The organism is Streptomyces sp. NPDC086080 (assembly GCF_044540255.1).
GTDB lineage: Bacteria > Actinomycetota > Actinomycetes > Streptomycetales > Streptomycetaceae > Streptomyces.
In genome coordinates, this window is the sequence record NZ_JBITRU010000047.1 from 1 (window position 1) to 43,410 (window position 43,410).

Below are 43,410 nucleotides of genomic sequence, written 5' to 3' on the forward strand. Positions count from 1 at the left end.
ACGTCCTGTACCCGATGAAGGACGCCCTGAAGGCCCGCGCGACGGTGGGCGAGGTGTGCAACGCGCTGCGCGAGGTGTGGGGCACCTACGTGCCGACCGACGCGTTCTGAGTGCCCCTTTCCCGGTGACCGAGATCATGCGGAGGAGTGTCGCATCGCCGTGCGACACTCCTTTTCATGTTCGGCGTCATCGACCTTCCCACCTATCTGGCGGGCCTGGCCCTCATCATTCTGCTGCCGGGGCCCAATTCGCTGTACGTGCTGTCCGTCGCCGCCCGCAAAGGTGTCCGCACCGGCTATGCGGCGGTGGCGGGTGTGTTCACGGGTGACGCCGTTCTGATGACACTGGCCGCGCTCGGCGCGGCCTCCGTGCTCACGACCACGCCCCTGCTGTTCCTGGTGGTGAAGTACGCCGGCGCCGGATACCTGGCGTGGATGGCGTACGGCATGCTGCGGTCGGCGTGGCGCATGTGGCGGACGCCGGGCGGCCCGGTGCAGGCCGAGGTGCCCGCGATGGCGCCCGCGGAGGAGCGCCCCTACCGCCGCGCGCTGGTGGTGTCGCTGCTCAACCCGAAGGCGATCCTGTTCCTGATCTCCTTCTTCGTGCAGTTCGTCGACCCCGGTTACGCCTATCCCGTGCTCTCCTTCCTCGTCCTCGGGGTCCTGCTCCAGACGGCCAGCTTCCTGTATCTGTCGCTGCTGATCTTCGGCGGCACCCGCCTGGCCGCCCTGTTCCGCCGCAGGCGCCGGCTGGCCGCCGGTGCCACCTCGGCGGCGGGCGCGCTGTTCCTGGGCTTCGCGGCGAAGCTGTCGCTGGCGGGTCCGTAGCGGACGCCGTCCTGCGGGCGGTTCAGGAAGTCCGCAGGAATGCCGACAGTGCCGCCTTGCCGAGGTAGGTGAACCGGGTGTCGCCGGTGAGGTGCTTGTCCAGCGCCTCCTTGATTCCGGGCCACTTGGGGTCGCCGAAGTCGTCCAGGACGACGATCCCGCCCGGGGCGGCGATCTCCTCCGCCCATTCCAGGTCCTTGGCGACCCCCTCGGCCGAATGGTCGCCGTCGACGACGATCACGCCGTAGCGGCGGTCCGAGACGGCCGCCCGGGTGGCGGGGTCCTCGGAGAAGCCCCGCTGGATCCGGGCGGCGACGCCCGCCGGACCGGCCAGGGCGAGATTGGCCCGTACGGCGTGCTCGTCGACCGGCGTGCCGGAGGGGTCGGAGCGGCGCGGGGTGCCGGGCTGGAGCTGCACGCCGGCGAACGGGTCGACGATCGTCACGCTCGGGCTCCGGCCGTCGCGCTCCATCATCCGGATCAGCCCCGCGGAGAACATGCCGTAGAGCGTGCCGATCTCCAGGATCTCGTCGTTCGGCGGGTCCAGCAGGGGGATCGTGCCGAGCTTGCCGCAGATGTTCATGGTGCCCCCGGCGATCCGGCCGACCCCGAGCGACTCCAGCCCGACCAGCAGCCGGTACGCGGTGGCGATATTGCGTTCGGCCGCGCCCCGGTCCCCGGCCAGCTCCGCCACCTCGGACCGCAGCCGGTTCAGCGGTCCGGGGTTCACGATCCGGGAGAGACCCCGGCCGGAGGAGCCGAGCAGCAGTTCCAGGGTGAGCTGCTGACGCTCCACCGTCTCGGCGGTCTCACGGAGCCGCTCTCTGCCCGCCGCGTCCGCGGCCACCGCCGCACGCAGCCGCCGGTCGATCCGCCGGTCGATGAGATCGGCGACCGGCCGTAACAGCCGCCGGGATGCCGAACTGGTGAGCAGGGGACGCGTGTTCATGGATCCGGAGACCTCAATCCGTCGGAAGCGCGGTGGGGGTGGTGTGGCTCACGGTGGTGGACAGGCTAGGCACGCGCCGCCGGCGGGGGAGGGGCACGGAGCCGAGCGGCACACGAACAGTCGGCGAACTCCGCGTGGCGCCGGAGCGCCGGGGCGCCGGTCAGCCGAGCAGACGCCGCAGGTTCAGCCTGCCCCACAGCAGGCTGGCGGCGAACGACAGCACCATCACCGTGACCACCAGACCGGTCAGGAGCAGCCCCGCGACCGGCCTGCTCAGGTCCGGCGACACCAGGGGAGCGACGATCTCCTCCACGAACAGCACATGCACCATGTACGCGCCGAGCGCCGCGCCGGCCAGCTTCCGCAGCACGGGCCGCAGCCTCTCGGGGACCCTGACCCTGCTGATCAGAAGCAGGACGCAGATGCTCATCGCGGCGACGAACAGGTGGGCGTTGGGCATCACGTAGTGGATCTGCGTGTTGTACCAGAGCGCCCCGGCCATGGTCAGCGGCAGCACCAGGTACAGCGGCCACCGCCACCGCAGGGCGCCGGCCGGCAGGGCGAACAGGAGGGCGCCGCCGACCGCGTACACCAGTGAGTAGGTGCCGAATCCCCAGGCAACCGTGGGCATCTCGGCGCCCGTCACCTCGGCGACCGTGGTCAGTACGCTCGGCAGGACCGCGATACCGAGCAGTGCCGCGCCGAGGGTCCAGGGCCGTTTCCCCGCGGTGATCAGCATCGCGAAGGCGAGCAGCGCGATGATGGGGATGTAGTTGTACATGAACCACAGGTGGTAGGCGGGCTGGACGGAGCCGACGAGGGAGTCCGTCGCCAGCTCCGTCATGGGCTTGTCGTTGCGGTCGCGGAGCCAGGCCCAGACGAGGTAGACCGCCGTCCACGCGAAGAGCGGGACGGTGTTGCGGACGATCCGCTGCCACATGCGTGCGCTGTCGCGCGGGGGCGCTCCGACGAGTACGGCCCAGCCGGCTATGGCGAAGTACATGGGGACGGCAAAGGGGTTGATCGCCTCCGCGACATGACCCGCCCAGTAGGTGCCCGGGCCGTTCGTGGGGTCGTTGTCCGTGGAGTGGATGAACTGGGCGCCCACATGGCCCAACATGATGGTCGCGGAGCAGATCAGGCGCAGCAGGTCGATGTCGAAGCGGTGTTCCCGTGGGGGGCGGGGCTTCTGTTCGGGGGCGGCGGTGCTTCCCTGCTGCTGCTGTGGCAGGCGCACGGCGGTGTTGTTGGGCACCGGGTCACTGTGGGGCGGGGTCGTGTACGAGAGTTGACCGGTGGGTGGCAGTGCCGTGACCGGTGCGTCTCGGTTGGTCCGCGGGGGTGCGCTGCGGCTGGGCGGGGGTTGGTTGCGCGGCCCGGCGCCTGCGGGGTGCCGCCCGCGCCCACCCGTGCCGCCCCAGCGGCACGACTGCCCGCGGCTGGGCGGGTTCGGTTGGTCCGCGGGGGTGCGCTGCGGCTGGGCGGGGGTGGGTTGCGCGGCCCGGCGCCTGCGGGGTGCCGCCCGCGCCCACCCGTGCCGCCCCAGCGGCACGACTGCCCGCGGCTGGGCGGGTTCTCGGGTGGTCCGCGGGGTGTGCATCGGCTGGGCGGGTTCGGGTGGCCGTGGCGGGGCGGCTCGGGGACCGCGGTCAGCGGTTTCGGCGGACCGCTCTGCGGACGACGCGTTTGGCGCGGCCTGCCTGGATCCGTGCGCGGGTGCGTGGCGTGCTGCCCGGCAACGCCAGCTCGGCCAGGCGGAGTTCGGGGAAGTAGTAGCCGGGGGTGGCGGGCAGGTGGGTGTGCAGCCAGTCGGCCGTCGTGTCCCGCAGGCCGGCGTAGGTCTTGGGCTGCATGCAGAAGCCGATCGCCCGGACCAGGGGGGACAGGGTGTCCGGGGCCGGGCCCAGCACCGCCGGGGACTCCCCGAGTTCCAGGTCCGGGACCAGGTGGTCGATCACGGCCAGCGGCACCCGGTTGCTGTTCGGGTAGGGCTTGAGGCGTCCCATCACCAGCCCTGTCCCCACCCGGGCGACGGGCACGTCGTAGTAGGCGGACGCGGTCACCATCGCCGTGGAGAAACAGCCGACGACGAGTTCGGGACGGCAGTGCCGGTACAGCGTCTCGGCCAGCAGCGGCGCGTCCAGCACGGTGAGCCGTACGCCCGCGTCCGCCGCCGCCTTGCCGAGCGCCGCCGAGTAGCCCGCAGGGGCGGTCGGGTGCGGCTTGAAGACGAGGGACCGGTGCCCCGCGCGCACGGCCCCGGTGAGCATGCGGACGTGGAGCTCCTCCTCCTCCCGCGCGCTCAGGATGTTGATCGCCGCGAGGTACTGGCCGAGCAGCACGGCGGTCGGCGCCTCGTCGAGCGCGGGTGCGAGCCGCGGGTCGTCCGCCGCGTCGCGGGAGATCTCGTCCAGCACCCCGCGGAACGCCGCGTCGGGGACGACCACCGGTTCCACTCCGTACTCGGACAGCAGCATCGGCCGCAGACCGCGGACGAGGTCGAGATGCAGCAGCCGCCGGATGCGGCGGGCGATGGTCAGCGGGAGCTTCTCCCGGGTCGGGCCGTAGCTCATCAGACCGTCCGCGTAGACGTCGACGGCGGCCTCCGTGAAGATCGCCGCGAGCGCGCGGGCCGGGTTGGCCTGGATCGACTCGACCGCGAGTTCGACCATGTCCCCTTCGTCGATGCCCCACAGCAGACGGAACGCCCGCTGCCACAGCACCAGGTCGTTGCCGCGCGGACCCCAGGCGCTCGGGTGGTACGGACTGATCGCCTCGTTCCAGCTCACCACCGCGTCGAACCGGCCGGCGATCGGCCCGTAGCCGTGCATCTCGTCCAGGCGCAGGGCGGTCTCCGGTACGGCGGCGTTGTTGCAGACCAGCAGGACGCGACGGGCGCTGCCGCGCGGTCCGAACAGACCCGCGTCCAGCGCCGCGGCCAGGGTGGCGGCTCCGTAGAGGGTGGAGACCTGGAAGATCTGGGTGGTGCGATGCATGGGTCAGGCAGCCTTCCGCCCGTCGCGCAGGCGGCCGAGCAGCCTGCTCCGGGTGCTGTCGATGGTGGCGAGGGTCTCCTCCAGCGCGTGCTGGGGCATGCGGTGCAGCGCCTCCCGCGCCTCCCGCCGCAACCGCTGGGCCGCCGAGGGCTCGTACTCGTCCGCCTTGCCGATGTGGAAGGCGATCATGGCGCAGTAGGTGCGTACGGCCTTGAGGAGGAACCGGTCGCACTCCGGGTCGGCCCGCACATCCCGCAGCAGCGTGTCGTACGCCGGGATGAAGTCCAGCTGGCGGGAGTCCTTGACCTGGGTCAGGGAGGTCGCGACGCCACGCCGGTAGAACACCCCGTGCAGGCCGAGCGAGGCGTACGTCCGGGCCTTCAGATGCAGCCGCCAGATCCACAACCGGTCCTCGGCCGTGCGGAGTTCGGTCACGAACCGCATACCGCCGTCGGCGAAGAGGTGCCGGCGGTAGATGCCCGCCCAGACGAAGGGGTAGTCGACCATCGTCTCGGTGTCGGCCGGCATGATCCCGTCGCGCGGATCCATCACCGCTCCCCGCACCGCGGCCGGGGGCCGTTTGATCACCCGCTCGGTGCCGGTGGCCTGGACATGATCCGTCCGGGCGAAGTCGCAGCCCAGTTCCTCCATGGCGGTCACCATCCCGGCGAGATGCCCCGGCCCGTACCAGTCGTCGCCGTCGAGGAACGTGAGGAACTCGCCCTCGGCCGCGTCGATACCGGTGTTGCGGGCCTGGGCGATGCCCATGTTCCGCTCGTGCCGGAGCACCCGCGCGCCCGGGAGCTTCTCCGCCCAGCGGTCGATCACCCAGGGTGTGGCATCCGTGGAACAGTCGTCGACGAGCAGGAACTCCATGCCGGGGCCGGCGTTGACGGCCAGACTGCGCAGCGTGCTCTCGGCGAACGGTTCCACATTGTGCATGGGGACGACAACGGACAGTTTCGGCACGTGGGCCTCACCTCAGGTGGTTCGAAAACGGCGGCGGATGATCTCGACGGCTCAGTTCGGTCCGAAAACCTCCCGGAGTTCGTCGAGGTTCGACCGGGTGGTCTCCCACAGGAACTTCTGCGCGTCGTGCACCTCCGCCACGGCGGCCGGATGGTCGTCGAGGACCGCCGTCGCCCGCTCCAGGAGCCGGGGACCGAGGTGCCGGTCGTGCACCGAGAGTCCCCACTCCTCGCGGCCGATGTCGGACAGGAAGTAGGCGAGCTTCGGATGGGAGACCAGGCTGAGGATCGGGGTGCCACAGCCGAAGGGGATCATCCCCGCGTGCCCGCGCATCCCGATCACCAGCCGTGACCGGCGGAACAGGTCACGGATCCCGTCGTTGGTCATGTCGTACCACTGGTCGACGGGCAGGGAGATCCCGTGCTCCCGGCGCAGGTCGTGCACGAACTTCTCGTCGGCGGGCATGTGCGCCGCGTACCGTACGCCGGCCCGGTCCCGCAGGCCGCGCAGCGCGGCGGCCATCTGGGCCAGGAAATCTCCGTAGTCGTGGCCGAAGCGAAGACCGGCGCGGTCGTACGCGCAGTTGACCAGGACGGTGTCGTCCCGCACCACCGGGTCGGACAGGCCGGGCTGGAGGTACCGGGCCACCGTGGTGGGGCAGGGCTGGTAGCGCACCCGGTCGCGCAGTCCGGCGGGGAGCAGTTCGCGGACGCGTTCGATGGAGCCGTGGTTGCGCAGCCCGAAGAAGGCCGAGCGCTCGACGAGGACCCGCAGGCTCCCGGCGAACCGGTTCCGGCGGTAGAGCTGCCCGTCGAACACGTTGTAGCCGACCGCGAACACCGCCAGCGGGGCGGTCAGCCGGGACAGCAGGGCGTCCGGGATGTTCCACTGCCAGTGGCTGTTGCCGTTGGGGGAGGTGTCGGGGAGGAACAGTCCGCCGCCGCCGACGACCACCCCGCGCCGCGCGTTGAGTTCCTCCAGCGCCGCCTCGTCGACCAGCCGGTGCACCGGCTGCTGGTACCAGGCACGCGGTCCGGTGTCGGTGCCGAAGCACATCCGCACGGCCTCCGGCAGCACCTTGTCGCCCGCGTTCTCCTGCCCCTCGGCGAACAGCGCCACATGCGCCAGCTGCTCCCCGGCCGCGACCGGTGCCGGCCCCAATGCCGGCCCCAATGCCGGACCCGATGCCGGACCCGATGCCGGCCCCGACTCCGGCTCCGATGCCGACTCCGGCCCCGACTCCGGCTCCGGCCGGTCCTGCGTACGCGTGCGGACGTACCAGCTGTGGCATCCGGCGTCGGTCGGATCGGCCTCCAGCCCCGCACGGGCGTAGGCGTGCGCGTCCGTGTCCCGGCCGCACAGCCAGGCCAGCCGCGCGAGCTGGGCGAAGGCGCGCGGCGCCGTGTCGGGTGACGCCGCGGCCAGCAGCAGCCGTGCCTCCGCCTCCTCGTAGCGCGACAGCGCCATCAGACAGACGCCCAGCGTCTCCTGGCAGCGCGGCGCGTCCAGCCGGTCGCCGACCACCGGGGCGAGCACGTCCACGGCCTCGTCGTAACGGCCCTGTCTGCGGTACACGTCGGCGACCGTACGGGCGAGACCGAGCGAGGGACGCGCCCGCAGCAGCGGCGGCGCCAGGTGTGCCAGCAGGTCGGCGTGCTTCTCGCCGGGCAGGGCGCAGTACGCGGCGCGGAACTCCTCGTCCCCCATCTCGAAGCGGCGCCGCGCCGCGGCGGCCGGAGCGTACCCGGGCTCGTCGGACGGGCCGGGGAAGCGCAGCACGGCGACCTGGGCGGGCACCGGCGTGTCGTCGTACAGCCGGCGGGTGAGGAAGTCGTACCGCGCGTCGAGCGGCGTCAGGACCCCCTCGAGCACCGACCCCCAGTCGCTGTCGCTGTCGCTGTCGCTGTCGCCGTCGCCATCGCCGAGCCGGTCCACCACGGCGTCGTCCACATCGGCGCGCCGCACCACCAGCAGCCCGTCCGGCAGGACCGTACGCCGCTCATCGCCCCCTCGGTCCACGAGCACCTGCGGTACGGCGCCCACCCCGTGCCGCATCCGCAGCAGCTCACCGATGTCCCCCAGCACGACCATGGTGGGGGAGAGGGCGACGACGGTGTCGTAACCCTCCAGCCGGAACACGTCCCGGCGGCTGTCCGCGCGGCGCGTGACCAGACGCGGGTGCAGCCCGCGCAGGGCGTCGAACGACGCGTCCGGCAGCCCCGGGTGCAGCACCACGAAGTCCTCGCACACGCCCGGGTTGGTGAGCGCCAGACTGCGCAGCAGGGTGGCCAGGGAGGGCAGGCACCCGGCGTCGGTGTGGACGGCGAAGGCGATCCGGCGCCGGCCGGTGACGGTGCTCCGGTCATCGGCGCCGGCGGCCCCGGAGGCCCGGGCGGAGGCGGAGGCGGAGGAGCGGGTCATCGCAGGGCAATCCTCATCGTGCCGGCGTCGACGTGCGTCGCGCGGTCCATGACCCATTCGGCCTCCGCGGGCCGCAGCCGGCCGGGCTTGTCGAAGCCGATGAGGTCCAGGCGGGGGCTGACATCCAGGAAGTCCAGCAGCCGCAGCACGGTGAAGGCGGTGCCGGTCCCCGCGCCCCAGTGGTCCTCGCCCAGCAGCGCCGGATCGTTCAGGGGCCGCCGCAGCGAGACGTCACCGACCTGGTCCTGCGCCCCGGCGACGAGCCGCTCCCGTACCGCGCGGCGCCAGGTCCCGGCCGGGTCGCCGAACACCAGCCGGATCCCGGCCCGCCGCGACCACGAGGGCCCTTCCCACGGCGCGTCGCCGCGCAGCGAGACGGCGTGCAGTCCGGTGCGCTCACCGGTGCCCTCCGCGCGGATACGGAACGCGTCGCAGCGCACCACCAGGTCGTAGCCGTCGATCTCCGCGCCCAGCGTGCTGCCGGCGACTTCCGCGGCGTTGGAGACCACGCACACCGTCCGTCCGGCGAGCAGCGCCCGCAGGCCGCCGACACCGATCGGGGTGCTCCCGCCCAGCAGCGGATCGGGCAGCGCGGACCGTTCGAGGAGCCGCCGGTAGGTGCCGTAGAGCTCCAGCAGGCGCCGAACGGCGGGATCGCCCATACCGCGCTCGGCGACCCGTGCCCGGACCTGGGCGGCGAACACCCCGTCCGCGCCGCCCGTGGACCGGCCGGCCGCCTCGCGCAGCACCTCACCTGACCCGGGAAGGAGCGTGGCGGCCTCCTCCAGACACTCCCGCCGACGCCGCAAGGTGCCGATCCGGCGGGCGACCGCCTCCGCCGTGTCACCGTCCTGGTACAGGGCGAGGCAGCGGCCGTAGCACTCCAGTGCCTCCTCGTCGCGCCCCAGCCCGTCCAGCGCCAGGCCGCGCAGCCGCCAGGCCTTCTTGGACCGCTCCCGGAGCTCGGTCGAGGTCTCGGCGACACCGAGCGCCAGGCTCAGCCCGTCCTCCCCGCCGGCTTCCAGCGCGCGCTCGCCGACCTGGAGCAGGGCGTCGAAGGGGTCGGCCGACGGGGTGCCGAGGGAGGCGGCGAGCACACCTACCGCGCGGGTGAGGGGGGCGTCATGGGGAGCGGACCGGTCGCCCCGGGCCGCCAGATACTCACCGCACAGGCGCATGCCCCGGGCGTACAGTGCGGGCCTGGCGGCCTCTTTCTGCCGTGCCTTGAGCAGTCCCGCCAGGGGGTTCGTCATCCGTTCCACCGTCCTGAGTTCGGAGGCCGAATGTGCCCCAGTTCAACGGTCCGCCGGTGGCGACCGGATGGACGAGGGGTGAACAGTCCCCCTCCAGCAGTCGCCGACGTGTCCGGGTGCCGGAATGCAGGGCTCCCCGGGTGCCGGTACCCTGACCTGCCCGCATCGCATCGCATCGCTAGCCCCGCACGGCCTTCCTCAGCGCCCGCGCCCGCCGCACCACCCGGCGCGCGGTGGCGTTGCGGGGCAGGAACGCCAGCCGGTCCGGAATGCCGCCGGGCAGCCCCAGCGACGTGAGCCGCTTGCGCCGGAACCAGTGCTGCCCGCGGTGCCCGTCGTGCCCGCCCGGCCCGAAGTGCCGGGCGAGGTAATGCTCGGCGGCCGGGCGCAGGGACGGGTGGACCTGCGGCTGCATGGTGAATCCGAGCGCGGTCACGAGGCCGTTCAGCTCGTCCGCCGGAAGCGGGGCCTGGCCGCCGTCCCCGCCCTCCGGGCCCGGCAGCAGCGCCTCGGCCAGGACGGCCGGGACCCGGTGGCCGTTCTGGTAGGGCGTCAGCCGCTCCAGGAGGCGCTCGGTGCCGACGCGGGCGACCGGCAGGCCGTACAGCGCGGACGCCGTGAACAGCGCCGTCGAGGAGCAGCCGACGACCAGCGCCGGGCGGGACGTCTCGAACAGCACCTCGGCGGGCACGGGGGAGTCCAGGACGGTGAGGTCCACACCGAGCCGCTCCGCCTCGGTCCGCAGCGCGCCGCCGTGCCGGACCTCGGAGGCGGGGTGCGGCGCGAACACGGCGGCGCGGTGGCCGCGTTCGGCCGCCTCCCGCAGCATCCGCACCTGCAGCGCGTCCTCCTCGCCCGCGCCGTGGACGCCGAGCGCGGCCAGGCTCTGCCCCACCAGCAGCGCCGCGTTGTCCGGCAGCTCCGGCAACGCGCCCGCCGCCGCGGACAGTTCCCGGACCACCTTCAGGAAGGCATCCGTCGGCACCACCCGCGCCGGCACACCGAACTCGGTCAGCAGCAGCGGTGCCACGCCCGGCACCAGGTCCAGGTGCAGCACCTGCCGTACCCGGGTGCCGATCAGCGGGTCGAGCTTGCCCCGGGTGGGCCCGTAGCCCGCAGGACCGCCCGCGTGGACGTGCAGGGGGGCACCGGTGAACACCTGGGCCACCGCGAGCGCCCACCCCGTGTCCGGGGACTCCAGCACCAGTTCCACCCGGTCCTCGCCGAGCCCCCACAGCAGCCGCAGATGACGCTCCAGGAGCGGGACGTCCTCGGTACGCGGCGTCCAGGCCGCCGGGTGGAAGGGCCGGACCGCCTCGTTCCAGGACAGCACCTCGTCGAAGGGGGCGCGCAGCGAGGCGAAGCCCGGTATCCCGTCCGGTGCCGGGGCGGCCTCCGGCACCGCGGCGGCGTTGCAGACCAGCAGCACCCGCCGCTCGGCGGCCGCGAAGCAGTCGGCCCCGATCGCCGCCGCCAGCACGGCGACCGCGTGCGGCGTCGAAGCGCAGAAGATCTGAGTGGTACGGGTCATCACGCGGCATCCCTTCCCGCACCGGCCCGGCGCCGCAGCCGCCGCAGCCGGGCGGAACGGTTCAGGTCCATGGTGTCCAGTACGTCGTCGAGCACGTCCTGCGGCATCCGCCGGAGCGCCGCCGCGCTCATCGTCCGCAGCTTCCGGGCCACGGCCGGTTCGAACTTGTCCCACTCGGCCAGATGGTGGGCGATGATCGCGCAGTACGTCCGCACCGCCTTGGGCAGCAGCAGGGCGGCGTCCCGGTCGGCCGACGTCTCCTCGACGATCCGGTCGAAGGCGCGCAGGAAGTCGAGCTGGCGGGCATCGCCGATCCGGGTGAGGGAGGAGGCGACCCCGCGCCGGTAGAACACGCCCAGCAGATCGGTCACGGCGAACGACTCCGCCTCACGGTGCAGCCTCCAGGTCCACGGCCGGTCCTCGGCCGTGCGCAGGCTCGCGTCGAAGTGCAGCAGTCCCCGTTCCAGCAGCCGCCGGTGGTAGACACCGGCCCAGACGGACACATAGTCCACCGAGGTCGTCCGGTCCGCCGGCAGGATCGCCTCCCGCGGGTTCAGTACCTCGCCCCGGAGACCGACCGGCACCCGGCGCACGGTCCGGGCGCGGTCGGTGACCTGGATCTGGTCGGTGCGGACGAAGTCGCACCCCAGCTCCTCGGCGACCGCCACCAGCCGGGACAGATGGCCCGGGGCCAGCCAGTCGCCGCCGTCCAGGAAGACCAGGTACTCGCCGCGTGCCGCGTCCAGTCCGGTGTTGCGCGCGGCGGACACCCCGCGATTGCCGTCGTGGCGGAGGTGGCGGACCTGGGCGACGGCCGAGAGTTCCCCGGCCGCGCGCTCGAGAATGTGCTGGGTCCCGTCCTGGGAATGGTCGTCGACCAAAAGGAACTCGAAGTCCGGCCGGGCATTCAGGCGAAGACTTCTGAGGGTGTCCGGCGCGTGCGGCCGGACGTTGTGGAAGGGGACGATCACGGAAAGCTTCGGCACCCGGAAAACGTTAGGAGCCCGTCCGGATCGGCAACTTTCCGTTGGCCGTACAGGGCGTGAACTCCATGTGTCGGTACGGTGTATCGCGTCTACGTGCCGTGATTTCGCGGGCCGGTTCGGCTCTCGGTGGGGTGTTGTTAACTTTTCGTTGATTCGCGGTTGGGCCGTACCTAGAATTTGCTTCCTAGCGTCTGGGGTGTGCCAGCAAGTGCAATGAAGCCCCTGAGAGTGGCGGTCCTCGCGGATTCCGACACCCGGTGGAAATGGGGCGCGCTCACCGCGAACCGCATCGCTCCGCGGGACATCCGTCTGGACGGATATCTTCTGCGGGGCCGCGCCACGCCCACCGCCCGTCAGCTCGGCGAGGTCGGCGTCCGCGCGGACTCCCTCCGGGAGGTCACCGCGGTCGAGTTCCTGCGCGCGATGCGTGAGGAGTCCTGCGACATCCTCGTGCTCGCCCTGGTCGGCGGTGGTGTGCAGGCGATGCTGCACGGGCTGAACCGGGCCTGGGAGGACCGGGCCGACCGGCCCGTCGTCGTCACCGGATACGTCGGTGTCGTCTACGAGAAGCTCGCCGACGGCCTGCTGCTCCGCCACGGCGCGGACCTGGTGCTGGCCAACTCCCGCCAGGACGCGGACCGTTTCCGCGCCGTGTACGAAGGAGTGGGCGCCGACGCCGACGCGGTGACCGAGGTCGCGCTGCCCTTCCTGGGCGGTGCCCCCTACACCGGCGAACACGACCCCTACACGGTGGTGTTCGCCGCCCAGCCGTCCGTCCCGGACAGCCGCAGGGACCGTACGTACCTGCTGAACCGGCTGGTGGAGCACGCCCGCAGGCACCCGGAACGCGAGGTGCTGCTGAAGCTGCGCTCCAAGCCCGGCGAACACACCACGCACCTCGAGGAACTGCCCTACCAGAAGCTGGCCCAGCGACTCGACCCGCCCGCCAACTTCCGCCTGGTCTACGGGCACATGGGTGACGTCCTCGACCGTACCGACCTCCTGGTCACCGTCAGTTCCACGGCCGCCCTGGAATCACTGCACCGCCGCATCCCCACCGTGGTCCTCACCGACCTCGGCATCCGGGAGGCGCTCGGCAACCACCACTTCGTCGGCTCCGGCTGCCTCGCCTCCTGGGACCGGCTCGACGCCGGCCACCGCCCGCGGCCGGACGCGCAATGGGTGGCCCGGCAAGGCGTCGCCACCGGCGGCGGCACGTACGAGACGGCCTTCGACGCCGCCCGGGAACGCATCGCCGCCCTGCTCGGCCGCCCCGGCGGACTCCCGCCGCTGACCCCGTACTACACACCCGCCACCGCGCCCGGCTATCTGCCCGGCATCCTCGCCCGCCACCACCTCGGCCCGGACGGCACACCGCTGCCCGGCGCGCCCGCCGCCGACAGGGAGCCAGGACCGGTCCGGCAGATCGTGCGCCGCGCCGCACGCGGCGCCTACCGGCACGGCGTGCAGCGCGTGGCCCCCGTGATCCGCCGGATGGGCGAGCTGTGACCACCCGGGCCGCCACCCCGAACCCCGCTCGAGGAGCTGATCCCATGTCCAACCCGCCGGCGGTACGCCGGGTACTCGCCGTCATCCCCGCGCGCGGCGGCTCCAAGGGCGTGCCCGCGAAGAACCTCGCCCCCGTCGGAGGCGTCCCCCTGGTGGCGCGAGCCGTGCGCGAGTGCCTGGCCGCGCGGACGGTCACGGACGTCGTCGTCTCCACCGACGACCAGGCCATCGCCGCCGCCGCGCGACAGGCCGGCGCCGAGGTCGTGCTGCGGCCCGCCGCCATCGCCGGAGACACCGCCACCTCCGAGGCGGCCGTCCTGCACGCCATGGAGTCCCACGAGGCCCTGCACGGCGCCCCGGTGGACGTGGTCCTGCTCGTGCAGTGCACCAGCCCCTTCCTGCTCCGCGAGGACATCGACGGTGTGGCCGCCGCGGTCGCCGACGGCGGCGCCGACACGGCGGTGACCGTCGCCCCGTTCCACGGCTTCCTCTGGCGCGACGCCGGTGAGGGAAGCACCGAGGGCGGCTACGGCGTCAACCACGACAAGTCCTTCCGCCCCCGCCGCCAGGACCGGCCCCAGGACCTCCTGGAGACCGGCGCCGCCTACGCCATGGACGCGGCCGGGTTCCGCGAGCACCAGCACCGCTTCTTCGGCCGCACCGAACCCGTGCGCACCGACCCGGCCCGCGTCCTGGAGATCGACGACCCGCACGAACTCGCCCGGGCCCGCGCCCTCGCACCGCTCTTCGACGCCGACCTCCCCCACTCTCGGCTTCGCTCGACCGGGGGGACCCCCATCGGCGCCCTCCCGACCGCGGCCGACATCGACGCGGTCGTCCTCGACTTCGACGGCACCCAGACCGACGACCGGGTGCTGATCGACTCCGAGGGACAGGAGTTCGTCGCCGTGCACCGCGGTGACGGACTCGGCATCGCGGCCCTGCGCCGCAGCGGCCTGAAGCTGCTGATCCTGTCCACGGAACAGAACCCGGTCGTCGCCGCCCGCGCACGCAAGCTCAAGCTCCCCGTGCTGCACGGCATCGACCGCAAGGACCTCGCCCTCAAGCAGTGGTGCGAGGAACAGGGCATCGCGCCGGAGCGCGTGCTCTACGTCGGCAACGACGTCAACGACCTCCCGTGCTTCGCCCTCGTCGGCTGGCCCGTGGCGGTCGCGAGCGCCCACGACGTCGTACGCGGCGCCGCACGCGCGGTCACCACCCTCCCCGGCGGTGACGGCGCGATCCGAGAGATCGCCGGCTGGATCCTCGGTCCCTCTCTCGATTCCCTCCCCACCTAAGGAAACCCCGGACATGAGCACCAACTCCCGCATCCGCACGCTCGGTTCCCGCGAGGCAGGCCCCGGCCGCCCCGTCTACGTCACCGGCGAGATCGGCATCAACCACAACGGTGACATCGAGAACGCGTTCAAGCTGATCGACGCCGCCGCCGAGGCCGGCTGCGACGCCGTCAAGTTCCAGAAGCGCACGCCGGAGATCTGCACCCCGCGCGACCAGTGGGACATCGAGCGGGACACCCCCTGGGGCCGGATGACGTACATCGACTACCGCCACCGCGTGGAGTTCGGCGAGGACGAGTACCGCCAGATCGACGACTACTGCACGTCCAAGAACATCGACTGGTTCGCCTCCCCGTGGGACACCGAGGCCGTCGCCTTCCTGGAAAAGTTCGACGTCCCCGCCCACAAGGTCGCCTCGGCCTCCCTCACCGACGACGAGCTGCTGCGCGCCCTGCGGTCCACCGGCCGCACGATCATCCTCTCCACCGGCATGTCCACCCCGAAGCAGATCCGCCACGCGGTCGAGGTCCTGGGCTCGGACAACATCCTGCTCTGCCACGCCACCTCCACCTACCCGGCGAAGGCCGAGGAGCTCAACCTGCGGGTCATCCACACCCTCCAGCAGGAGTACCCGAACGTCCCGATCGGCTACTCCGGCCACGAGACCGGTCTGCAGACCACCCTCGCCGCCGTCGCCCTCGGCGCCGCCTTCGTCGAGCGCCACATCACCCTCGACCGCGCCATGTGGGGCTCCGACCAGGCCGCCTCCGTCGAGCCGCAGGGCCTGACCCGCCTCGTCCGCGACATCCGCACCATCGAGGCGTCCCTCGGCGACGGCGTGAAGAAGGTCTACGAGTCCGAGCTGGGCCCGATGAAGAAGCTGCGCCGCGTCGCGGGCGCGGTCGCCGAGGCGGAGATCGCCACGGCCGCCGGCGAACCGCTGACCGTCTGACCCCCACCCCTCACCCCACCCTCCACCCACCCTCCACCCCACCCTCCATCCCATCCTTACGACGACGGGAACGGTCGTACGTCGATGAGCCCCCGCGCCGGCCTGCCCGGCCCCCACACCCTCGCCTTCGTCGAGAGCCCGGTACAGCTGCTCAACGTGCTGGAGTGGGCGCACGCGCACACGCCCGGCGTGGGGCTCACCTTCGTGGTGCTGTCCCCTGTCGACCCGATGACCCGCGGCCAGCTGCGCCGGATGGCGGAGCTGGCCCGCGAGGAGGGCCACGAGATCCGCTGGGAGGAGGCCCGCGGGGGAGCGGGCGCCCCGCTGCGGACGGTCGGCGGACTGGCCGGGCCGCTGCGCCGGGCCGGCCGCGTCGTCCTGGGCGACCCCTTCTCCCGCTACGTCCAACTGCTGCTGACGATCACCCGTGCCCGGGAGATCGTGGTGGTCGACGACGGCACCGCGACCATGGAGTTCGTCGGCCAGCTGGCCCGCGGCGAACGCCTGGTGCGCTGGCACCGCAAGGGCGGCCGCCCGGGCCCGCGCGACCTCATCCTCGCCCCCGTGTCCGCCGCCGCGCGGCGGCGGCTCACCCCCGGCGGGAACCGCGCGGTGGAGGTCTTCACCTCCATGCCCCTGGAGGACACCCCGCCCGGAGTCACCGTCCGCGCCCACACCTTCGCCTGGACCCGGGACCGCTTCGGCCCGCCCCGCATCACCCAGGGTGCCGATCTGGTGGGCACCTCGCTGGTGGAGACCGGCGTGGTGGACGGCGACGCCTACGTGGACGCCGTCCGCGCCCTGGTGAGGACGCACGGCGCCCGTCGCTACTTCGCCCACCGCCGCGAGAACACCTTGAAACTCCACCGGCTGGCGGTCGAGACGGGCCTGGAGATCGTCCGCCCCGAACTCCCCCTGGAACTGATCGCCCGCCGCGGCCCCATCGGCCGCACCGTCCTCAGCTTCCCGTCCACGGTCGTCCACACCCTCCCGCTCGCCCTGACCGGTACGGACGTCCGCGTGACGGTCTGCGACATCGACCCCGCCTGGCTGACCAGGACCGCCTCCCCCCGCGCACAGGGCTTCCTGTCCGGGGTGACGAACACCGCGCGGAACATCCACCGCCTCCCGACGATGGCTGCCCCCGCCGGCCCGTAACCCCCTCCGCCCCGGCCTCCCCGCCTCGCCCCGCCGCGCCCGGCTGTCCGCCAGATGAACCGGTCCGCGTGGTCTGGGCCGAGCGTGGTATCCGTGAAGAGGTGGATGGGTGCCGGAGCCACGGATGCGACTGTGACGTGTGTCATGTTCCGGCAGGTCATGGGGCCTAGACCCCGCAGAGGAGCGGCGAGTTTACCCATCCCGATTGACAGCTATGCGTAGGGCAGTCGATTTTTCTTCGCCTGACGGGCTGATTTTTCTTGATCGAGGGTCAGTAGTCGGCTTCGGCGCCCTACTCTTCAAAGGGTGAAACCACTGATGTCACTGGAGTCCGAGGTCGACCTCCCCGGCGGAGCAGTGCTCCCCGGAGCGTTGCCCGAGGCCCTGCGTGCCGAGCTCGTCGCGTTCCGTCGCGACCTGCACATGCACCCGGAGCTCGGCAACCAGGAGTTCCGTACCACCGCCGCGATCAAGGAACGCCTGGAGCGGGCCGGGCTCCGGCCGCGCGTCCTTTCCAGCGGAACCGGCGTGATCTGTGACATCGGGACGGACGACGAGGCCGGCACCGACTCGGCGATGCTGGCCCTGCGCGCCGACATCGACGGCCTGCCCATCCCCGACATGAAGACCGAGTGCCCCTACCGGTCCACCGTCCCCGACCGCGCCCACGCCTGCGGCCACGACGTGCACACCACCGTGGTGCTCGGGACCGGCCTCGTCCTCGCCGAGCTGCACCGTCAGGGTCTGCTGCCCCGCCCCGTACGGCTGATCTTCCAGCCCGCCGAGGAGGTGCTGCCCGGCGGCGCCGCGGACGCCATCGCGGACGGCGCCCTCGACGGGATCGGCCGGATCCTCGCCGTGCACTGCGACCCCCGCGTCGACGCGGGGAAGATCGGACTGCGCCAGGGCGCCATCACCTCCGCCTGCGACCGGCTGGAGATCGCCCTCGACGGCCCCGGCGGTCACACCGCCCGCCCGCATCTGACCACCGATCTGGTCACCGCCGCCGCCCGTGTCGTCACCGATGTGCCTGCCCTGGTCGGCCGGCGCATGGACACCCGCAGCGGCCTCGCCGTGACCTGGGGAAGGATCGAGTCGGGCCACGCGCCCAACGTCATCCCCCAGCACGCCGAACTGTCCGGCACCGTGCGCTGCCTGGACCTGGAGGCGTGGCGGCAGGCTCCCGACATCGTGGTCGCCGCCATCGACGAGGTGGCCAACCTGCACCGCGCCAAGTCGGAGATCAACTACGTGCGCGGTGTCCCGCCGGTCGTCAACGAGGCCGGGGCCACCGAACTGCTGCGCGACGCCATGATCGCCCGGCGCGGGGTGGACTCCGTGGAGGGCACCGAGCAGAGCCTCGGCGGTGAGGACTTCTCCTGGTACCTGGAGCGCGTCCCCGGCGCCATGGCCCGCCTCGGCGTCCGCACCCCCGGCGAGCGCACCGTACGCGACCTGCACCAGGGCGACTTCGACGTGGACGAGCACGCGATCACCGTAGGCGTGGAACTCTTCACCGCAGCAGCCTTCCTGGACGCCCTGCGCTGACACCCATCAGCCCCTCCGGCCCCTTCAGCCCCTCCGGCGTTTGAGGAGCGGGGGTCCGGGGGCAGCGCCCCCGGGGGACGGGAACGGGAAGGGGCGGCGGGGGCGAGAACCCCTGGCCGCCCCACCCCTCACCCGCACCCCTCACCCGCACCCCTCACCCGCACCCCCCCGGCTTGCGCACTCCGCAGGAGACAGGCAGCGTGGGCCTCGTGCACACGCGCCCGTCCCACCGGTCGCCCGGTTCCACCCCCCACGGCCCCTTGGTTAACAAGGGTGTAACCGGCCATCGGCACGAATGGATAACGGCCCCGCGGAACCCCGTTCCCAGGAGTGTCTACGCGCGTTAATGTGCGCCGAACCGAGCGCCCGCTGCGGGGCTTTGGAGAATGGGGACTTCAGATGCGTCGGATATCCGGACTGACCCGCGTCGCGGTGGGGGTCGCCTCGCTCGCACTCGCCGCCACGGCCTGCGGCGGCACCAGTAGCGACAACAACGACAGCGGTGGCTCGAAGGAAGATCTCGGCCTCGCCATCGCCTACGACATCGGCGGCAAGGGCGACCAGTCCTTCAACGACGCCGCCTACGCCGGTCTGGCCAAGGCCAAGGACGAGTTCGGCTACAAGACCGCGGACGTCGAGCCCACCGAGGGCGAGACCGACGCGGACAAGGAGCAGCGCCTGTCCTCGCTGGCCAAGCAGGGCTACAACCCGGTCATCGGTGTCGGCTTCGCCTACGGCCCCGCCATGGAGGCCGTGGCCGCCAAGTACCCGGACACCACCTTCGGCATCGTCGACTCCGTCGTCGAGGGCGACAACGTGGCCTCCCTCGTCTTCGCCGAGGAGCAGGCCTCCTACCTCGCCGGTGTCGCCGCCGCCAAGGCCACCAAGACGAAGGTGGTCGGCTTCGTGGGCGGTGTGGACATCCCGCTGATCCACAAGTTCCAGGCGGGCTACGAGCAGGGCGTGAAGGCGACCGACCCCCAGGTCAAGGTGATCCCGCAGTACCTCACCCAGACCGCCGAGGAGGGCGGCTTCTCCAGCCCCGACAAGGGCAAGGCGGCAGCCGAGGGCCAGATCGAGAAGAAGGCCGACGTCATCTACCAGGCGGCCGGTCTGTCCGGCCAGGGTGTGATCGAGGCCGCCGCCAAGGCGAAGGTCTGGGCGATCGGTGTCGACTCCGACCAGTACCAGCAGGAAGCCCTGAGCGCGTACAAGGACTACATCCTCACCTCCGCCCTCAAGGACGTCGGCGGAGCGGTGTACGCCCTGGCCAAGTCGGTCCAGGAGGACAAGCCGCTGACCGGCACCCAGGTGTTCGACCTGAAGGTGAACGGCGTCGGCCTGGCCGACAGCAACCCGAAGATGGCCGAGATCGCCGGCCTGACGGACGCCGTGGCCAAGGCGAAGGAAGGCATCATCGACGGCTCCATCGAGGTCAAGACGGAGTAGTCACCCAACGCACCACCACGCCACGAAGCGGGCGGGCGCCCCGAGCGCCCGCCCGCTTCGCCGTGTCCGTGCCCGCGTCCATGCCCGTGTCTGTATCCCTCCCCGCTCACCCACCGCCACCCCCGCGTTCGCGATCCGTAAGGACGGGACCACGCCCCGGAGCCAGGTTGGGCACGGGCGGATAACAAGGTGGACAGAAGGGGTTTTCAGGCAGGTCTACGCGCGTTAATCTGCGGCGAAGCCAGCGCCGTAGCTGAACATGTCCCGGCGCTTTGTACGACTAGGAGCACCACACATGCGCCGGATTTCCCGGATGACGGTCGCAGGCGCAGCGACCGCCTCCCTGGCCCTCGCCCTCTCCGCCTGCGGCGGCACCTCCACCTCGTCGAGCTCCTCGGACTCGAAGGGTGACAAGGGCCTCGCCATCGCCTACGACGTCGGCGGCAAGGGCGACCAGTCCTTCAACGACGCCGCCTACGCGGGCCTGGAGCAGGCGAAGAAGGAGTTCGGCTACGAGACCGCCGACGTCGAGCCCACCGACGGTGAGACGGACGCCGACAAGGAGCAGCGCCTGGTCTCGCTGGCGAAGCAGGGCTACAACCCGGTCGTCGGTGTCGGCTACGCGTACGCCGCGGCCGTGAAGGGTGCGGCGGAGAAGTACCCGGACACCACCTTCGGCATCGTCGACGACGCCACGGTCGAGGCCGACAACGTCGCCGACCTGGTCTTCTCCGAGGAGCAGGCCTCCTACCTGGCCGGTGTCGCCGCCGCCGAGAGCACCAAGACCAACGTGGTCGGCTTCGTGGGCGGTGTGGACATCCCGCTGATCCACAAGTTCCGCGCCGGCTTCGAGCAGGGCGTCAAGGACACCAACCCCAAGGTCGAGGTCATCTCGCAGTTCCTGACCCAGACCGCGGAGGAGGGCGGCTTCTCCAGCCCCGACAAGGGCAAGTCCGCCGCCGAGGGCCAGATCGAGAAGAAGGCCGACGTCGTCTACGCGGCCGCCGGTCTGTCCGGTCAGGGCGTCATCGAGGCCGCCGCCGCCAACAAGGTGTGGGCGATCGGTGTCGACTCGGACCAGTACAAGCACGAGGCTCTCGCCAAGTACAAGGACTCGATCCTCACTTCGGCGATGAAGGATGTCGCCAAGGCGGTGTACAACCTGGCGAAGTCGGTCGAGGACGGCAAGCCCGCGACCGGTATCGTCAAGGGCGATCTGAAGACGGGTGAGGTGAGCCTGTCGAACTCCAACCCGAAGTTCGCGGACGACGCCGAGCTCCAGGAAGCCATCGAGACGGCCAAGGAGAAGATCATCAGCGGCGAGATCAAGGTCAAGTCCAGCTGAGCAACACCCTGCACCACCGCGGGGTCGCGACCGCTCGACGGGGTACGAGGAGCCGGGCTCCTCGTACCCCGTCGGTCAAGGGAGCCACCCCTTTGTATGCCGTAGGGGCGCTACGCGCGTAGACGGCCCCCGTCCCCAGGAGAGTGCGTCATCAACGCGTCCAGCAGCCCTCCGGCCGGAGCGGCGGTCAACGATTCGGTGACCGCCGTGGAGCTCGCCGGGATCACCAAGCGCTTCCCCGGTGTCGTCGCCAACCACGACATCCATCTCACCGTGCGCAAGGGCACCGTCCACGCCCTCGTCGGTGAGAACGGCGCCGGCAAGTCGACCCTGATGAAGATCCTCTACGGCATGCAGAAGCCGGACGAGGGCACCATCACGATCCATGGCGAGCAGGTGAGTTTCTCCTCGCCCGCCGACGCCATCGTCCGCGGCATCGGCATGGTGCACCAGCACTTCATGCTCGCCGACAACCTCACCGTCCTCGAGAACGTCGTCCTCGGCAGTGAGAAGCTCTACGGCATCGGGGCCAGGGCCCGCCGCAAGATCAAGGAGCTCTCCGAGCGCTACGGCCTCGGCGTCCGCCCCGACGTCCTGGTCGAGGAACTCGGTGTCGCCGCCCGCCAGCGTGTGGAGATCCTCAAGGTCCTCTACCGCGGCGCCACCACCCTGATCCTCGACGAGCCCACCGCCGTCCTCGTCCCGCACGAGGTCGAGGCCCTCTTCGCCAACCTGCGCGAGCTCAGGGCCGAGGGCCTGTCGGTCATCTTCATCTCCCACAAGCTGGGCGAGGTCCTCTCCGTCGCCGACGAGATCACCGTCATCCGCCGCGGCACCACGGTCGGCACCGCCGTCCCCGCCGAGACCACCCCGCGCCAGCTCGCCGAGCTGATGGTCGGCAGCGAGCTGCCGACGCCCCAGACGGCCGAGTCCACGGTCACCGACCGCCCCGTCATCACCGTCGACACGCTGCGCCTGGCCGCCCCCGGCGGCAAGGCCCTCCTCGACGACATCAGCTTCACCATCCACGAGGGCGAGATCCTCGGCATCGCGGGCGTCGAGGGCAACGGCCAGACCGAACTCGTCGACGCCCTCATCGGACTGCGGCCGGCCGACTCCGGCGTCATCCGGCTGGCCGACGAGGAGATCACCGCCTGGCCCACCCGCAAGCGCCGCGAGCAGGGCATCGGCTACATCCCCGAGGACCGCCACCGCCACGGCCTGCTCCTGGAGGCCCCCCTCTGGGAGAACCGCATCCTCGGCCACGTCACCGAGAGGCCCAACGCCAAGGGCGTCTGGCTGGACCCGAAGGCCGCCCAGGAGGACACCCGCCGGATCGTCGAGGAGTACGACGTCCGCACCCCCGGCATCGACGTCACCGCGGCCTCCCTGTCCGGCGGCAATCAGCAGAAGCTGATCGTCGGCCGCGAGATGACCCACAAGCCGCGCTTCCTGATCGCCGCCCACCCCACCCGCGGTGTGGACGTCGGCGCGCAGGCCGCCATCTGGGACCACATCCGCGAGGCCCGCCGCGAGGGACTGGCGGTGCTGCTGATCTCCGCCGACCTGGACGAACTCATCGGCCTGTCCGACACCCTCCGGGTGATCTACGACGGCAAGCTGGTGGCGGACGCCGACCCGGCCACCATCACCCCGGAGGAACTCGGCACCGCCATGACCGGCGCCGCCGAGGGCCACCTCGAACACGACGAGACGCCCGGGGACTCCGGCGGGACCCCCGCCGGACCCGGCACCACCCCCCGGGACTCCGGCGAGACCCCCGAGGAACCCGGCACCACTCCCCGGGACCCCGGCGACACTCCCGCCGACCCCGGCACCACTCCCCGGGACCCCGACGAGACCCCCGAGACCCCCGAGACCCCGGCCGCCCCCTCCAAGGCCGCCGAGTCTCCGGAAGACGAGGCCCGCTGATGAAGAAGTTCGACAAGGAGCGCGTGCTCCTCACGGTGGCCGGGCCGGTCATCGCGCTCGCGGTGGCCTTCGTGCTCAGCGCGATCGTCCTGCTCGCCTCCGGCAAGAACCCGGTCGAACCGTTCGCCCTGATGTTCGAGCAGCTCGGCTTCTCGGACATCCAGGTCCTGATCATCAACCAGGCGTCGATGTACTACATCGCCGCCCTCGCGGTCGCCATCGGCTTCCGGATGAACCTCTTCAACATCGGCGTCGACGGCCAGTACCAGCTCGGCGCCATGATGGCCGCCGTCGTCGGTGCCCACGCCGCCCTGCCGGCGTTCCTCCAGGTCCCGCTGCTGCTCCTGACCGCCGTCCTCACCGGCGCCTTCTGGGCCGGTGTCGCCGGTGTCCTCAAGGTCACCCGCGGCGTCAGCGAGGTCGTCGCCACGATCATGCTCAACGCCATCGCCACCTCGCTCATCGTCTACATGTGGAAGCCGGACGTCTTCGGCGTCAAGATCGGCAATAACAACACCACCGGCGAGATGCACGAGTCCGGCTGGATCCCCGGCATCGGCATGGGCGAGGCCGGCGAGATCTACGGCCTGGTCGTCCTCGCCGCCCTGCTTGGCATCGGCTACTGGGTCACCCTCAACCGCACCCGCTTCGGCTTCGACCTGCGCGCCTCCGGCGCCTCCGAGTCCGCCGCCGCGGCCAGCGGTGTCAACCCCAAGCGGATGGTCCTCACCGCCATGCTGCTCTCCGGCGCCATCGCCGGACTCGCCGGCCTGCCGATCCTGCTCGGCGACACCCACACCTACAGCCTCAACTTCCCCACCGGCATCGGCTTCCTCGGCATCGGCATCGCCCTGCTCGGCCGCAACAGCCCGGTCGGTATCGCCTTCGCCGCCCTGCTGTGGGCCTGGCTCGACAAGGCCTCGCCCGAGCTGGACTTCCACGGCTACGACAAGGAGATCGCGGTCATCATGCAGGGCCTGATCGTCCTCTCGGTCGTCGTCTCCTACGAGGCCGTCCGCGAGTGGGGCCTGCGCCGCCAGCAGCACAAGGTCGGGGCCGAGCTCGCCGCGGGCAACGTCCTCGGCGCCGACAACAACACCACGAAGGAGGTGGCCGGCCGATGACCGCTCCGACCACAGCCACCGACGTCAACCAGCCGTCGCTCGAGCACCCCCCGCCGACCGGCCGCCGTATGTCGTGGCCCGTCCTGCTCCTGGTCATCGCCGGAGCCCTGGCGCTGGTCTCCGTCGTGCGCATCATCACCGGCGCGGACGGCATCACCAACGTCAGCCAGATGTCCACCGCCCTCCAGCTCGCCGTCCCGATCGGCCTCGCCGGCCTCGGCGGTCTGTGGGCCGAACGCGCGGGCGTCGTCAACATCGGCCTCGAAGGCATGATGATCCTGGGCACCTGGTTCGGTGCCTGGGCAGGATTCCAGTGGGGTCCGTGGACCGGCGTCCTCGTCGGCCTCATCGGCGGCGCGCTCGGCGGTCTGCTGCACGCGATCGTCACCGTCACCTTCAACGTCAACCACATCGTCTCCGGTGTGGCCATCAACATCCTCGCCCTCGGCGCCACCCGCTATCTCGCCCCGCTCGCCTTCGAGGGCCACCAGGGCGGCTCCGCCAAGCAGTCCCCGGCGGTCGAATCCCTCGGCCACTTCACCGTGCCGGGGCTCTCCGACGGACTGAGCGACCTCAACGGCAAGGGCTGGTTCTTCGTCTCCGACATCGCCGGCCTGCTCGGCGGACTGGTCACCAATGTCTCCTGGCTGACCCTGATCGCCGTCGCGCTCATCCCCGCGACCTGGTGGATCCTGTGGCGCACCGCGTTCGGTCTGCGGCTGCGCTCCTGCGGGGAGAACCCGATCGCCGCCGAGTCCCTCGGCGTCAACGTCTACAAGTACAAATACCTCGCCGTGATCATCTCCGGCGCGCTGGCCGGCCTCGGCGGAGTCTTCCTCTCCATCGTCGCCAACCCCTTCTACCTGGAGGGCCAGACCAGTGGCCGCGGCTACATCGGCCTCGCCGCGATGATCTTCGGCAACTGGATGCCCGGTGGCCTCGCCATCGGTGCCGGCCTCTTCGGCTACACCGACAGCCTCAACCTGCGCGGCGGCTCCGCCAACGTGCACGCCCTGCTGCTGCTCGGCGCGCTGCTGCTGATCTTCGGCGCCATCTGGCTGGTCATCCGCAAGAAGTACGTCCCCGCGGCGATCACCCTGGTCGTCGGCGCCCTCGTACTCGCCTGGTACGCCGGCACCAACGAGGTCCCCAACCAGGTCGTCTCCGCCACGCCGTACGTCATCACCCTCGTCGTCCTCGCCCTCTCCGCCCAACGGCTGCGCATGCCCAAGGCGGACGGCATGCCGTACCGGAAGGGACAAGGCAAATGACCGCGGCCGACGCCGACTGGGAGGCGCTGCGCGCGGTGGCGCGGGAGGCCATGACCCACGCGTACGTCCCCTACTCGGGCTACCGGGTCGGCGTCGCCGCCCTGGTCGACGACGGGCGCACGGTCTCCGGCTGCAACGTCGAGAACGCCTCGTACGGCCTCGGCCTGTGCGCCGAGTGCGGAATGATCTCCGAGCTGTACCGCACCGGCGGCGGCCGCCTCACGCACTTCACCTGCGTGGACGGCAACGGCGACATCCTCGTCCCGTGCGGACGCTGCCGCCAGCTGCTGTACGAGGCCGGCGGTCCCGGTCTGCTCCTGGAGACCCCCGAGGGGATCGTGCCGCTGTCGGAGATGCTGCCCCAGGCATTCGGCCCGCAGCACCTCACCAAGTAACTCCCGTGCGGCCCCTTTGAACGACCGTCGATCCGGTCGGCCGGAGGGGCCGTCGCACTCCCAGCACCCCGGAAGGAACGCCAGCCATGGCCATGGACGCCATCTCCGTCATCCGCACCAAGCGGGACCGCGGCGAACTCAGCGACGAGCAGATCGACTGGGTGATCGACGCGTACACCCGCGGGGAGGTGGCCGACGAGCAGATGTCGGCGCTCGCCATGGCGATCCTCCTGAACGGGATGAACCGCGGCGAGATCGCCCGCTGGACGGCCGCGATGATCGCCTCCGGTGAGCGCATGGACTTCTCGTCCCTGTCCCGGCCCACGGCCGACAAGCACTCCACCGGCGGCGTCGGCGACAAGATCACCCTCCCGCTGGCCCCCCTGGTCGCCGCCTGCGGCGCGGCCGTCCCGCAGCTGTCCGGCCGCGGCCTCGGCCACACCGGCGGCACCCTCGACAAGCTGGAGTCCATCCCGGGCTGGCGCGCCCTGCTCTCCAACGAGGAGATGCTGTCCGTGCTGGACGGCACGGGCGCGGTCATCTGCGCGGCCGGTGACGGCCTGGCCCCCGCCGACAAGAAGCTCTACGCCCTGCGGGACGTCACCGGCACGGTCGAGGCGATCCCGCTCATCGCCTCCTCCATCATGTCCAAGAAGATCGCCGAGGGCACCGGCTCCCTGGTCCTGGACGTGAAGGTCGGCACCGGCGCCTTCATGAAGACGATCGAGGACGCCCGCGAACTGGCCCGCACCATGGTCGGCCTGGGCACCGACTCCGGCGTGCGGACGGTCGCCCTCCTCACCGACATGTCCACCCCGCTCGGCCTGACCGCCGGCAACGCGCTGGAGGTCCGGGAGTCCGTCGAGGTCCTGGCCGGCGGCGGCCCCGCCGACGTCGTCGAACTCACCCTCGCCCTCGCCCGCGAAATGCTCGACGCGGCCGGCCTGAAGGACGCCGACCCGGCGAAGGCCCTCGCCGACGGCTCCGCGATGGACGTCTGGCGCCGCATGATCGCCGCCCAGGGCGGCGACCCGGACGCGGAGCTGCCGGTGGCCCGCGAACAGCACGTCGTCATGGCACCCTCCTCCGGTGTCCTGACCCGCCTTGACGCCTACGGCATCGGCGTCGCCGCCTGGCGCCTCGGCGCGGGCCGCGCCCGCAAGGAGGACCCGGTGCAGGCGGGCGCGGGCGTGGAGCTGCACGCCAAGCCCGGCGAGGAGGTCGTGGCGGGCCGGCCCCTGCTGACCCTCCACACGGACACCCCGGACCGCTTCGCGTACGCCCTCCAGGCGATCGAGGGCTCCTACGACATCGAGGCTCCCGACACGGACTTCACCACCACGCCCGTGGTGCTGGAACGTATCGCCTGACCAGCACTTTTCCCGATCGGGTGAACGGGACCGGTGGACCCCTGCCGGTCCCGTTCGGCATGCTGTACTCGGTGACGCACCGAATAGGAGACCGCCATGAGCGCACTCACCGTGAGCCAGGACCCCGAACAGAGCTGGGACGACCTCGTCCGGTTCTGGGAGGAGATGGAATGGCCCGAGGGCAGCAAGGTGGAGATCATTGAGGGGATCGTCACCGTGTCACCTGCTCCCGCGTACAGCCACAACGTGATCGCGGCCCGCATCCAGCGTCGCCTCTACTCCGTGATTCCCGAGGACTGGGAGATCTTCCAGACCCTGGCCATCGCCGTGCCTTCGCGCCTGGGCATGCTCATCCCGGACCTCGTGGTGGCCCCGGTACGGGACCACACGGAATCGGACTCCCACATCCCCGCTGCTCTCGCCGAGCTGGTCGTCGAGGTCACCTCGAAGTCCAACGCGCGCCACGACCGCGTCAGCAAGCCCGCCGCCTACGCCACCGCGGGCGTCCCGCTGTACCTCCTCGTCGACCGCTGGGCCCCCGACGGCCCGACCGCCACGCTCTACGGTGAACCGAAGGGCGATGTCTATCGCCCCTTGACCACGGCGAAGTTCGGCGAACCGATCAGGATCCCCGCCCCCTTCGACCTCGTCATCGACACCGGCGAGTTCCCCGCGACCTGAGTGACCTCGGCTGCGCCGTCGGCACCGGACCCTCAGGGGTGATCGTGGTGGTCCTCCCGGTGTCCCGCGCGATGAGTTACGCGCACCCGGCCGGTCTACCGGTTGTGGACGCCATGACACCGCCCGTGCTCGTGCTCAGCGGCCCCCTCACCGACGGCGAGGTGAGTGGGCCGTGCGACGCGCTGCGGGCCCTGCTGGACAGCGGGGGCGGGGGCTCGGGCGGTGGTGTGGTCGTGTGCGACGTCGGCGGACTGGGCCCGCCCGGGCTCGCCGCCGTGAACCTCCTCGCGCGGCTCCAGCTCACCGCCCGCCGTGGCGGGGGCCGGATACGGCTGCGCGACCCGTCACCGGCGCTGTGCGCCCTGCTCGACCTCGTCGGCCTCCGCTTCGAGACGGAGGGGCAGCCCGAACAGGGGGAACCACCGCTCGGTGTCCAGGAAGCAGTGGAACCCGGTGATCCGGCCGTCTGAGATCTCCAGCACCTGGACCGCCCACGGCGTGAAACCACCGGCCTCCGGGTCGGGCTTGTACTGCGCGAACCCCGGCAGCCCGTTGACCTCCACCGGCACCAGCCGGGAGCCCGCGCACGCGGCGCCCAGCGTCGTCATGAATCCCGTGATGTCCCCGGAGCCGGTCAGCCACAGGTCGAACGGCGGCATCGTCATGATGGCGTCCTCGTGCAGCAGCGCGGTCAGCGCCGACATGTCGTACCCCTCGAACGCCGTCACATAGCGCTCGAGCAGCCTCTGCTGCTCCTCGTCCAGCGGGTCCGACACCGACGCCTCGGCACCGGCCTGCTGCCGCTCCGCGAGCGTCGCGCGGGCCCGCTGGAGCGCGCTGTTGACCGACGCGACCGATGTGCCCAGCAGCTCGGCGACCTCGCTCGCCTTCCAGGCCAGCACCTCACGCAGGATCAGTACCGCCCGCTGCTTGGCCGGCAACTGCTGGAGCGCGGCCATGAACGCCAGCCGCACCGACTCCTTGGCGACGGCGGCCTCCGCCGGGTCGGCGGGGGTGGGCAGGACCCGGGAGTCGGGCATCGGCTCCAGCCAGGTGCTGTCCGGGCGGGGGGACAGCGCGGCCCGCGCCAGGGGTGTGGACTCCGTCAGGTCCATCGGGCGGGCCCGCTTGTTGCCTGCCGTCAGCATGTCCAGGCACACGTTGGTCGCGATGCGGTAGAGCCAGGAGCGCAGGCTGGAGCGGCCCTCGAACGTGGCGTAGCTCCGCCAGGCGCGGATCATGGTGTCCTGCACCGCGTCCTCCGCCTCGAAGGACGAGCCGAGCATCCGGTAGCAGTACCCGGTCAGTTCGACCCGGTACTCCTCCAGCCTCGCGTCCAGGTCGGTCGTCGTCGCCGTGCCGTTCGTCATCGTCCGCCCACCCCATGTGGTGTCGTCGTGGTCCACCACTTCGGAAGCTATCGCAGCCCACTGACAACGGCCCGCCGGGCGAAAGAAGGCGCAGGTCGAAGCGGGTTGGCGCGGAAGTGTCATCGCCCCCGCCGCCCCTTCCCGTCCCGTCCCCGGGGGCGCTGCCCCCGGACCCCCGCTCCTCAAACGCCGGAGGGGCTGACTTCAGCCCCTCCGGCGTTTGAGGAGCGGGGTCTGGGGCGGAGCCCCAGTTTCGGGACGGGAAGGGGCGGCGGGGGCGAAGACGCCTCACGCCGGCCGGACGACCGCCCGCGCCGCCGCCCGCGTCCCGGCCAGGGTGATCGCCGCGACCCCGGCCACCGCCACCAGCCCGACCCCCACCGTCCCGCCCCAGCCCCCCGCGTGGAACGCCACCGCGCCCACCGCGCTCCCCGCACTCGACCCGACGTAGTACGCGGACTGGTACAGCGCCGCCGCCTGCGCCCGCCCCACCGTCGCCGTCTTCCCCACCGCCGACGACGCCACCGCGTGCCCCGCGAAGAACCCCGCCGTGATCAGCACCAGCCCCAGCAGCACCACCGCCAGCGAACCCGCAAGCGACAGCACCAGCCCCACCGCCGTCGTCCCGCCCCCCGCGTACAGCGCGCCCCGCCGGCCCAGCCGCCCCACCAGCCGCCCGGCGGCGGAGGCCGAGACCGTGCCCACCAGATACACCAGGAAGACCGACCCCGCGACCCCCTGCGGCAGCGAGAACGGTGCCTCGGTCAGCCGGTACCCGATGACCGTGTACACGCCCCCGAACACCGTCATGAACAGCGCGCCGATCGCGAACAGCCGCCGCAGCAGAGGGTCGGCCAGGTGGCGGCGGACCGTACCGGCCAGCACCCGCGGCCGCAGCGAGCCCGGACGGAAGTGCTCCGGCGCGGGCAGCAGCAGCCGGAACGCCACCGCGCACGCCACCGCGATCAGGCCGATCACTCCGACGGCGACCCGCCAGCCCCACTCCTGCGCCACCCAGCCGGTGATCACCCGGCCGCTCATCCCGCCCACACTGTTGCCTGCCACGAACAGCCCGATCGCCGTCACCAGCGCCCTGGGCGTGACCTCCTCCGCCAGATACGCCGTCGCCGACGCCGGCAGACCGGCCAGGGCCGCGCCCTGGAGCGCCCGCAGCGCCACCAGCGCGCCCAGCGACGGGGCGAACGGCACCAGCAGTCCGACGGTCACCGCGACCGCGAGGGAGACCGTCATGACGGTACGGCGTCCGAAGCGTTCCGACAGCGCGCTCATCGGCAGCACGAACAGCGCCAGACCACCCGTCGCCGCCGACACCGTCCAGCTCGCGTCGCTCGCGCTCACCGCGAAGTCGCCGGAGATCAGCGGCAACAGGGCCTGGGTGGAGTAGAGCAGCGCGAAGGTGGCGACACCCGCGAGGAACAGGGCGAGACTCATCCGGCGGTAACCGGGCCCGCCCGGAGACATCCGGGACTCGGAGACGGGCGGCGGGGCGGAGGAAACGGTCGCGACGGCGCCCACGCTGGTGGACGCCCCGGTACTGGCGGGAGTCATGCACTCGAAGCTACGGACGCTCCGGCTCATCCGTCCAATGCACGGAATCGGCATAATCGTTCCCATGACGCATCAGCAGAGGTCACGAGGTCGGCTGTCACGGGCCGGTGACACACATGACACGGAAGACATGGCCAGGCTGCTCGCCCCCCGCCTCGCCCACTTCGCCGGAGTCGCGCGCACCGAGCACGTCACGCGCGCCGCCCAGGAGATGCAGGTACCGCAGTCGACCCTGTCCAGGGCGATGGTCCGCCTCGAAGAGGATCTGGGCGTCGACCTGTTCGCCCGCCACGGCCGCACGGTCTCCCTGACCCCCGCCGGCCGCACCTTCCTCACCTCCGTCGAACGCGCCCTCGCCGAGATCGAACGCGCCGCCGACGAGGTGCGCGCCGCCGCCGACCCCGCCACCGGCAAGGTCGCCTTCGGCTTTCTGCACACCATGGGCGCCGAGACCGTGCCCGGCCTGCTGCACGCCTTCCGGGCCGACCATCCGCGCGTCCGCTTCAGCCTCGTCCAGAACTACGGCGAGGCCATGCTGGAAGGCCTTCGCGCCGGTGATCTCGACCTCTGCCTGACCTCTCCGGTGCCGGACGCCCCCGACCTCGTCGCCCGCCGCCTCGACGAGCAGAAGCTGCGCCTGGTCGTCCCCGCCGACCACCGTCTCGCCGGCCGTCGCCGCGTCCGCCTGGCCGAGGCGGCCGAGGAGAACTTCGTGACCCTGGAACCCGGTTACGGCATGCGCCGCATCACCGACGACCTCTGTGCCCAGGCCGGTTTCGTCCCCCGTATCGCCTTCGAGGGCGAGGAAGCCGAAACGCTGCGCGGCCTGGTGGCGGCGGGCCTGGGCGTGGCCCTGCTCCCCCCGCCCCCGTTCCCCCGCCCCGGAGTCGTGGAACTGACGGTCACGGCCCCCAGGGCGGCGAGAGAGATCGGGGTCGCATGGCTCGCCGGCCGCCCCGACACACCCCCGGTGGCCGCGTTCAAGAAGTTCCTCCTCTCCAAGAGGGGAACCCTGCTGCCGACGTGAGAAGGCCTGACCGGCCGGCCGAGGCAGGGGCGACATCCTCGGGGGCGAGGGGCCGTATCGATACGCGGCTCCGCCGCGTGAGCGCGACCGGCCACGGACGGCCCGCAGCCGCGGTACGCCGGCGACCCCCACGTCGCTAGCGCCGCAACGACCGTCCGAACCCCACAGCCAACGGCATCCGCAGCCCCAACGGCGGAGGCGCCGCCAGGGCATCCCGCACGGGCCGTGAGAACGCCCGCCCGAACAACACCCCCATCACGAAATCCTCCGCCAGTGCCAGTACTTCGTCCCGGTACTGACTCAGCCCGTGCCCGTCCGCGTGGACCTCGAACCGGCACACCTCCCGGTTCGCCTTCTTCGCCCGCGCCGCCAGCCGGAACGACAACTCGGGATCGGTCCGCGCGTCCTGCGTGCCGTGCACGATCAGCACGTGTCGCCCGACGAGCTGTTTCACCGGCTCCGGCGGTGCCGCCACATCCTCCTCGGGCAGCCAGGGGGCCAGCGCCAGCACGCAGTTGACGGCCTCGTGGCCCCCCGCGCGGAGTGCGGCCCGGCCGCCCATGCCGAGACCGACCAGGCAGACGGGGACGTCCCCGTAGCGCCGTACGGCCTCGTCGGCGGCCCAGGCGGCGTCCTGCGCGAGATGCGCCTCGCTGCCGTTCCAGCCCCGGTGTCGGTAGTGGACGACATGGGTGGCGAGACGCTGCTCCCGCCCCGCGCGGGCGAGACGGCGGCCGAGGCCCCGTACGGACGCGGTCGCCAGCACGGGGGACGGTCTGCGGGTGGAGACCTCCTCACCGCCGGGGAGCAGCAGCACCACACCGCTCACCGCTGTCGGCTCCGGGCCGACCGTCCTCCCCAGCCGGGCCGTCCGCACCGGTGTCGTTTGCTGTGCCATGAAAGAACATTCTCAGAAGTGGCGTGTACTCGACCCGTTCGTGCGGTCACCGTTCCGCATCGACGGATTCGTCCACCCTGCGATCTACGCGCGTAGGTATTACAGTGCGGAAATGACGAGCCAGACCATCGCGAACACCCCGACGTCGGACCAGATCCGCCGGGCACCCAAGGTTCTGCTGCACGACCATCTCGACGGCGGCCTGCGCCCCGGCACCGTCGTCGACCTGGCCCGGGAGAACGGATATCTCCGGCTCCCCGAGACCGACCCCGACAAGCTCGCGCTCTGGTTCAGGGAGGCCGCCGACTCCGGATCCCTGGAGCGCTACCTGGAGACGTTCTCGCACACCGTCGGGGTCATGCAGACCCGGGACTCCCTGGTCCGGGTCGCCGCCGAGTGCGCCGAGGACCTTGCCGAGGACGGCGTCGTCTACGCCGAGGTGCGCTACGCCCCCGAGCAGCATCTCGAGGGCGGGCTGACCCTCGAAGAGGTCGTCGAGGCGGTCAACGAGGGCTTCCGGGAGGGGGAGCGCAGGGCGCGGGAGAACGGCCACCGCATCCGGATCGGCGCGCTGCTCACCGCGATGCGGCACGCCGCCCGCGCCCTGGAGATCGCCGAACTCGCCAACCGCTACCGGGACCTGGGCGTCGTCGGCTTCGACATCGCGGGCGCCGAGGCCGGCTACCCGCCCACCCGGCACCTCGACGCCTTCGAGTACCTGAAGCGGGAGAACAACCACTTCACCATCCACGCCGGGGAGGCGTTCGGACTGCCCTCCATCTGGCAGGCCCTGCAGTGGTGCGGTGCCGACCGGCTCGGCCACGGGGTGCGGATCATCGACGACATCCAGGTCCGCGACGACGGCACCGTCGAACTCGGCCGGCTCGCCTCCTACGTCCGGGACAAGCGCGTCCCGCTGGAACTCTGCCCGAGCTCCAACCTCCAGACCGGCGCGGCGGCCTCGTACGCGGAACATCCGATCGGTCTGCTGCGCCGGCTGCACTTCCGGGCCACCGTCAACACCGACAACCGCCTCATGTCCCACACCAGCCTGAGCCGGGAATTCGAGCACCTGGTCGACGCCTTCGGTTACACGCTCGACGACATGCAGTGGTTCTCCGTCAATGCGATGAAATCAGCGTTCATTCCTTTCGATGAACGACTGGCCATGATCAACGACGTCATCAAGCCCGGATATGCCGAGCTGAAATCCGAATGGCTGTTCCGGCAGACCGCCTCCACCAGCGGTTCTGCGGTAACGGAGAGCTGAGTGGCGTTTTCTCGGGAGACGTGAACACACGCGGTCTTCACCATCCGTCCGCATTTCGTTGTTTGCGGCGGGCGGTGCCATGTGTTTACCGTCACAGCACCGCTCACTTCCCCGTATCCCATTTCGAGGACGCATTTACATGAAGCAGTCTGCTGCCAAGACCCTCGGTGTCGCCGCTCTCGGTGCCGCCTTCGCCGCCGCCGGTGCGGGTGCCGCCAACGCGGCCCCGGCGCTCCCGGACGCCGCCCCGGCGCTGGACACCGTCACCCAGGCCGTCCCGGCGGAGAAGCTGTCCGGCGCGACCGCGCCGGGTTCGTCCGAGGCGCTGGCGACGGGCCAGGAGCTGGCCGGTACCGGTATGGCGGCCGTGCAGCCGGTGGCCGCGAAGGTGGGCCCCGCGGTCCCGGGTGCCGGTCTCCTCGGCGGTCTGCCGGTGAGCCAGCTGCCCGCCCAGGGCCTCAGCGTCAACGGTGTCCCGCTCGGCGGCTGACCACCCCGCGGAAGGCACGCGGATGGCACGCGGAAGGCACGCGCAAGCCACGCGGTAACCGCCGATGGGGCGCACCCGGATGCCGGGTGCGCCCCATCGGCGTACGCGCGGGGAGACGGTGCCCGGCGTCACCAGGCCGAGCGGGCCTTGTCCTCCGAGGGCAGCAGGATCCACAGCACGATGTACAGCAGGAACTGCGGTCCCGGAAGCAGACACGACGCCAGGAAGATCACCCGCATCGTGGTCGTGGAGGTGCCGAAGCGCCTGGCCAGCGCGGCACACACGCCGCCGATCATCCGGTCGTTGGCAGGGCGGGCGGGGAGGCTCATGACGGCTCCTTCACACGTGGTGAGGCTTCCCGGTCGGCTGCCTCCATGTGTTCCACGTTACGGAGACGACGGGGGAAACGCGTCGCTCCACGGAGCGATCCCGACCCTGGGAATCGTCGGGGTCCTCCCCTGAGCAGGCTCGTCCGGGAGGAGGGCCGGGGCGGCCCTCCGCTCCGCCCTGCGGCGCAGCCAGGCACGGCCCGCGGGCACCACGGCCGCGTGCGCGAGCGCCGCGCCGGCCGTGTTCAGCAGCAGCGAGTCGACGTCCACGACCTGACCCGGCACGGCGGTCTGCAGCAGTTCGATGGCCAGGGAGACGAGGGCGACCGCGGTCATGGTGCGGATCAGCGAGCCCAGCCGCGACACCGCCAGCCGGCCCCCGGCCATCGGCAGCAGCACCCCCAGCGGAGCGAGCAGCGCCATCGCCTCACCGATCCGCCGGACCCCCGCCACCCAGCCCAGCGCGAAATCACCCCGGATACCGTCGAACGGCCGCAGGTTCATGGGCATCACCCAGGGGACATCCAGCGGGCGCAGCGTGTACCAGGCGACGAACGCGAGATGCGCGGCCAGGAGGAGCCCTCCGGTCACACGGATACGGGACGCGGCGGTGCCGCCGATGAGGCCTTGACGCTGCACGCCCCCCAAGACGCGGCGTTCGGCACGATCGGTTCCGGGATGTCACCCGTTCACCGGGTGAGGCATCCGCCACAGCGCGACCGACCCGCCCGGCCCACGCCGTTCGACCAGGTTTCCCCGGCCCGAACTGCCGGGCCGGTGTTGGCGGCGGAGCCGATGCGCGGCCGGGACTGCCGAGCTGATGTGCTCGGGCTGCCGAGCCGATGCGGACCTTGCGCCGATTCGACCGGACCGCCGCTGATCCGCTGAATGCGCGGGCATCCGCGCCGCGCGTCGGCCATCCGCGCCGTCCACCGGCGCCCTACGTCGTCCACGGGTCACCCGTGCCGACCCCGGCCCCGTGCCGACCCCGGCCCCGTGCCGACCCTGGCCCCGTGCCGACCCTGGCCCCGTGCCGACCCCGGCAACCTCGCCGTCCACTGGCCACTCGTGCTGACCCCCGGCAATCTCGCCGTTCACGGGTCACGCGTGCTGACCCCGGCGCCCCGTACCGTCCACCGGCCACCCGTGCCGACCCCGGCGCCCCGTGTCTCCGGGCTGGCCTGTCCGGCGGATCAACGCCGGAGGGACCGGAGGGAGCCGACGCTCCCGCAAGCGCTGGTGAGCGGGGTGCGGCACGCCGTGCGATGTGCGTGCTTGGCCTCGCCTCCCCGGCCTGATCCGCCGGACAGGCCCCGGCCCCCGTCAGCCCCCGGTGGCCTCCGTGGAGGGCGGTTCCTTCTCACCCGGACGGGCACGGACCTCGTCCGTGCACTTGTAGCGGCGCGGCCGACTGTCGTCCGGTCCGCCCAGGATCACCGACCCGTCGCCCTCGGTGGCCGCCGAGTCGGAGAAGGTGCACACGACCTGCGCCAGACCGGAGGAGGACAGGCTCCCCGGCGCGGTGCTCAGCCGCAGGGTGTCCTCCGGATCACCGGGGCGCGGACCGCTCACCGTCGTCCCGCGCCGCACGCGCGTGGTGTACCCGGCCTCCCGCTCGGCGTCCGACGGCTCCTGCGACACCTCGTCCAGCAGCCCTTGCGCCACCAGCAGCCGCCGCGCGTCCGCGGCACCGTCCGGCACCTTGACCGTCCGGTCCACGGCCACCAGCGACGATCCGCACAGCAGGAACACCTGGACCGGCAGCCCTTGCCCGGCCTGCGTCGGCGCTTCCGGCTCGGTCGGCGTGCAGCGCACCCGCGAGGGCGCCGGACCGAAGTCGGTCGGCACCTCCGTGGCCCGGATCCCGCAGCCGGCCACCAGCGCCCCGAGTGCCCCGAGCGCCCCCACGACCAGCAGACCCCGCACACCGCGCACGGAGGCCCGTCGCAGGGGCGCGCCGGGTACGGCTGTTCCCCGCACGGCCGTTCCCCGCACGACGGTCGCCCGCACGGCAGCCCCTCGTACCGTCATCCGTCCGTCTCTCATCGGGCACCCCCCTCGGCGCCCTCGTCCACGGCGTCGCCGTCCCGCTCCGACGAACCCCCCGCGGACACGTCCCGCGGCAGTCGCAGCGTGAACACGGCGCCACCCTCGGGCGAGTTCGCCGCGGTGATCTCACCGCCGTGGATGTGCGCGTTCTCCAGTGCGATGGACAGCCCCAGACCGCTGCCCTCGGACCGCGGCCGGGAGGCACTCGCCTTGTAGAAGCGGTCGAACACATGGGGCAGCACCTCCTCCGGGATGCCCGGCCCGTGGTCCCGCACCTCGATGACCACTGTGCCCCCGTGCGCGGGGTCCCCGGAGCCCTCCGCGCCGTCCACCCCCTCCGTGAGGGACTCCCGCACCGCCACCCGCACCGGCGAACCTCCGTGCTTGAGCGCGTTGCCGATCAGATTGGCCAGGATCACGTCCAGCCGGCGCGGGTCGATCCGCGCGTGGATACCGCGTTCGGCGTCCAGGTCGACCGCGTCCAGCCAGGCACGCGCGTCGATACAGGCGGTGATCTGGTCCGCGACGTCGACGTCGTCCAGCACCAGACGGGCGGTGCCCGCGTCGAAGCGGGTGACCTCCATCAGGTTCTCCACCAGATCGTTCAGCCGCCGGGTCTCACTCACCACCAGCCGCACCGCGGGCTCGATCATCGGGTCGATGCCGCCGCCCTCGAACTCGAGCTCCTCCTCCAGGACCTCCGTCACCGCCGTGATCGCGGTCAGCGGCGTACGCAGTTCATGGCTCATGTCCGCCACGAACCGGCGCGAGGCCTCGTCCCGTGCGGCCATGTCGGCCACCCGCTTCTCCAGTGCCTCGGCCGCCTTGTTGAACGTACGGGACAGATCGGCGAGTTCATCGGTGCCCGACACCCTGAGCCGCGTATCAAGCCGTCCTTCGCCGAGCCGCCGCGCGGCCACTCCCAGCCGCTGCACCGGCTTCAGCACGGTCGTCGCGGCGGCATGCGCGAGCAGCGCGGAACCTATCAGCGCGAGTGTCGTGGCGATCCCCAGCGACCAGGCCAGCGAGTTGAGATCCTTGGCCTCCGACTCCAGCGACTTCAGCATGTAGCCGGTCGGCCCGCCGCCGATCACCCGGGTCCCCGCCACGAGGTACGGGGTGTCGTCGTCCACCGTCCGCTGCCAGTACAGGTGGTGCGGGTACGTGTTGGTCGACGTCACCTTCTGCCGCTCGGTGACCGCGTCGCGCAGCGACACCGGCACGTCCCGCAGCGAGAACCCGTTCAGCCCGCCCGAACTGCCGTACACCGTCCGGCCGTCGGGATCCCTGGCCACCAGCAGCACGGTGAAGCGCTGACTGCTGGTCGCCATCTGGCCCGCCGCACGCTGCAGTTCGACCTGTGTCGGATGCTCCGGCAGCGCACCCGCCCGGTTCTTCATCTCCCGCTCGAAGTCGCGCAGCACCGCGTCCTGGGTGCGGGTCAGCACGGACTCACGGTTCAGCCAGTACGCGATCCCGGACGCCGACACCGCGGCGGTGAGCGCGACCATGCCGAACACCACGACCAGCCGCAGCCGCAGGCTCGTGAACCGCAGCCGTGACCAGACTCCCTTGCGGGCCGCGGACCAGCCGCGGACCCCCCCTTGGTGCTCGTGTGTCACTGAGGCGGGTCCAGCCGGTAGCCGACACCGCGCACGGTACGGATCAGCGTCGGGGACGACGGCACGTCCTCGACCTTGGCGCGCAGCCGCTGGACACACGCGTCCACCAGACGCGAGTCGCCCAGGTAGTCGTGCTCCCACACCAGCCGCAGCAACTGCTGCCGGGACAGCGCCTGCCCCGGCCGCCGGCTCAGCTCCAGCAGCAGCCTCAGCTCGGTCGGCGTCAGCTGGAGGTCCTCGCCGTTCTTCGTCACCGTCATCGCCGAACGGTCGATGACCAGGCTGCCGAAGCTCGCCGAGTCACTGGACTCGCGTTCCCCGCGCCGCAGCACGGCACGGATCCGGGCGTCCAGCACCCGGCCCTGGACCGGTTTGACGACATAGTCGTCGGCGCCGGACTCAAGCCCGACCACCACGTCGATGTCGTCGTTGCGCGCGGTCAGCAGGATGATCGGCAACTGGTCGGTGCGCCGGATGCGACGGCACACCTCGAAACCGTCGATGCCGGGCAGCATCACGTCCAGCACGATCAGGTCCGGTCGCTGCTCCCGCAGGAGCTTCAGACCGTCCTCACCGCTGGCAGCGGTCGCCACCCGGTGGCCCTGGCGCGTCAGTGAGAGCTCCAGGGCCGTGCGGATGGCGTCGTCGTCCTCGATCAGCAACAGGGAAGGCACGCGCTCATTCTGGCCCATGGAGGGCTTCCTGTTCGACCCGTGGGCGACAGATGCCCATTGGGCCCGGATACGTGCCGCTACGTGCACGGACGGGTGTGAAGGACCTGTGCCTCCCCCGTGACCGACCCCTGTGACACGTCTGTGACAGTCGGCTGACACGGCCATGAAGGTCCCCGGGCAAGCTTCTCGGCACAAGCACAACAGCACAGCACAACACCGGAACTCCACGACGGGGGGCGCGAGATGAACACGCTGCACGGCACCAGCACCAGCGCAGTGATCACGCGGCTGCACGACGTGAACCGGGGTTCCGAGAAGTCCGGTGCCGCGAGCATGCGGGGGTGCGCTCGTGGCACCGGGCGTCAGCACACCGCGATCATGACGGTGGTTGACGCGTCCACGGGGGACACGAACGGGGGAACCGCGTACGGGGAGGGCTCGGGGGAGCGCCGCTCGCTGACGGAGGCGGAATTCACCGCATACGTCCAGGAGCGCCGTTCCTCCCTGTACGCCACCGCCTACCACCTGACCGGTGACCGCTTCGAGGCCGAGGACCTGCTGCAGAGCGCGCTGTTCTCGACCTACCGGGCATGGGACCGGATCAGCGACAAGGCGGCGGTCGGCGGATACCTCCGCCGCACCATGACCAACCTGCACATCAGCGCGTGGCGCCGCCGCAAGCTGAACGAGTACCCGACCGAGGAACTGCCGGAGACGGCCGGTGACACGGACGCGATGCGCGGCACGGAGCTGCGCGCGGTCCTGTGGCAGGCGCTGGCCCGGCTGCCCGAACTCCAGCGCACCATGCTGGTCCTGCGCTACTACGAGGGCCGCACGGACCCGGAGATCGCGGACATCCTCGGCATCAGTGTCGGCACGGTGAAGTCCAGCATCTGGCGGTCCCTCCGCCGGCTGCGCGAGGACGAGGTCCTCAGCTTCGGCCGTGACGAGGAGAACGCCTTCGGGGAGCTTGTCGCCTGAGGGTACGGGGGAACCTGGAGGACGGGGGAAGCCCTCCAGGCGCACGGGGGAATCGGGGGAATCGGGGGATCCGGGATTCGGGGGAGTTCCGGTCGACCACGGCCCGTTGGGGGGGATGCACCAAGGGCCCGAGGGGGGAACACGGGGGAGTAGGTACGGGGAAACACGGGGGATCACGGGGGTACGGGGGAAACACGGGGGAGCACGAAACAGCGGGACTGCGCGGGGCCGGGGGGCCGTGACGCGGTCCCGCTCTTTCGTGTGCCCGCGCTCCGTCGCCTTCTACTTCGCCGAATTGTTGATCCTCGACCGCCTGATCGGCTCGATCTGAACCTGGTCCGCCGCGCCCGATCCCGCCGGCCCTGACCCCGACGGCCCGGCGACCGCCGCCCGTGCCGGCCGGCCGAGCGCCTCGTCCCGGCCGCAGACGTACGCGCCAGGCACCGTCTGGCGGGCGATGATCGACCGCTCCGCCCGCATCAGCCACCCACCGCGCCGGACAGCGCATGGCATACTTGAAGTATGGCGACTAGGAAGATCACCATCACCGTGCCGGAAGAGCTGGTGGAATCGATCAAGGAGCGCGTCGATGCGCGCGGGGTGTCGGGCTATATCGCGGCTGCCGCCGCTCATCAGGACGCCATGGACCGACTGCGTGAGTTGGCCGAACGCCTCGAAGAAGAGCATGGCGCCGTGACGGATGACGAGCAGCAGGCGGCGTTGGACCGCATCGCCGCGATCGACGGCTGGCATGACGAGCAGCGCTCGCACACGGACGAGGCCGCGTGAGCCGCCCGGCCCGAGCGAAACTGCACCGGCCGCGACAGCGCGTCTTTGTGTTCGATTCCGAGGCCCTCTCCAAGGCGGTTCAGGGAGATCGCGAGATGGCTGCGCTGATCAAGACGGCTCCACGGCTCGACATCCCGATCGTCACCTCGGCGCTCACGGCCCTGGAGGCGTGGGATCCTCGTGAAGCGTCGAAGCAGGCGCTGTGGAACTGGACGCTGTCCCGGATCCGCGTCGCGCACACGGACGACCAAGTGATTGCCATGGCACGCGACATGCTGAAGGCGGCCGGCCTGCACGGACACAAGTACGCCATCGACGCCGTCCTGGCGGCTGTGGCCGGGCGGGAAGCCGCGCAGGGAACTGAGACAACCGTCTTCACCTCCGACCCCGACGACATGAATCAACTTCTCGCGGGACATTCCGTGCGAGTCGAGAAGGTCTGACGCGGGCCACCCCGCACTCCCTGGGCGACAGAAACGAACGACTCCCAGGTCCGAAGTCGACTCGTCGGCCGTCCGTTGCGCCTGATGTGTTGGGGGTCTGTCAGGTCGGTGTGCTTGCGTCCGTGTCCGCCCTCGGCCGCCCGGCGACCGCCGCGCGTGCCAGCCGGCCGAGTGCCTCGTCCCGGTCGCACGCGTACGCGCCCAGCGCCGTCTGGCGGGCGATGATCGACCGCTCCGCCCGCATCAGCCGCCAACCGCGCCGCAGCAGGAACGGCACCGACTTGCGGCCTTCCCGCAGGTCCCGCAGGAACCGCCGCCGGAACGTCCGCACCGGTCCCCGGCTCAGACACAGCGCGTCGGCCAGCAGGCCCAGTTCACGGCACCGGCCGACGATCTCCGCGGCGAAGACGCCCTCCGCGATGAACAGCGGGGTCCCGCCGATGTCGACGCTCCCCTCACCCGTACGGGCACTCCGTGAGATGTCGTAGACGGGAACCGGCGTACGACGACTGCGGCACAGCCGCTCGATCGCGTCGACGGCGACGTCCGCGTCCCAGGAGCCCGGATGGTCCCAGTCGATGTCGGAACTCCCCGCGACCAGCGGGAGGGTCGGGTCGTCGCCCTCCTTGTAGAAGTCGTCGAGACGCAGTACCGGAAGACCGGAGCGGGCCGCGAGAAGGGACTTGCCGGAGCCGGAGGGGCCGCAGAGCAGCACGACTCGCGCGGATATGGGCGACTGGGAACTCACGGGACACCAGTGTGAGGCATCAGCCGTGCGGCGTACGCCCCCGAGGTACGGCTTTGAAGCGCGCGTCACATGTGAACTACCCTTCGCGACGACACGATCACCCAACGAAGCCAGAAGGTGGCACAGAGATGGCCCGACACAAGGCCCCCAAGACGCCGACGGCCCGACGCGCCCTGGCCGTGCTCGCCACGGCAGGCGTGGCGTTCGGCGTCGGTGCGACGACGGCGGCGGCCGCGGACTCCGACGCGCTGCTCGGCGACGCCGGCCAGGTCGTCGGCACGGTCGCGGACCTCAAGCCCAACCCGCTCGCCGGCACGGGCGTGGACCCGCTCGACAACGGCGTCGGGACCCAGGTCGCCGACTTCCAGCCGGTGGACTCCCGCTCGGTCACCGGCCCGGTCGCCCAGGCGCCGTCGGTCGGCAGCATCCCGGTGGCGGGGCAGGCGACGGACGCGCTGAGGGGCTGACCTCTCGTTCTTCCTACAGGGAACGGTCCTTGATGCCATCGACGAACGGCTGCCAGGCCGCTCCGTCCAGCATCAGGACAGGGCCGGTGGTGTCCTTGCTGTCGCGGACGGGGACCGCGCCGGGGAAGTCGTCGCAGACCTCGACGCATTCACCGCCCGCCTGGCCATCGCTGTAGGAGGATTTGCGCCAGGTGGCGCTCAGGTCCGGGGTGGCTCGCATGGCTCGTATGTCTCCAGCATCGTCTCGATCAGCGTTGCCGACTCGTGCGGCGAGAGAGCGCAGGCTTTCTTCAGATCGTACTCTTGCACGTGCCGTGTGACGGCTTCTCGATCGTCGATGATTTCGCCGTACCCAGCGCCCTCCTGGTACATGGTGGTCGAGTGGTCCGGGAGGGCCAGCAGGATGAGCGTCCCGGTCATCAGGGCACAAACGTCCGCTTCGAACGGGCTTACTTGGATGGTCGTGTGGCGTGTATTTACCAGTGGCAGCAGTGCGGTGAGTTGCCCACGCATGACAGCTGGCCACCCACCACTTGCCGCAGAGTTGCTTCGCCAAGGATCCACCAGAAGGCCGGCGGGCAGTCCCGTCGGAGGATCTCCTGGCGGCCCAGACGGTCTGCCACCAGACCAACGTCGCTTCCGTAGTGTGATCTTGGTCGGGTAGGGTCCTGATCTTGTGGCGAGCGGGCACATAGCTGGTGAGACGTATCCCGAGCGGAC

39 protein-coding genes and 2 pseudogenes are annotated in these 43,410 nt (G+C 71.5%); 22 read left to right on the top strand and 19 right to left on the bottom strand.

The annotated features are described in order from the left end of the window. Positions 1-176 precede the first annotated feature (176 nt). The gene (gene leuE / locus ACIF9R_RS34385) at positions 177-827 is read left to right on the top strand and encodes a leucine efflux protein LeuE (RefSeq protein ID WP_399986409.1); all 651 of its coding nucleotides are present in this window, start codon (positions 177-179) and stop codon (positions 825-827) included. A 22-nt stretch (positions 828-849) separates the two neighbouring features. Here leuE and ACIF9R_RS34390 read toward each other — a convergent pair whose 3' ends face one another. From ACIF9R_RS34390 to ACIF9R_RS34425, 8 genes are all read right to left on the bottom strand, one after another. Continuing rightward, a complete protein-coding gene (locus ACIF9R_RS34390) occupies positions 850-1,776 on the bottom strand; it encodes a class I SAM-dependent methyltransferase (protein WP_399986411.1) in 927 nt (308 codons plus the stop codon). Between the two features lie 160 nt (positions 1,777-1,936). Further along, positions 1,937-3,031 (bottom strand): acyltransferase, encoded by a 1,095-nt coding sequence (locus tag ACIF9R_RS34395; protein ID WP_399986413.1) that lies wholly within the window; start codon positions 3,029-3,031, stop codon positions 1,937-1,939. A gap of 394 nt (positions 3,032-3,425) precedes the next feature. Next, entirely contained in the window at positions 3,426-4,772 is a 1,347-nt protein-coding gene (locus tag ACIF9R_RS34400; RefSeq protein ID WP_399986415.1) for a polysialyltransferase family glycosyltransferase, read from the bottom strand. Positions 4,773-4,775: 3 nt separating this feature from the next. Beyond that, positions 4,776-5,741 (bottom strand): glycosyltransferase family 2 protein, encoded by a 966-nt coding sequence (locus tag ACIF9R_RS34405; RefSeq protein ID WP_399986417.1) that lies wholly within the window; start codon positions 5,739-5,741, stop codon positions 4,776-4,778. A gap of 51 nt (positions 5,742-5,792) precedes the next feature. Next, positions 5,793-8,162: a polysaccharide pyruvyl transferase family protein gene (locus tag ACIF9R_RS34410; RefSeq protein ID WP_399986419.1), complete on the bottom strand. Its 2,370-nt coding sequence runs from the start codon at positions 8,160-8,162 to the stop codon at positions 5,793-5,795. Beyond that, complete coding sequence (locus ACIF9R_RS34415; RefSeq protein ID WP_399986421.1) at positions 8,159-9,415, bottom strand: hypothetical protein; 1,257 nt, start codon at positions 9,413-9,415, stop codon at positions 8,159-8,161. The genes ACIF9R_RS34410 and ACIF9R_RS34415 overlap by 4 nt, the downstream gene beginning before the upstream one ends. A gap of 178 nt (positions 9,416-9,593) precedes the next feature. Then, entirely contained in the window at positions 9,594-10,946 is a 1,353-nt protein-coding gene (locus ACIF9R_RS34420) for a polysialyltransferase family glycosyltransferase (protein WP_399986423.1), read from the bottom strand. Continuing rightward, positions 10,946-11,932 carry a glycosyltransferase family 2 protein gene (locus tag ACIF9R_RS34425; RefSeq protein ID WP_399986424.1) on the bottom strand — a complete coding sequence of 329 codons (987 nt, stop codon included), beginning with the start codon at positions 11,930-11,932 and terminating at the stop codon, positions 10,946-10,948. Before ACIF9R_RS34425 ends, ACIF9R_RS34420 begins: the two co-directional genes overlap by 1 nt. 198 nt (positions 11,933-12,130) lie before the next feature. Between ACIF9R_RS34425 and ACIF9R_RS34430 the strand changes: the two genes are divergently transcribed. From ACIF9R_RS34430 to ACIF9R_RS34495, 14 genes and pseudogenes are all read left to right on the top strand, one after another. Further along, entirely contained in the window at positions 12,131-13,441 is a 1,311-nt protein-coding gene (locus tag ACIF9R_RS34430; protein WP_399986426.1) for a DUF6716 putative glycosyltransferase, read from the top strand. 44 nt (positions 13,442-13,485) lie between these two features. After that, positions 13,486-14,739: a cytidylyltransferase domain-containing protein gene (locus ACIF9R_RS34435; protein ID WP_399986428.1), complete on the top strand. Its 1,254-nt coding sequence runs from the start codon at positions 13,486-13,488 to the stop codon at positions 14,737-14,739. Positions 14,740-14,752: 13 nt separating this feature from the next. Continuing rightward, complete coding sequence (locus ACIF9R_RS34440; protein WP_399986430.1) at positions 14,753-15,691, top strand: N-acetylneuraminate synthase family protein; 939 nt, start codon at positions 14,753-14,755, stop codon at positions 15,689-15,691. A gap of 84 nt (positions 15,692-15,775) precedes the next feature. Beyond that, entirely contained in the window at positions 15,776-16,849 is a 1,074-nt protein-coding gene (locus ACIF9R_RS34445) for a hypothetical protein (RefSeq protein ID WP_399986432.1), read from the top strand. 318 nt (positions 16,850-17,167) lie between these two features. Further along, positions 17,168-18,397: an amidohydrolase gene (locus ACIF9R_RS34450; protein WP_399986477.1), complete on the top strand. Its 1,230-nt coding sequence runs from the start codon at positions 17,168-17,170 to the stop codon at positions 18,395-18,397. A gap of 399 nt (positions 18,398-18,796) precedes the next feature. Then, a complete protein-coding gene (locus ACIF9R_RS34455) occupies positions 18,797-19,846 on the top strand; it encodes a BMP family protein (protein WP_399986434.1) in 1,050 nt (349 codons plus the stop codon). A 295-nt stretch (positions 19,847-20,141) separates the two neighbouring features. After that, positions 20,142-21,191 (top strand): BMP family protein, encoded by a 1,050-nt coding sequence (locus ACIF9R_RS34460; protein ID WP_399986436.1) that lies wholly within the window; start codon positions 20,142-20,144, stop codon positions 21,189-21,191. 198 nt (positions 21,192-21,389) lie between these two features. Continuing rightward, positions 21,390-23,123 carry an ATP-binding cassette domain-containing protein gene (locus ACIF9R_RS34465; protein WP_399986438.1) on the top strand — a complete coding sequence of 578 codons (1,734 nt, stop codon included), beginning with the start codon at positions 21,390-21,392 and terminating at the stop codon, positions 23,121-23,123. Further along, the gene (locus tag ACIF9R_RS34470) at positions 23,123-24,247 is read left to right on the top strand and encodes an ABC transporter permease (RefSeq protein ID WP_399986440.1); all 1,125 of its coding nucleotides are present in this window, start codon (positions 23,123-23,125) and stop codon (positions 24,245-24,247) included. The genes ACIF9R_RS34465 and ACIF9R_RS34470 overlap by 1 nt, the downstream gene beginning before the upstream one ends. Further along, positions 24,244-25,518, top strand: a complete 1,275-nt coding sequence (locus ACIF9R_RS34475) for an ABC transporter permease (RefSeq protein WP_399986442.1) — start codon at positions 24,244-24,246, stop codon at positions 25,516-25,518. The genes ACIF9R_RS34470 and ACIF9R_RS34475 overlap by 4 nt, the downstream gene beginning before the upstream one ends. Continuing rightward, positions 25,515-25,913 (top strand): cytidine deaminase, encoded by a 399-nt coding sequence (locus tag ACIF9R_RS34480; protein WP_399986443.1) that lies wholly within the window; start codon positions 25,515-25,517, stop codon positions 25,911-25,913. Before ACIF9R_RS34475 ends, ACIF9R_RS34480 begins: the two co-directional genes overlap by 4 nt. A 92-nt stretch (positions 25,914-26,005) precedes the next feature. After that, positions 26,006-27,283 carry a thymidine phosphorylase gene (locus tag ACIF9R_RS34485; RefSeq protein WP_399986479.1) on the top strand — a complete coding sequence of 426 codons (1,278 nt, stop codon included), beginning with the start codon at positions 26,006-26,008 and terminating at the stop codon, positions 27,281-27,283. A gap of 96 nt (positions 27,284-27,379) precedes the next feature. Next, positions 27,380-27,964, top strand: coding sequence for a Uma2 family endonuclease (locus ACIF9R_RS34490; RefSeq protein ID WP_399986445.1), 585 nt, complete (start codon positions 27,380-27,382; stop codon positions 27,962-27,964). A gap of 113 nt (positions 27,965-28,077) precedes the next feature. Then, positions 28,078-28,287 (top strand): annotated as a pseudogene (locus ACIF9R_RS34495) (hypothetical protein); the annotation flags it as partial. Between the two features lie 21 nt (positions 28,288-28,308). Here the strand turns inward: ACIF9R_RS34495 and ACIF9R_RS34500 are convergent. Both ACIF9R_RS34500 and ACIF9R_RS34505 read right to left on the bottom strand, forming a co-directional pair. Next, complete coding sequence (locus ACIF9R_RS34500) at positions 28,309-29,334, bottom strand: sigma-70 family RNA polymerase sigma factor (protein WP_399986447.1); 1,026 nt, start codon at positions 29,332-29,334, stop codon at positions 28,309-28,311. A 288-nt stretch (positions 29,335-29,622) separates the two neighbouring features. After that, positions 29,623-30,903, bottom strand: coding sequence for an MFS transporter (locus ACIF9R_RS34505; RefSeq protein ID WP_399986449.1), 1,281 nt, complete (start codon positions 30,901-30,903; stop codon positions 29,623-29,625). Positions 30,904-30,967: 64 nt separating this feature from the next. Between ACIF9R_RS34505 and ACIF9R_RS34510 the strand changes: the two genes are divergently transcribed. Further along, entirely contained in the window at positions 30,968-31,930 is a 963-nt protein-coding gene (locus ACIF9R_RS34510) for a LysR family transcriptional regulator (RefSeq protein WP_399986451.1), read from the top strand. Positions 31,931-32,066: 136 nt separating this feature from the next. On the opposite strand, the gene ACIF9R_RS34515 is transcribed toward ACIF9R_RS34510, so the two are convergent. Then, positions 32,067-32,828: an alpha/beta hydrolase gene (locus ACIF9R_RS34515; protein WP_399986453.1), complete on the bottom strand. Its 762-nt coding sequence runs from the start codon at positions 32,826-32,828 to the stop codon at positions 32,067-32,069. A gap of 112 nt (positions 32,829-32,940) precedes the next feature. Between ACIF9R_RS34515 and ACIF9R_RS34520 the strand changes: the two genes are divergently transcribed. Both ACIF9R_RS34520 and ACIF9R_RS34525 read left to right on the top strand, forming a co-directional pair. Then, complete coding sequence (locus ACIF9R_RS34520) at positions 32,941-34,098, top strand: adenosine deaminase (RefSeq protein ID WP_399986455.1); 1,158 nt, start codon at positions 32,941-32,943, stop codon at positions 34,096-34,098. Positions 34,099-34,237: 139 nt separating this feature from the next. After that, on the top strand, positions 34,238-34,588 hold the full coding sequence (locus ACIF9R_RS34525; RefSeq protein WP_399986456.1) for an ATP-binding protein: 351 nt from the start codon (positions 34,238-34,240) through the stop codon (positions 34,586-34,588). Between the two features lie 128 nt (positions 34,589-34,716). Here ACIF9R_RS34525 and ACIF9R_RS34530 read toward each other — a convergent pair whose 3' ends face one another. From ACIF9R_RS34530 to afsQ1, 5 genes are all read right to left on the bottom strand, one after another. After that, complete coding sequence (locus ACIF9R_RS34530; protein WP_399986458.1) at positions 34,717-34,917, bottom strand: PspC domain-containing protein; 201 nt, start codon at positions 34,915-34,917, stop codon at positions 34,717-34,719. 57 nt (positions 34,918-34,974) lie between these two features. Next, positions 34,975-35,556: a VanZ family protein gene (locus ACIF9R_RS34535; RefSeq protein WP_399986460.1), complete on the bottom strand. Its 582-nt coding sequence runs from the start codon at positions 35,554-35,556 to the stop codon at positions 34,975-34,977. 684 nt (positions 35,557-36,240) lie between these two features. Then, positions 36,241-36,948, bottom strand: a complete 708-nt coding sequence (locus ACIF9R_RS34540; protein WP_399986462.1) for a hypothetical protein — start codon at positions 36,946-36,948, stop codon at positions 36,241-36,243. Between the two features lie 11 nt (positions 36,949-36,959). Then, positions 36,960-38,588 carry an ATP-binding protein gene (locus ACIF9R_RS34545; RefSeq protein ID WP_399986464.1) on the bottom strand — a complete coding sequence of 543 codons (1,629 nt, stop codon included), beginning with the start codon at positions 38,586-38,588 and terminating at the stop codon, positions 36,960-36,962. Further along, positions 38,585-39,262, bottom strand: coding sequence for a two-component system response regulator AfsQ1 (gene afsQ1 / locus ACIF9R_RS34550; protein WP_029394402.1), 678 nt, complete (start codon positions 39,260-39,262; stop codon positions 38,585-38,587). The genes ACIF9R_RS34545 and afsQ1 overlap by 4 nt, the downstream gene beginning before the upstream one ends. A 243-nt stretch (positions 39,263-39,505) precedes the next feature. On the opposite strand from afsQ1, the gene ACIF9R_RS34555 reads away from it, so the two are divergent. The 3 genes from ACIF9R_RS34555 (at position 39,506) to ACIF9R_RS34565 (ending at position 41,475) form a co-directional block, all read left to right on the top strand. Then, entirely contained in the window at positions 39,506-40,243 is a 738-nt protein-coding gene (locus tag ACIF9R_RS34555; RefSeq protein ID WP_399986466.1) for a SigE family RNA polymerase sigma factor, read from the top strand. A 522-nt stretch (positions 40,244-40,765) separates the two neighbouring features. After that, on the top strand, positions 40,766-41,032 hold the full coding sequence (locus ACIF9R_RS34560) for a hypothetical protein (protein ID WP_399986468.1): 267 nt from the start codon (positions 40,766-40,768) through the stop codon (positions 41,030-41,032). Next, positions 41,029-41,475: a hypothetical protein gene (locus ACIF9R_RS34565; RefSeq protein ID WP_399986470.1), complete on the top strand. Its 447-nt coding sequence runs from the start codon at positions 41,029-41,031 to the stop codon at positions 41,473-41,475. Before ACIF9R_RS34560 ends, ACIF9R_RS34565 begins: the two co-directional genes overlap by 4 nt. 100 nt (positions 41,476-41,575) lie before the next feature. Here ACIF9R_RS34565 and ACIF9R_RS34570 read toward each other — a convergent pair whose 3' ends face one another. Next, the gene (locus ACIF9R_RS34570) at positions 41,576-42,292 is read right to left on the bottom strand and encodes a uridine kinase (RefSeq protein ID WP_399986472.1); all 717 of its coding nucleotides are present in this window, start codon (positions 42,290-42,292) and stop codon (positions 41,576-41,578) included. Between the two features lie 59 nt (positions 42,293-42,351). Here ACIF9R_RS34570 and ACIF9R_RS34575 point away from each other — a divergent pair, with 59 nt between their 5' ends. Then, on the top strand, positions 42,352-42,690 hold the full coding sequence (locus ACIF9R_RS34575) for a hypothetical protein (RefSeq protein ID WP_399986474.1): 339 nt from the start codon (positions 42,352-42,354) through the stop codon (positions 42,688-42,690). Positions 42,691-42,703: 13 nt separating this feature from the next. On the opposite strand, the gene ACIF9R_RS34580 is transcribed toward ACIF9R_RS34575, so the two are convergent. Continuing rightward, the gene (locus tag ACIF9R_RS34580) at positions 42,704-42,910 is read right to left on the bottom strand and encodes a DUF397 domain-containing protein (protein ID WP_399986476.1); all 207 of its coding nucleotides are present in this window, start codon (positions 42,908-42,910) and stop codon (positions 42,704-42,706) included. Further along, positions 42,889-43,313 (bottom strand): annotated as a pseudogene (locus ACIF9R_RS34585) (DUF5753 domain-containing protein). The gene ACIF9R_RS34580 and the pseudogene ACIF9R_RS34585 overlap by 22 nt, the downstream one beginning before the upstream one ends. Positions 43,314-43,410 lie beyond the last annotated feature (97 nt).

Bases quoted from the DNA above. Each gene is read 5' to 3' on its own strand.
- leuE (WP_399986409.1), top strand. From the start codon at position 177: ATGTTCGGCGTCATCGACCTTCCCACCTATCTGGCGGGCCTGGCCCTC.
- ACIF9R_RS34390 (WP_399986411.1), bottom strand. From the start codon at position 1,776: ATGAACACGCGTCCCCTGCTCACCAGTTCGGCATCCCGGCGGCTGTTA.
- ACIF9R_RS34400 (WP_399986415.1), bottom strand. From the start codon at position 4,772: ATGCATCGCACCACCCAGATCTTCCAGGTCTCCACCCTCTACGGAGCC.
- ACIF9R_RS34410 (WP_399986419.1), bottom strand. From the start codon at position 8,162: ATGACCCGCTCCTCCGCCTCCGCCTCCGCCCGGGCCTCCGGGGCCGCC.
- ACIF9R_RS34415 (WP_399986421.1), bottom strand. From the start codon at position 9,415: ATGACGAACCCCCTGGCGGGACTGCTCAAGGCACGGCAGAAAGAGGCC.
- ACIF9R_RS34420 (WP_399986423.1), bottom strand. From the start codon at position 10,946: ATGACCCGTACCACTCAGATCTTCTGCGCTTCGACGCCGCACGCGGTC.
- ACIF9R_RS34435 (WP_399986428.1), top strand. From the start codon at position 13,486: ATGTCCAACCCGCCGGCGGTACGCCGGGTACTCGCCGTCATCCCCGCG.
- ACIF9R_RS34440 (WP_399986430.1), top strand. From the start codon at position 14,753: ATGAGCACCAACTCCCGCATCCGCACGCTCGGTTCCCGCGAGGCAGGC.
- ACIF9R_RS34445 (WP_399986432.1), top strand. From the start codon at position 15,776: ATGAGCCCCCGCGCCGGCCTGCCCGGCCCCCACACCCTCGCCTTCGTC.
- ACIF9R_RS34450 (WP_399986477.1), top strand. From the start codon at position 17,168: ATGTCACTGGAGTCCGAGGTCGACCTCCCCGGCGGAGCAGTGCTCCCC.
- ACIF9R_RS34455 (WP_399986434.1), top strand. From the start codon at position 18,797: ATGCGTCGGATATCCGGACTGACCCGCGTCGCGGTGGGGGTCGCCTCG.
- ACIF9R_RS34460 (WP_399986436.1), top strand. From the start codon at position 20,142: ATGCGCCGGATTTCCCGGATGACGGTCGCAGGCGCAGCGACCGCCTCC.
- ACIF9R_RS34470 (WP_399986440.1), top strand. From the start codon at position 23,123: ATGAAGAAGTTCGACAAGGAGCGCGTGCTCCTCACGGTGGCCGGGCCG.
- ACIF9R_RS34475 (WP_399986442.1), top strand. From the start codon at position 24,244: ATGACCGCTCCGACCACAGCCACCGACGTCAACCAGCCGTCGCTCGAG.
- ACIF9R_RS34480 (WP_399986443.1), top strand. From the start codon at position 25,515: ATGACCGCGGCCGACGCCGACTGGGAGGCGCTGCGCGCGGTGGCGCGG.
- ACIF9R_RS34485 (WP_399986479.1), top strand. From the start codon at position 26,006: ATGGACGCCATCTCCGTCATCCGCACCAAGCGGGACCGCGGCGAACTC.
- ACIF9R_RS34490 (WP_399986445.1), top strand. From the start codon at position 27,380: ATGAGCGCACTCACCGTGAGCCAGGACCCCGAACAGAGCTGGGACGAC.
- ACIF9R_RS34500 (WP_399986447.1), bottom strand. From the start codon at position 29,334: ATGACGAACGGCACGGCGACGACGACCGACCTGGACGCGAGGCTGGAG.
- ACIF9R_RS34505 (WP_399986449.1), bottom strand. From the start codon at position 30,903: ATGACTCCCGCCAGTACCGGGGCGTCCACCAGCGTGGGCGCCGTCGCG.
- ACIF9R_RS34510 (WP_399986451.1), top strand. From the start codon at position 30,968: ATGACGCATCAGCAGAGGTCACGAGGTCGGCTGTCACGGGCCGGTGAC.
- ACIF9R_RS34515 (WP_399986453.1), bottom strand. From the start codon at position 32,828: ATGGCACAGCAAACGACACCGGTGCGGACGGCCCGGCTGGGGAGGACG.
- ACIF9R_RS34520 (WP_399986455.1), top strand. From the start codon at position 32,941: ATGACGAGCCAGACCATCGCGAACACCCCGACGTCGGACCAGATCCGC.
- ACIF9R_RS34525 (WP_399986456.1), top strand. From the start codon at position 34,238: ATGAAGCAGTCTGCTGCCAAGACCCTCGGTGTCGCCGCTCTCGGTGCC.
- ACIF9R_RS34530 (WP_399986458.1), bottom strand. From the start codon at position 34,917: ATGAGCCTCCCCGCCCGCCCTGCCAACGACCGGATGATCGGCGGCGTG.
- ACIF9R_RS34540 (WP_399986462.1), bottom strand. From the start codon at position 36,948: ATGACGGTACGAGGGGCTGCCGTGCGGGCGACCGTCGTGCGGGGAACG.
- ACIF9R_RS34555 (WP_399986466.1), top strand. From the start codon at position 39,506: ATGAACACGCTGCACGGCACCAGCACCAGCGCAGTGATCACGCGGCTG.
- ACIF9R_RS34560 (WP_399986468.1), top strand. From the start codon at position 40,766: ATGGCGACTAGGAAGATCACCATCACCGTGCCGGAAGAGCTGGTGGAA.
- ACIF9R_RS34575 (WP_399986474.1), top strand. From the start codon at position 42,352: ATGGCCCGACACAAGGCCCCCAAGACGCCGACGGCCCGACGCGCCCTG.
- ACIF9R_RS34580 (WP_399986476.1), bottom strand. From the start codon at position 42,910: ATGCGAGCCACCCCGGACCTGAGCGCCACCTGGCGCAAATCCTCCTAC.